Raw genomic sequence first — 55,004 nt, 5'->3', positions numbered from 1 at the left:
AGTTTTCCTATCCGCGACATCTCTTCTTAATTAATACACGTAACACAATACTTCACCACCTACATTAAGGCCTTTGGCCTCTTTGTCTGTGATGACACCTTTAGAGGTGGACAGGATGGCCACGCCATACCCGTTCAACACACGTGGCATCTCATCAAGATGCACATATTTACGGAGTCCCGGCTTACTGACTCTCTCAAGCTTCACGATAGCAGACTGCTTAGTAGCGGGATCATACTTCAAGGCAATTTTAATAGTGCCCTGAACTGAACTATCATCGAACTTGTAACTCTGAATATAACCTTTTTCGTAAAGAACCTTGGTTAATTCCTTTTTGATATTGCTAGCCGGAATTTCAACTACCCGGTGATTTGCCTTGATGGCATTCCGTAGTCTAGTTAAATAATCTGCTATCGGATCTGAATGCATTAGACTATAATTTTAGATTCCGCTCTTTTTAAGGAGCCGCAAAGATACTAATGTTTTCCTAACTATAATAATGGTAGGAGTAATAATTACCAACTAGCCTTCGTTACCCCAGGAATCTTGCCGGCGGAAGCCATCTCTCTGAAGGTAACGCGAGAGATGCCAAACTTCCTCATATAGCCTCTTGGTCTTCCGGTCAATTTGCATCTGTTGTGCAACCGTACTGGAGAAGCGTCTTTTGGCAATTTATCTAGAGCTTCATAATCGCCAGCAGCTTTTAGTTGAGCTCTTTTGGCTGCATATTTGGCAACCATTTTTTGTCTCTTAAGCTCTCTTGCTTTTGCTGATTCTTTAGCCATTATCTTATTTCTTTAAATTTGCGAATGGTAAACCAAAGCCTTTCAATAACTCCAGGCTTTCTTCATCAGTAGCAGCTGTGGTTACAAAAGTGATGTCCATACCAGCAATTGATTTGATTTTATCAATGCTGATCTCTGGGAAAATGATTTGCTCTTTTACCCCTAAGGTATAGTTACCGCGGCCGTCAAAGCCTTTGTCGCTGATACCTTTGAAGTCACGTACCCGTGGCAAAGCAATGGTTACCAAACGATCAAGGAACTCATACATTCTCTCGCCACGCAAGGTCACGCGCGCACCAATAGGCATACCTTCTCTCAACTTGAAGTTAGAGATAGAGTTTTTAGCTTTGGTTTGCACCGCTTTCTGGCCGGCAATGATGGTAAGTTCATCAACCCCAATATCCACCAATTTCTTATCAGCCACAGCATTCCCAATACCTCTATTGATGCTGATTTTGGTAATTCTTGGCACTTGCATTATGCTCTTGTATTGAAATTTCTCTTTCAATGCAGGCACAATTTCTTTTGAATATTTCTCTTTAAGTCTGGCTGCCATGTTAGATTAAGTTTCCAGTTTTTTTGGAATAACGTTGAAGCTTACCATCATCGTTCAGCTTCTTACCGGTTCTAGTGGCAACATTGGTAGCAGGCTCAACTACCATCACATTGCTGGCATGGATAGGAGCCTCTAATTTCACAATACCACCGTTCGGGTTTTTAGCACTAGGTTTCTGGTGCTTTGATACCTGGTTAAGACCTTCCACTACTACCTTTTGCTTATCAGTAAGCACAGAAGTAATAATACCCGTCTTGCCTTTATCATCACCCGCGATCACTTTTACAGTGTCGCCTTTTTTCACATGAAGTTTATGCTTTGACATCTTGTTTTCTCTTCTCGTGTTTAAATTACTTCAGGAGCCAAAGAAACAATTTTCATAAACTGTTTTTCACGAAGCTCACGGGCTACTGGCCCAAAGATACGTGTACCACGTGGCTCATCGTTGTTGTTCAATAACACAGCAGCGTTATCGTCAAAACGAATGTAAGAACCGTCTTTACGACGAACTTCTTTCTTCGTGCGAACAATCACAGCTTTGTGAACAGTTCCTTTCTTTACATTTCCTGAGGAAAGAGCAGATTTTACGGTAACAACAATTTTATCACCAACAGAGGCGTATTTTTTTCCTGTTCCACCCAATACCCGGATGCACAGAACCTCTTTTGCTCCGCTGTTATCAGCAACAGTAAGTCTTGATTCTTGTTGTATCATCTTATTTAGCTCTTTCTACGATTTCAATTAAGCGCCAGCATTTATTCTTGCTCAACGGTCTGGTTTCCATGATGCGTACTGTATCACCGATACCGCATTCATTCTTCTCATCATGGGCCATGAACTTCTTGGACTTGGAAACAAATTTCCCGTAGATGGGGTGCTTCACTTTGCTTTCCACAATAACCGTGATGGACTTGTCCATCTTGTTACTTACCACGCGTCCAGTTTTTTCTTTTCTTAGATTTCTCGTCTCCATGGTTTTCTATCTTAGCCATTGAGCTCCAGAGAGCGCAGTTGCGTCTCTAGCCTGGCGATGGTTTTTCTTGTAAGCTTAATTCTGGATGGATTCTCTAGGGGAGAGATAGCATGCGCAAACTGTAAGTTTACCAGGTTGTTTCTCTCTGTTGTAAGTTGCTCTTTCACTTCATTGAGTGAAAGAGCTTTAATTTCTGATTGCTTCATGACTATTTCTCAACGTAATCTCTACGTACTACAAATTTAGTTCTCACTGGTAGCTTTTGAGCAGCCAGTCGTAAAGACTCTTGAGCTACTTCTAGCGACACTCCATCAGATTCAAACATGATGGTACCTGGTTTTACCACGGCTACCCAGTACTCTGGAGATCCTTTACCCTTACCCATCCGTACCTCTGCAGGTTTCTTGGTGATAGGTTTGTCAGGGAATATACGGATCCATACTTGGCCTTCCCGTTTCATGGCACGTGTCATAGCGATACGGGCAGCTTCAATCTGACGGGCAGTGATCCAAGAAGCTTCTAATGATTTGATGGCGAAAGATCCAAAGGAGATTGTGCTCCCTCTGTGCGCAAGACCGGTAACCCGGCCTTTTTGCATCTTTCTATATTTAGTTCTTTTCGGCTGTAACATTTCTTAAATTCCTAAAAATTGAACAACTACTTGCGCTTGTTAGGTCCACCACCGCTACGCTTCTGGTTTCCATCACCTGGGCGCTTGTTGCGGTTGTTGTCTCTACGGTCGCCGCGATCGTTTCCACCTCTCTCGCCTCTTTCGTTGCGAGGACCGGCAGATTGACCACCACTTTGTTGACCAGCATTAGGAGATAAGTCACGCTTACCGAATACTTCTCCTTTGAAGATCCACACTTTGATACCCAGTTTACCGTAAACGGTCTGAGCTTCTGACAAAGCATAATCAATATCAGCTCTCAAAGTATGCAAAGGAGTACGTCCTTCTTTGTAATGCTCTGTACGAGCCATCTCAGCACCGCCTAAACGGCCAGAAACCTGAATCTTGATTCCTTCAGCACCCACTCTGATGGCAGAGGCAATGGCTTGTTTCATAGCTCTTCTGAAAGAGATACGAGCCTGCAATTGCTGCGCTACTGACTCACCAACCAATTTCGCATCCAGTTCAGGGCGCTTAATTTCAAAGATGTTGATTTGAACATCTTTGCTGGTGATTTTCTTCAGCTCTTCTTTGATTTTATCAACCTCCTGGCCACCTTTTCCAATCACCACGCCTGGACGGGCTGTGTTGATGGTGATGGTGATGCGCTTAAGGGTTCTCTCAATGATGATTTTTGATATACCTCCTTTTGGGATACGGGCAAGGATATATTTACGGATCTTCTCGTCTTCGATCAGTTTATCAGCGAAATCCTTTCCTCCGAACCAATTAGAGTCCCAGCCTTTAACAATACCTAGTCTTAGGCCTACTGGATTAACTTTTTGTCCCATTTTAACTATTTGGCTTCGTTAGAGGTAGATGTTTCAACTGTCTCCACTTCCACCTTTGAATCAATCACAAGGGTAACGTGGTTAGATCTTTTTCTGATTCTGTGGCCACGGCCCTGGGGTGCAGGACGCAGGCGCTTCAGCATCTTTCCTTCATCTACTCTAATCTCTTTGATATATAGATTAGCATCCTCAATACGGGCATCTCCGTTAGCTGCTTGCCAGTTAGATAAAGCAGACAAAAGAAGTTTCTCCAATTTAGGAGCGCCGGAATTAGGCGTAAATTTTAATAAACCTAAAGCTTGGGTAACTCTTTTACCACGGATTAAGTTCGCTACCAATCTCATCTTACGTGGTGAGCTTGGTACATTGTTTAATTTAGCAACCGCTTCCATTATCTTTTACCTTTATCTTTCTTAGCAATATGGCCTCTGAAGTTTCTGGTAGGAGCAAATTCACCTAATTTATGACCTACCATGTTTTCTGTTACATACACAGGAATGAATTTATTTCCGTTGTGTACTGCAAACGTGTGACCTACGAAATCAGGAGAGATCATGGAACGACGTGACCAAGTCTTGATCACCGCTTTTTTCCCAGACTCATCCATTGTCTGTACTTTTCTATCGAGCCTGTAGTCAATATAAGGCCCTTTTTTTAATGATCTTGCCATTACTTATTTTTTCCTTCTATTAACAATCAGGTTCTCAGAGAATTTATTTTTGTTTCTAGTCTTCTGACCTTTGGCGTACAGACCATTGCGTGATCTTGGGTGACCTCCAGATGACTTACCTTCACCACCGCCCATTGGGTGATCTACAGGGTTCATGGCAACACCTCTTACTCTTGGTCTGATACCCATCCATCTGCTACGTCCAGCTTTTCCAAGCTTCACGTTCATGTGGTCAGCGTTAGATACGGCCCCTACGGTGGCCATACAGTTAACCAGAACCATTCTCATCTCACCGGAAGGCAATTTAAGGGTAGCATAACGGCCTTCGCGGGCAACAAGCTGGGCATATGAACCGGCGCTTCTTGCCATTACAGCACCTTGGCCAGGAGCTAACTCAATATTGTGTACAATGGTACCCAACGGAATGTCTGACAGAGGCAATGCGTTACCTACTTCAGGAGCCACTCCAGGTCCAGATACTACTGTTGCACCTACAGCCAAGCCTGCTGGGGCAATCATATAAGCTTTCTCGCCGTCTGCATAGAACAACAAGGCAATACGCGCTGTTCTGTTTGGATCGTACTCAATCGCTTTCACAGTTGCAGGAACGCCGTATTTGGTTCTTTTGAAATCAATGATACGGAACTTTTGCTTGTGACCACCGCCTGTGTAGCGCATGGTCATTCTTCCTGAATTGTTGCGTCCACCAGATTTTTTCTTGGATGCCAACAAAGATTTCTCAGGCTCGCTCTTCGTGATTTCAGTGAAGGCCGGCGCAATTCTAAATCTTTGACCTGGTGTTGTCGGTCTTAGTTTTCTTAATGCCATTCTCTTAGTTGCTTATATTCCGCTATAGAAATCGATTACTTCCCCTGCTTTCAAAGTAACAATCGCCTTCTTAGAGGATACTGTACGTCCGGTTACCACACCTGATTTGGTGTTTCGGGACTTCAATTTTCCTTGGGTTCTCATGGTAGAGATCTTCTCTACCGTTACCCCGTAACGTGACTGGATCGCTTTCTTGATCTCAATCTTATTGGCTTTTCTATCAACCTCAAAAGCATATTTACCTACTTCATTCAAAGCGGTAAGCTTCTCAGTCAATAATGGTCTTTTCAGGATACTCATTATTTCGATGTGTAAATTTCTTCAAAAACAGAAAGAGATGCCTCTAAACAAACTACTTTATCTGCGTTCAACAAGTCATAAGTTGTCAAAGCACCAGGAGTAGCTACTTTTACCTTTGACAGGTTTCTGCTTGACAGAACCACATTGGTATCAGCTTCTTTGGTAACGATCAACGTTTTTCTTTCTCCAACTTTCAAACCTTGCAGGATAGCGGCAAACGTCTTTGTCTTTGGAGTATCAATGGTGATGTTATCCACTAACACCAGACGCTCATCTTTGGCCAATTGAGAAAGAGCAGAAAGTCTGGCTAAAGACTTCAGCTTCTTGTTCAATTTGAAGCTATAGTTTCTTGGCTTTGGTCCAAACACACGGCCACCACCAACAAACACTGGTGATTTCATAGAACCAGCTCTGGCGCCACCAGTACCTTTTTGACGCTTGATCTTCTTGGTAGAACCTGCTACTTCAGCGCGCTCTTTTGATTTGTGGGTTCCTTGACGCTGGTTGGCTAAATACTGCTTAACATCCAGGTACATGGCGTGCTCATTTGGCTCAATGCCAAACACAGATTCTGGAAGGGTTACTTTCCTTCCGGTATCTTCCCCTTTACTATTGAAAACTGATAGCTCCATCTTATTTCTCAACTACAATAAATGAATTTTTAGCGCCTGGGATAGATCCGCTAACTACAAGTAAATTTTGCTCAGGCATTACACGTAACACGCGCAGGTTCTGCACCTTCACACGGTCACCACCCATTCTACCTGCCATGCGCATTCCTTTGAATACTCTTGAAGGCCATGAGCAGGCACCAATTGAACCAGGGTGTCTTGCTCTGTTGTGCTGGCCGTGGGTTTGTCCACCAACCCCAGCAAAGTTGTAACGTTTCACTACTCCTTGGAAACCTTTTCCTTTAGAAGTACCTACCACGTCTACAAATTCACCTTCTTCAAAGGAGGTAACATTTACTTCGTCACCCAAAGAGTAAGAAGCTACATCTTCCAATCTGAACTCTACTAATTTTTTCTTAGCAGTGGTATTGGCTTTTGCAAAGTGTCCGGCAAGCGCCTTGCTTACTCGTTTAACCTTTTTCTCTCCGTACCCAAGCTGAACAGCTGTGTAGCCGTCTGTGTCCTGCGTCTTAACCTGAGTTACTACGCATGGTCCTGCTTGAATCAAAGTACAGGCCACGCTCTTCCCTTCAGGAGTGAAGAGGCTTGTCATTCCGATTTTCTTACCGATAATTCCAGGCATTCTACTTTTTTATTTAAACAATTAATATTATAACCCCAGATAGGGTTCATTTCGGGAGTGCAAAGTTCTATATTTAATTCTTGTTTTACAAGCTATTCTAAATTATTTGTTTTCAGATACTAAGGGAATTCCATAGGATCCTCTTCCAAAGCAGGAAACTAACCAAAGCCCTTCCCTATTAATTCCTTTTCCCTCTGAATGAGTCTATTATTTTCTTAGGTTAGAAGGAAAGGGTCATTTACCGGTCATTATTTCAAAAGAAGCCGATTTTTGATTTTTGCCTGGTTTCCTTAAAACAACCTGAAAACATTGTTCTTCCTTTAGACATAAAAAAAGGGAGAGGTTTCCCTCTCCCTTTTTTTAATCTATACAAGTATCAAACTTTGATTTCTACGTCAACTCCACTTGGCAATTCAAGTTTCATTAAAGCGTCTACTGTTTTAGAGGAAGTAGAGTAGATGTCTACCAATCTCTTATAGGTACAAAGTTGGAACTGCTCTCTCGCTTTTTTGTTCACGTGTGGTGAACGCAATACGGTAAAGATGTCTTTCTCAGTTGGCAAAGGAATGGGACCACTCACGATCGCACCAGTCGCTTTTACCGCTTTCACGATTTTCTCTGATGATTTATCTACCAGATTGTGATCGTAAGATTTCAGTTTGATTCTGATCTTTTGATTCATTCTATTTCAACTATTTCGAAGTCCCTTTAATTTTTGCGATAATCCCATCAGCCAGGTTTTGCGGCACTTGCTCATAATGAGAGAAAGTAAGCGAGGCTGTGGCTCTACCTGAGGTAATGGTACGTAAGTCTGTCACGTAACCGAAAAGCTCAGATAAAGGAACGGCTGCTTTTACCACGGTAGAGGTACCTTTGGTATCCATCCCTTTCATCAATCCTCTTCTTCTGTTCAAGTCACCTGTCACTGGGCCAGTATACTCATCTGGAGTCACTACGTCCACCGCCATGATCGGCTCAAGAAGTTTAGGACCGCATAGCTTCCCTGCTTCTTTGAATCCATTACGGGCAGCTAATTCAAACGACAGAGCATCAGAGTCTACATCGTGGAAAGATCCGTGGAAAATACGCACCTTCATGGAATCCACAGGGAAACCAGCCAAGATACCGTTCTTCATCGCTTCCTCGAATCCTTTCTGGATGGCTGGAATGAATTCTCTTGGGATTACCCCACCCACAATGCCGTTCTCAAACTCAAGGCCTGTTTTGCCGTCTTCGCGGGGACCCATGTTGAACACGATGTCTGCGAATTTACCACGACCACCAGACTGCTTCTTGTAAACCTCGCGGTGCTCCACCATTTTAGTGATGGTTTCTTTGTAAGCAACCTGAGGAGCACCTTGGTTCAATTCTACCTTGAACTCACGCTTCATCCGGTCAATGATGATCTCCAAGTGAAGTTCACCCATTCCTCTCAAGATCGTCTGACCAGTTTCCTCGTCAGTATTCACTTGAAGCGTTGGATCTTCTTCAATCAGCTTGGCAATGGCCATACCCATTTTATCAGAGTCTGCCTGAGTTTTAGGCTCAATTGCATATCCGATTACTGGCTCTGGGAACTCCATTGATTCCAGCACGATTTTCGCGTTTTGGTCGCAAAGGGTGTCACCAGTTTTGATGTCTTTGAAACCTACTACCGCTCCAATGTCACCGGCAGACAGTCTTTCGATCTGGTTCTGCTTGTTGGCGTGCATCTGGAAAATACGGGAGATACGCTCTTTGTTGTTGGAACGGGTATTGTACACGTAAGAACCTGACTCCAACACACCTGAATAGGCACGCACAAAGCACAGACGGCCTACGTAAGGGTCAGTAGCGATTTTGAAGGCTAGGCCTGCAAAAGGCTCTGATTCACTTGGCTTACGGGAGATTTCCTCTCCTGTATCTGGGTTCAAGCCAGTGATGTTCTCTTTGTCCATAGGAGACGGGATGAGGGCCATCACGTAATCCAACATGGTCTGAACACCTTTGTTCTTGAAAGAAGAACCACAAACCATAGGCACAATGGCCATATCAATGGTGGCTTTTCTCAAGGCGGCTAAGATTTCAGCTTCGGTGATGCTACTTGGATCATCGAAGTATTTCTCCATCAAAGCATCATCATAGTCAGCAACGGCTTCCAGAAGTTTCTCTCTGTATTCCTCTGCTTCCTCCATCATATCGTCTGGAATAGGAACCTCGGTAAAGGTCATGCCTTTATCGCTCTCATTCCACTCAATACCTCTGAAGTTCACTAAGTCAACAACTCCTTTGAAGTTTTCTTCTGCGCCAATTGGAAGCTGTAAGGCTACGGCATTGCTACCCAGCATTTCTCTTACCTGCTTACATACCGCTAAGAAGTCTGCGCCAGAACGGTCCATTTTGTTAACGAAACCAATACGGGCAACTTTGTAGTTGTCTGCAAGTCTCCAGTTCGTCTCAGACTGTGGCTCAACACCATCTACTGCACTGAATAAGAAAACCAATCCATCTAATACCCGAAGGGAACGGTTCACCTCTACGGTGAAGTCAACGTGACCCGGGGTATCAATGATGTTGATATGATAGTTCTGGTCTCTGTATTTCCAGTCTACTGTAACGGCAGCAGAAGTGATGGTAATCCCTCTCTCCTGCTCTTGCTCCATCCAGTCCGTCGTAGCGGCACCATCGTGTACTTCTCCCAGTTTGTGGGACTTTCCAGTGTAGTACAGGATACGCTCTGTCGTGGTGGTCTTACCGGCATCAATGTGCGCGGCAATCCCTATATTTCTTGTGAATCTTAAATCCCTGGCCATTCTTAGAATCTAAAGTGTGAGAATGCCTTGTTGGCTTCTGCCATTCTGTGAGTATCGTCTTTCTTCTTCACAGCAGCACCTTCTCCTTTGGCGGCAGCGATGATCTCACCAGCCAATTTATCCATCATTGTTTTCTCACCTCTTTTACGAGCGTAAGAAATCATCCATTTGATCCCGAGAGAAATCTTTCTGTCCGGACGCACCTCAGTAGGTACCTGGAACGTTGCACCACCTACCCGGCGGCTTTTCACCTCTACACCTGGCATGATGTTGTTCAACGCTTTTTTCCAGGTTTCCAATCCGCTCTCTTTAGTTCTTTTCTCCACTAAATCGCACGCATCGTAAAAAATCCGGTATGCCACACTCTTCTTCCCGTCTACCATCAGGTAGTTTACAAAACGGGTTACCAGAGTTTCTTTGTATTTTGGATCAGGAAGAAGAATTCTCTTCTTTGGTTTCGCTTTTCTCATTGTCTTAACTCAATTATTTTTTCTTACCGCCTTTACCTGCAGCTGCTGCTGGTTGACCTGGTTTAGGACGCTTCGCTCCGTATTTAGAACGGGACTGTAGACGACCATTTACACCGGCAGTGTCTAACGCACCACGGATAATGTGATATCTTACACCTGGTAAGTCTTTCACACGACCACCTCTGATTAGCACGATAGAGTGCTCTTGCAGGTTGTGGCCTTCACCTGGGATGTAGGCATTGACTTCTTTGCCGTTTGTCAAACGCACACGGGCCACTTTTCTCATTGCTGAGTTAGGCTTCTTAGGTGTGGTTGTGTAAACGCGCGTGCACACGCCACGTCTTTGTGGGCATGAGTCAAGAGCTGGAGACTTAGACTTTGATGTTAGCGCTTCTCTTCCCTTTCTTACTAATTGTTGTATAGTAGGCATTTACTAACTTTTTAAACTGATTTCTCTCTTCAAAAAATGGTTTGCAAAGGTATAAATTTTGCTTTGCAAATTCAAAGTTTTAATTCATTAATTATTAATGGCTTATGCTTCGCCAATGGTTCCCCCAAAATTGAGCGGAAAGCTTGGGGCTTCCGGCGTCTGCTTTATCGCCCCAAAACTTTGCTCATATTGTAGGATGTTTTCCTCCAAAGCAGCCAAGAAACGCTTGGCATGCTCTGGAGTTATCACCACTCTTGACTTCACTTTCGCCTTTGGAATACCCGGCATTAGGCGGATAAAATCAATCACGAACTCACTGTGCGAATGCGCGATCATGGCGAGATTTGCATACTCCCCTTCGGCAATCTCCTCAGTCAACTCAATGTTGATCTGTCCTTGCTGTTCTGCAGAAGCCATCTTATTTCTCTTGCAGTTCGCCTTGTTTCGCTGCCTTCACTCCTGATTGTCTGCTGGCAGTAAGGGCTTCGTACTCTTCCTTAGAACCAACAATAATTTTGGAGTATTCACGCAGTCCGGTACCCGCCGGAATCAGGTGACCCACGATCACGTTCTCTTTCAAGCCCAGTAATTCGTCTGCCTTGCCTTTGATAGCCGCCTCGCTCAATACCTTGGTCGTCTCCTGGAAGGAAGCTGCCGAGATAAAGCTTTGCGTACCCAATGACGCCTGGGTAATCCCTTGCAAGGTCGGTCTTGACACCGCAGGCTGCGCGTCACGCACTGACACAATGCGAAGGTCTCTCCGCTTCAAGCTGGAGTTCTCATCACGCAGACGACGCGCCGTCACGATCATACCTGGTTTCATGGCGGTTGAGTCACCTGCATCCTCCACTACTTTCATGTCAATGATCATGTCGTTCTCTTCCATGAACGTAACTTTATCAACCGTCTGGTTCTCCAGGAAGCTGGTATCACCTGGGTCAATCACGTTCACTTTCTGCATCATCTGACGAACCACCACTTCAATGTGCTTGTCATTGATCTTCACCCCTTGCAGACGGTATACCTCCTGAATCTCGTTCACCAGGTATTCCTGCACCGCGCCTGGTCCCTGGATGTTCAGGATATCGTTTGGCGTGATAGCTCCGTCTGACAACGGAACACCTGCGCGCACAAAGTCATTGTCCTGTACCAGGATATGTTTGGAAAGAGGCACCATGTACTTCTTCTTCACACCATCCTTAGACTCAATGTAGATCTCACGGTTACCGCGTTTCACGCCACCGTAGGTCACTACCCCATCAATCTCACTCACTACCGCTGGGTTAGACGGGTTACGGGCCTCAAAGAGCTCCGTAACGCGTGGCAGACCACCGGTGATGTCACGGGTTTTACCAATGGCACGAGGGATCTTAGAGATGATCTGACCTGCTTTGATCTTCTGGTTATCGTCTACGGCTAAGTGAGCCCCTACTGGAATGTTGTAAGTCTTCGGCTCGCCGTTGGCTGGCATGATGATAATAGCAGGGTTCTTCGTCTTATCCTTAGTTTCAATAATCACTTTCTCACGGTGACCTGTCTGCTCATCTGACTCCTCACGGAAGGTGATACCTTCCACAATGGATTCATAAGCAATGGAACCGTCAAACTCTGAAAGGATAACCGCGTTGTACGGATCCCAGTTACACAACTCGTCTCCTTTGGCTACGGTCTGTCCTTCATTTACAATCAGGAATGAACCGTAAGGCACGTGGTTGCTGATCAGCATTTTCCCAGTGGCTGGGTCCATGATCTTCACCTCACCAGAACGACCCATTACCACTTTTACTGGCTCGCCTTCAGCGTTGGCAGTCTCAATGGTTCTCACATCTTCAAACTCTACCACCCCGGCAAATTTAGCCCGGATAGCGGCATCAACGGCAATGTTAGACGCTGTACCACCCACGTGGAAGGTACGGAGCGTTAACTGCGTACCAGGCTCACCAATGGACTGAGCTGCGATAACACCAACTGCTTCACCTTTCTGCACCATACGGCCAGTTGAAAGGTTACGGCCGTAGCATTTAGCACAGATACCACGCTTGGTCTCACACGTCAATACAGAGCGGATCTCTACGCTCTCAATGGCGGTGTTCTCAATGATGCGGGCAACTTCTTCGGTGATTTCATGTCCAGACTCATGGATTAGTTCTCCGGTAAGCGGATCAATGATGTCATGCACGTTCACACGACCCAGGATACGCTCAGACAGAGACTCCACGATATCTTCGTTGTCTTTCAAGGCACTTACCTCTAGACCACGTAGCGTACCACAGTCAGACTCGTTCACGATTACATCTTGGGAAACGTCTACTAAACGACGAGTCAGGTAACCCGCATCTGCTGTTTTCAAAGCCGTATCCGCAAGACCTTTACGGGCACCGTGGGTAGAGATGAAGTACTCAATTACATCCAGACCTTCTTTGAAGTTAGATAGAATTGGGTTTTCAATGATCTCCCCTACTGATCCTTGCAAAGACTTCTGTGGTTTCGCCATCAGACCCCGCATACCACCTAACTGACGAATCTGCTCTCTGGAACCACGGGCTCCGGAGTGCATCATCATGAAGATGGAGTTGAAACCTTGGTCATCTTTTTCAAGACGGCTCATCAAGGTTTCTGTGATCTGGTTGTTGATACGTGTCCAGATATCAATTACCTGGTTGTAACGCTCATTGTCTGTGATAAGACCCATAGAGTAGTTCGCCCAAACAGCGTCTACATCTTTTTTGGCCTCAGCTACTAAGATGTCTTTCTCTTTCGGGATCACGATGTCACCCAAGCCCATGGACAGACCGCCTTTGTAAGCCGACTGGAACCCAAGGGTTTTGATGTCATCCAGGAACTGAGCAGTTCTCGCCATGCCGGTTACTTTGAACACGCGGGAGATGATCTGCTGCAATTTCTTTTTAGACAGAAGTTCGTCTACGTAACCCACTTCTTCTGGAACGAACTGGTTGAATAGAACTCTACCAGCTACCGTTTCAATAAGCTTAGTTACCAGTTGACCATTTTCGTCCTGCACTTTCACACGCACTTTGATATAAGCATGCTTTGAAAGTTGGCCTTCATTGATGGCGATGATAACTTCTTCAGCGGAGTAGAAAGACATGCCTTCCCCTTGAATCTTCTCATTCTCAGTGGAGCGCTTGCCTTTGGTCACATAGTATAAGCCCAACACCATGTCCTGAGAAGGTACTGCAATTGGCGCACCGTTGGCAGGGTTCAGGATGTTGTGCGACGCCAACATCAACATAGAGGCTTCCAGGATGGCTGCCGGTCCCAGGGGAACGTGTACCGCCATCTGGTCACCGTCAAAGTCGGCGTTGAAGGCAGTGGTTACCAAGGGGTGCAGCTGGATTGCTTTTCCTTCAATCAGTTTCGGCTGAAACGCCTGAATACCTAATCTGTGGAGCGTAGGGGCACGGTTCAACAGAACCGGGTGCCCTTTCAGCACGTTTTCCAGGATATCCCAAACTACCGGGTCTTTTCTGTCTACGATTTTCTTCGCAGACTTTACCGTTTTCACAATACCGCGCTCAATCAGCTTACGGATAATGAACGGTTTGAAAAGCTCAGCCGCCATGTTCTTAGGCAGACCGCATTCGTGTAGTTTCAGTTCTGGACCAACCACGATTACGGAACGACCCGAGTAATCCACCCGCTTACCAAGTAAGTTCTGACGGAAACGTCCTTGCTTACCTTTCAGCATGTCAGAAAGCGACTTCAGGGCACGGTTACCTTCTGCCCGAACTGCGTTCACTTTACGTGAGTTGTCGAACAGGGAGTCTACCGCCTCTTGCAGCATACGCTTCTCGTTACGCAGGATCACCTCTGGCGCTTTGATCTCAATCAGACGCTTCAGACGGTTGTTACGGATGATGACACGACGGTATAAGTCGTTCAAGTCAGACGTAGCGAAACGACCGCCATCCAAAGGAACCAACGGACGCAGTTCTGGCGGGATCACGGGCACCATGCGGATGATCATCCACTCTGGTTTGTTTTCAATACGGGTGGCGGCGTCACGGAAAGCCTCTACCACGCGCAGGCGCTTCAATGCTTCCGCTTTCCGCTGCTGAGAAGTCTCGTGGGCAGCAGAGTACCGCAGGTCATAAGAAAGGTCGTCCAGGTTGATGCGCTCCAATAACATTTGAAGGGCTTCAGCTCCCATTTTCGCGATGAACTTGTTTGGATCATGGTTGTCCAACATCTGGTTCTCACGGGGCAGCTTGTCAATCATGTCCAGGTACTCATCCTCGGTCAGGAAGTCCAGCATGTTCACGCCGTCTTCACCCAAGATACCTGGCTGGATTACCACGTACCGCTCATAATAGATGATCTGATCCAGCTTCTTGGTGGGTAAGCCCAGCAGATACCCTATTTTGTTTGGCAGTGACTTGAAGTACCAGATATGTGCTACCGGTACTACCAACTCAATGTGGCCCATGCGCTCACGACGCACTTTCTTCTCTGTTACTTCTACCCCGCAGCGGTCACAGATAATCCCTTTGTACCGGATTCTCTTGTATTTACCGCAGTGGCACTCCCAGTCCTTCACTGGCCCGAAGATCCGCTCGCAGAACAAACCGCCCATTTCTGGCTTGTAGGTTCTGTAGTTGATCGTCTCAGGCTTCGTTACCTCTCCGTTTGATCTTTCCAGGATTGATTCTGGAGAAGCCAAAGAGATGGTTACTTTAGAGAAGTCTTGGACTAATTTTTTATTTCTTGCTAACGCCATGTTATGTGTTGCTAGATATGTAAATTTCCTTTTTACTAAACGGCTCTCCTAACGCGTAAAAGGGAGATTCCGGACCAGAGGCTTTTGGGCCTCTTTTTCCGAAATCTCCTTTAAAACGGCTTGTTAGTCCAGCGTAATCTCCAGGGCCAAGCCTCTGAGTTCGTGGATCAACACGTTGAAGGATTCTGGGATATTTGGCTTCGGCAATACGTCACCTTTTACAATGGCTTCGTATGCTTTGGCTCTACCAATCACGTCATCAGACTTCACCGTCAGGATTTCTTGCAGCACGTTAGCGGCACCGAAGGCCTCCAACGCCCACACCTCCATCTCACCGAAACGCTGGCCACCAAACTGGGCTTTACCACCCAATGGCTGCTGCGTGATGAGTGAGTATGGTCCAATAGAACGGGCGTGCATCTTATCATCTACCAAGTGACCAAGTTTCAGCATGTAAATCACACCTACGGTCACAGGCTGGTCAAAACGATCTCCGCTCAAGCCATCAAACAGGTAAGAACGGCCAAAGCGTGGCAAGCCTGCTTCTGCCAGTTCAGCAGAAACCTGCTCTTCGGTGGCACCGTCAAAGATCGGCGTCGCATAGGTACGGCCTAACTTCAATCCTGCCCAGCCGAGTACGGTCTCGTAGATCTGACCGATGTTCATCCTGGAAGGTACCCCAAGTGGGTTCAACACGATGTCCATTGGCGTTCCGTCTTCCAGGAATGGCATATCTTCCTCACGGACGATACGGGCCACAACCCCTTTGTTACCGTGACGACCGGCCATCTTATCACCCACTTTCAGCTTACGCTTCTTGGCGATGTAGACTTTGGCCAACTGCACGATACCGGCTGGTAACTCATCACCTACTTCCAGGGTGAAACGGTCACGCTTGAAACGGGCAGAGATCATGTTGCGGCGTTTGGTGTAGTTTTTCACCAGCTCCAACAACATCTTGTTCGTCTGCTCATCTGCGGTCCATCCTTCCAGGATCAAATCCTTGAACATGTTCACCTCTTCCGGAACAGCGTAGTTGCTTTCGTCCTTGTAAGGGTTCTTGTCAGGGAAAAGAGCGTCTGTGATGTTCTTCTTACCAAACTTGGCGCCTTTGGTCAGGATCTCATCTCCGAAACGGTGACGGACCCCTTGGCTTGTTTTGCCTTCCAGCAAGGTCACCAGCTTCTCAATCATCACGTTCTTCACGGCTTTGAGTTCGCTGTTGTATTTTGCTTTCAGGTCTTCTACCTCTTTCTTCGCTTTCGCGCGGAGGTTCTTATCTTTCTTAGGACGAGAGAATAACTTCGTCTCAATCACCACTCCATTCAAGGATGGCGGCGCTTTCAACGAGGCATCTTTCACATCACCGGCTTTGTCACCGAAGATGGCACGGAGAAGTTTCTCTTCCGGGGTTGGGTCTGTCTCTCCTTTAGGAGTGATTTTACCAATCAGGATATCACCTTCACGTACTTCAGCACCAATTCTGATGATACCGTTCTCATCCAGGTTACGAACGGCTTCCTCGCTCACGTTCGGGATCTCTGAGGTTAATTCCTCTTCGCCCCGCTTCGTTTCACGAACTTCCAGTTCAAACTCTTCAATGTGGATAGAGGTGAACACGTCATCTCTCACTACACGCTCAGAGATAACAATCGCATCTTCAAAGTTGTATCCTTGCCAAGGCATGAACGCTACCTGTAGGTTTCTACCTAAGGCTAATTCTCCCTGGTTGGTGGCATATCCTTCGCAAAGCGCCTGGCCCTTGGTTACCCGCTCGTTCTTCTTAACCAATGGAGTTAAGTTGATACAGGTATCCTGGTTGGTGCGGCGGAACTTGATCAGGTCATAGGTCACAAACTCAGCATCAAAGCTCACCAACTTCTCTTCTTCAGAGAGGTCATAGCGGATGATGATTTTGTCTGCATCTACGAAATGAACGTATCCTTCGCCTTCTGCTCTCACCAAGGCTCTTGAGTCTAGAGCGGCTCTCAGTTCCAGACCGGTACCTACAATAGGAGCCTGTGGCTTTACTAAAGGAACTGCCTGGCGCTGCATGTTTGATCCCATCAAGGCCCGGTTGGCATCATCATGCTCCAGGAACGGAATCAACGAAGCTGCCACCGACACGATCTGGTTAGGAGCCACGTCCATGTAGGTATAGCGTTCTGGCTCTACTACTGGGAAATCGCCTTCAAAACGGCCTTTTACTTTGTCATTCACAAAGTTTCCTTCGTCATCAATGATGGCGTTGGCCTGGGCGATGTGGTGGGTATCTTCTTCCTCTGCGGTCAGGTATTTCACCTGGTGGGTCACATCTACTTTTCCTTCTACCACATTGCGGTAAGGAGTTTCAATGAAGCCCATGCTGTTCACGCGGGCGTGCACGCAAAGTGAAGAGATAAGACCAATGTTTGGCCCCTCTGGTGTTTCAATGGTACAAAGACGGCCGTAGTGGGTATAGTGAACGTCACGTACCTCAAAACCGGCGCGCTCACGGGAAAGACCTCCTGGCCCTAATGCAGACACACGACGCTTGTGCGTAATTTCTGCCAGCGGGTTGGTCTGGTCCATGAACTGAGACAGCTGGTTGGTTCCGAAGAACGAGTTGATCACCGAAGAAAGCGTACGCGCGTTGATCAAGTCAACCGGTTTGAATTCTTCGTTGTCCCGCACGTTCATCCGCTCTTTGATGGTTCTGGCCATACGGGCCAGACCTACCCCAAACTGCGCATATAACTGCTCACCCACCGTTCTTACCCGGCGGTTGCTCAAGTGGTCAATATCATCTACTACTGCTCTTGAGTTGATGAGACCAATCAGATACTTCACAATCAGGACGATGTCCTCATTAGTCAATACCTTGGCGTCCCAGTTCTTGTCAAGGCCTAGTTTCTTGTTGATTCTGTAACGTCCTACATCACCCAGGTCATAACGCTTATCACTGAAGAACAACTTCTGGATAATGTCACGGGCCGTCTCTACGTCTGGTGCTTCAGTATTCCGCAACTGACGGTAGATCTGCTCAACGGCTTCCTGCTCAGAGTTAGAGTTATCTTTCTGCAGGGTGTTGTAGATGATGTTGTAGTCAGCGATGTTTACGTTCTCACGGTGCAGGATGATAGACTTCACCCCTGAATCAATGATCACGTCCAGGTCGTCTTCTGACACTTCAGAGTCACGCTCCAACAGCACTTCGTTACGGTCAATAGATACCACTTCACCGGTATCCTCATCCACGAAGTCTTCTGTCCAGGTGCGAAGAACCCTTGCCGCCAGCTTTCTGCCCACTACACCTTTCAAGGTTTTCTTATCAGCCTTCACTTCTTCAGACAACCCGAACAGGTCTAAGATGTCTTTGTCAGTTCCATAACCAATGGCACGTAGCAAGGTGGTAACCGGGAATTTCTTCTTCCGGTCAATGTACGCGTACATCACGTTGTTCACGTCTGTCGCGAACTCTATCCAAGAACCTTTGAAAGGGATGATTCTGGCAGAATATAATTTGGTACCGTTGGTGTGCTTGCTCTGGGCGAAGAACACCCCTGGCGAACGGTGCAACTGAGATACAATCACGCGTTCAGCGCCATTGATCACAAATGAACCCTTCTCGGTCATATACGGGATGTTCCCTAAGAAAACCTCCTGCTCAATGGTCTCAAAATCCTCGTTGTCTGTATCATTACAGATCAACCGAAGCTTTGCCTTTAATGGAACTGAATAAGTCAACCCACGGTCAATACATTCATCAACTGAATATTTGGGTGGGTCTACGTGGTAGTCTACGAATTCCAGAACGAAATTCTCTCTTGAATCAGAGATCGGAAAGTTCTCAGCGAACACTTTGAAAAGACCTTCTTCCGTGCGGTTTTCGGCAGCGGTTTCCAACTGGAAAAAGTCTTGGAAAGATTGTAGCTGAACGTCCAGAAAGTCTGGGTAGTCAATGACCGACTTTATAGACGCAAAATTGATCCGCTCTGTCGTTTTACTTGTAGCCAAAGTTGTCAGAATTTTACGTTTAAACTTTGTCGTGCCGGGAATAATTCAATTCACCGGCAGAAATATCTAGAATTCATTTCTAGGTACAAACAGGAAAAGACCTGACGAAATTGCCAGGTCTAACCCTTTGTGGTAATGGAAGGTAGTGTATGGATTACTTAACCTCCACTTCAGCACCAGCTTCCTCCAATTGCTTCTTCAATGAATCTGCTTCATCTTTAGCAACACCTTCTTTCAAAGGCTTAGGAGCGCCGTCAACCAATTCTTTTGCTTCTTTCAGACCAAGGCCAGTAAGTTCTTTTACCAGTTTCACAACTGCTAGTTTAGAGGCACCAGCTGACTTAAGGATTACATCAAATGATGTTTTCTCCTCAGCAGCAGCTCCGGCGTCTCCACCGGCAGCACCAGCTACCATTACAGGAGCAGCAGCTGCTGGCTCAATACCATACTCATCCTTAAGAATAGTAGCAAGTTCATTAACCTCTTTTACAGTTAAGTTAACCAACTGCTCAGCGAATGCTTTCAAATCTGCCATTTTTATTAGTAATTAAAAGTTGTTTTAAAATTGAAATGTTATTGTTCTTTCTCTGATAATGTCTTAACCAAGCCAGCAAGGATATTGCCACCGCTCTGAAGGGCAGAAATAACGTTCTTGGCAGGAGACTGAAGCAAGCCGATGATTTCACCAACCAATTCTTCTTTAGACTTGATTCTGCTCAGGGCGTCTAATTGATCATCACCTACGTAGATGCTGCTGTCAATATAAGCTCCTTTTAAAACTGGCTTCTTTGAGCCTGTTTTGCGGAAATCAAGCAATAATTTAGCTGGCGCGTTACCAGTAGTGGCTTCAAATAAGATTCCTGAAGAACCTTTCAAAGCGACATCTAAAGCAGATGTGTCTGTGTCTAAGGTATCTAACGCCTTACGAATCAGAGTATTCTTGTAAACTTTGTACTCAATACCTCTGTCAAAGCACAGTCTTCTGAATCTGTTGATTGTAGCAACGGTCAATTCTGAAGCGTCTGTGATGTAAACGAAAGGGTTTTGAGCCAATTTCTCGCTCAGGTCACGTACAATGATTTCTTTCTCTTCCCGTGTCATCTCTTCTCGTTAAATTGAGGTTTTGTCAACTACCACACCAGGACTCATTGTACTAGACAATGTGATGCTCTTAATATAAGTTCCTTTTGCAGAAGAAGGCTTTAAACGGTTAAGTGTCGCGATTACTTCACTTGCGTTAGCGGCGATTTGATCTGGTCCGAAGGAAACTTTACCAATGCTGGTGTGAATGATACCGGTTTTGTCAACTTTGAAGTCGATTTTACCTGCTTTCACTTCTTTCACCGCTTTGGCTACGTCAGTAGTCACAGTACCAGCTTTAGGGTTTGGCATCAGGTTACGTGGACCTAAGATACGGCCCAGTCTACCTACTTTTGCCATAACGGCTGGCATGGTGATGATCACATCAATGTCTGTCCAGCCTTTTTCAATCTTCTGGATGTACTCGTCAAGACCTACGTAGTCAGCACCTGCCGCTTTGGCTTCCTCCTCTTTGTCAGGAGTACAAAGTACCAATACACGTACATCTTTACCAGTTCCGTGGGGAAGGGTCACAACCCCTCTTACCATCTGATCAGCCTTACGCGGGTCAACTCCCAAACGCACGTCAATGTCAACAGAGGCATCAAACTTGGTGAAAGTGATTTCTTTCACTACGCCTGCTGCATCTAACAAAGCGTACTCCTTTTTAGGGTCGTACTTCGCTAAGACTGCTTTTCTGTTTTTAGAAATTCTAGCCATTTGCTTTTTAATTACTCACTCCAAGGAGCAGTTCCTTTTACTGTGATACCCATGCTACGCGCGGTACCAGCTACCAATTTCATTGCCGCCTCAACTTTAAATGCATTCAGGTCAGGCATTTTGATTTCTGCAATTTCGCGAATCTGTTCCCAGGTCACAGAACCAACTTTGTTACGGTTAGGCTCTTTTGATCCGGCTTTGATTTTCGCAGCATCCATCAACAATACTGGAGCGGGAGGAGTCTTAATTACGAAGTCAAACGACTTGTCTGTGTACATTGTAATCAAAACTGGGCATACTTGGCCGGCCTTGTCTTGGGTTCTAGCGTTGAACTGCTTGCAGAACTCCATGATGTTAAGACCTTTAGATCCAAGTGCAGGTCCAATCGGCGGTGCTGGATTCGCGGCGCCTCCCTTTACCTGAAGTTTCAGATAACCTTTTATTTCTTTTGCCATTATTATTTATTACTACTGTTCTTTTTCTACCTGCATGTAGTTCAGCTCTACCGGCGTGTTACGGCCAAAGATCTTCACCATCACGTTCAATTTGCGGCGCTCTTCAAACACCTCTTCTACCGTACCGGAGAAACCGTTGAATGGGCCATCCATTACTTTCACAGTCTCGCCAACAATAAAAGGCGTCTCTAAAGTTTCCACCTGCTCGTCTGTTTCGTCTACCTTTCCTAAGATTCGGTTAACTTCTGACATGCGCAAAGGAACCGGCTTTTCATCGGCTCTTCCGTTACCGGAACCTAAGAACCCTATGACGCCGGGCGTACTGGTGATCAAATGCTCTACTTCACCGTTAGAGATGTCAGCGAACACTAACACATAACCAGGAAAAAAACTACGCTCTCTCACGCGTTTCTTTCCGTTCCGCATTTCATATACTTTCTCTGAGGGAATCAGCACCTGGGGCACCATCTCCGTCAGGTTATGACGGGCAACTTCGTTCTCAAGATAAGATTTCGCTTTCTTCTCCTGACCAGAAACAGCCCGTACTACATACCATTTTAAATCTGCCATTTTCTCCAGCTTAAATTAGAACTGGTTGTAAAACCATTCCAGGGTGGAGTCGTAAACAAAATCCATAGCACCTACAATGACTGCAAACACAACGGACCCTACTAGCACCAAGATTGAACTCTTCTGAAGTTCAGAGTAGCTTGGCCAGGTAACCTTGTGCTGCATCTCTTCTACAGCGTCATTGAAAAATTTTGTCAGCTTTCCCATTCTGATGCTATTAACTCTATTTGCACGGGAGGTAGGACTCGAACCTACAACCAATGGTTTTGGAGACCACTACTCTACCAATTGAGCTACTCCCGTAAAAAAATGCACGCCATTCATTCAAATGGAGTGCAAATGTATTATTCTTTTCTTAAAAAAACAAGTCCGCCCTACTTTTTCAGCAAGGCGGACCCGTTATTTTAGTACTTAGTCAAGGATCTCAGTTACCTGACCGGCACCTACGGTTCTACCACCCTCACGGATAGCGAAACGAAGACCTTTTTCCATCGCTACTTTGTTGATCAAGTCAACAGTGATAGTGATGTTATCACCAGGCATAACCATTTCAACACCTTCTGGCAGAGTGATCACACCAGTTACGTCTGTAGTTCTCAAGTAGAACTGTGGACGGTAGTTGTTGAAGAATGGAGTGTGACGGCCACCTTCTTCTTTAGAAAGAACGTAAACTTCAGCTTTGAATTTCAAGTGAGGAGTTACTGAACCTGGCTTGCAGATAACCATACCACGACGGATATCAGTTTTCTCAATACCACGCAGCAACAGACCTACGTTGTCACCAGCTTCACCTCTGTCAAGGATCTTACGGAACATCTCAACACCAGTTACTGTAGACTTCAAGCCTTCAGCACCCATACCCAAGATATCCACTTGCTCACCAGAGTTGATGATACCACGCTCAATGCGGCCAGTAGCTACTGTACCACGACCAGTGATCGAGAACACGTCCTCAACTGGCATCAAGAATGGAAGGTCAGTTAAACGAGCAGGAATTGGAATGTAAGAGTCAACTGCATCCATCAATTCTTCAATGGTTTTCACCCATTTCTCGTCTCCGTTCAAGCCACCAAGAGCTGAACCTTGGATAACTGGAATGTTATCACCGTCGAAATCGTAGAAAGAAAGAAGCTCTCTGATCTCCATTTCAACCAGCTCTAACAATTCTGGATCGTCTACCATGTCCACTTTGTTCATGAATACAACCAGGGCAGGAACACCTACCTGACGAGCCAAAAGGATGTGCTCACGCGTCTGAGGCATAGGACCGTCAGTAGCAGCAACCACCAAGATAGCGCCGTCCATCTGGGCAGCACCAGTCACCATGTTTTTAACGTAGTCAGCGTGACCAGGGCAGTCAACGTGCGCGTAGTGACGTTTCTCAGTTGCGTACTCAACGTGAGACGTGTTAATAGTAATACCACGCTCTTTTTCTTCAGGAGCGTTGTCAATAGAAGAGAAATCTCTCTTTGCGGCTAGACCTTTGCCCGCTAAAACCTGAGTAATAGCAGCAGTCAAGGTTGTTTTGCCGTGGTCAACGTGCCCAATTGTACCGATGTTTACGTGCGGTTTGGAGCGATCAAAATTTTCTTTAGCCATTTTAGAAAGTATTTAGTTCTTAGGTGAAACGGTGTATTGCTTACAAAAATAATAATACCGCTTGAGCCAACGATGGGAATTGAACCCACGACCTCTTCCTTACCAAGGAAGCACTCTACCCCTGAGCTACGTCGGCATAATGAAATGATGCAGCTTGCGCTGCATCATTTATCTTCAATGAGCGGGAGACGAGGTTCGAACCCGCGACCTACAGCTTGGAAGGCTGTCGCTCTACCAGCTGAGCTACTCCCGCTTGTTTACTGGTACTCTCAGAAACCTTGCAAAACAACCTGTAACCTTGTTTCAATTTCTGAGCATTGGAATGTGGGGAGAGAAGGATTCGAACCTTCGAAAGCTTACGCTAACGGAGTTACAGTCCGTCCCATTTGGCCACTCTGGAATCTCCCCAATACTTTTTCAAAGAACCCTTTTCCCGTCTTCAATTGCTGTTTTCGTTCTAAGGAGATGCAAAATTAGTGGCTTTTTCTTCTGGGTCAAATATTTCAGCAAATATTTTTTCAATCAGTTTTGTTGAAGGCCCATTAACTGCCCCAATTTAGGGTCTTTTTCCACCAGTTTCTGCAGAGTTTCCCGCCGGTCATCTGTCTCCGCCATAAGCGTAAGCATTTGAAAGGCTGTCTGTTTTGCTATATCCAGGGTCTCCCGCTCCACTACCCGCACCAAGGCCTGCCACCCCCTCTCCTGGTCGTCAATATTTTTTTTCAAAAGGTACGCACCAAAGCTTTGGAGGAAGTAAAACAGGTCTCCACCCCGCAGTTTCTGGGCGTTTTTCAGATACCAGCCGTAAAGCTCATCTTCTGTGTTCGCCGTAAATGCCGCGGCCAGAGCATTGACTACATCTGGATTTTTATACGTCAGGAAAGGCTTCAACCGGTTCAGGTCATGGCTGCCCCGGCTCCAGGCAAAGATGGCGGCGCTCACCACCTGGTAAGAACTATCCTGTAATCCTTTCTCCACAATCTCTGGCGGTAACCCGCTCAAGGTACTCAAGGCATACATGCCAATAGCTCTTACCGTGCTGTTAGGATCTGTTAAAGCCAGCTGCTGGATCTGCGCCTGCACCTCGGGTTTCTGGATAGCCGGCGTTGACACGAGCATCTCCAGCCCCGTGGATCGTATTTTCCAGAAAGGGTCTTTGATTGCCTGCTGAATTACCTGGTCTACCTGGGCAAAGGTGGTGTCTCTCAACTGCTCCAGCGCGGTAGACTTCAGGGCATAGCCATTACCCTGCAGAAACTGGGCGGCCCACTCTTCCAGAGGCTTTTCATGGGTGATGCGGGCCAGAATCGTCTGCTTAGGATCAATCGTGACCGTCTGCGGAGCCTTACTGGCTGGGAAGGCAAAGGTTTGCTCTGCCTTTGTCACTCTTACTTCCTTTTCCTGCCAGGTACCCTCTTGCAGAATAGCAATGGTCAGCGGTAAGTCATAGACAGTGGTTCTGACCGTATCCTGGGTTTGGGTCACCTGTACCGTAAGGGTATCGTTCTGGAAGCGGTGGCGCACCAATAGCTCTGGGTGCCCCGGTGTCAGGAACCATTGCTTGAAAAACGGCTGCAGATCGCGGCCGGTGATGTCTTCAAACGCCATCCGTAGCTCATCTATCTCTACGGCGGTGTATTTATGCCTGGTCAGGTACAGGTTCAAAGAAGCAAAGAAGGCCTCCTCTCCCACTTCCTGCCGCAGCATGTGCAGCACCCTGCCGCCTTTGGCATAGGAGTGGCTGTCAAACATGTCTTCTTTGTCCAGGTAATGGTACCTGATCAGCGGTTCCTGCTTGGTCTTAGCCTCGCCCAGGTATTCCAGCAAGGCGGTTTGGTGAGTCAGCGCCGCCTCGTCTGGGCCATACTTATGTTCGGCCCACAGGTACTCTGAGTAATCGGCAAAAGACTCGTTCAATGGCAGGTTGGCCCAGGACTCCGTGGTGACCAAGTCCCCGAACCACTGGTGGAAGAGCTCATGGGCAATGATGTGGTCCCAGTTCTTGTCCAACAGTTCGCGGCGGTCCTGGTGCAGAGCCTGCATAAACGTTGAGGCCGTGGTGTTCTCCATGGCCCCTGAGACAAAGTCCCGCACCACTACCTGCGCGTATTTCTCCCAGGGAAAAGGCACCCCCAGTTTCTGGGAGAAGAACTCCAGCATGGCGGGGGTTCTGCCAAAAGTGGCTTTAGCCGTAGCGGCATATTCCGGTTCCACCCAATAGCTTACTTCCAGATTCCGCCATTTGTCTTTCACCACCGCGAATTCGCCAATAGCCATCATGGCCAGGTAAGGCGCGTGGGGTTTACTCAGGCGCCAGTGGTCTGTTCTAAGCCCGTTTTTGGTTTTTTGGGAGGAAACCAGCGTGCCGTTGGAAAGGGTCTTGAAGCGGTCTTCCACGGTAATGTAGAGTTCCTGCGTCATGCGCTCGTTGGGCTTGTCAATGGTAGGGAACCAGGCCGAACTGGCTTCCGTCTCCCCTTGGGTCCAGATTTGCTGAGGCACCCCTTCCTCCTTGCCTAATGGGTTGATAAAGTACAGGCCTTTGTCGGCCTGAATGGCAGAGCTTCCCTTCACCGTCAGTTCATTGGGCTTGGCCGTGTAAGAGATGAAGAGTTGGAGGGTGTCTTTGCGGCTATAGGTTTTATCCAGTTCCAGGGTCAGCTTGTGCTGGTCATAGTCAAAAGTCAGAGGCACGTCCTGTTTGCCTTTCCGTAAGGAGACTTGGTGCACGTCAAACCCTTTGGCGTCTAACACCACTTGGTTCTGCGGGTAGAAATAAGGCGTAAGGGTGAGCGTGGCTTCGCCGAGCAGGTGCTGCTTGGCCCAGTCAAACCGCACGTTTAATTTTGTATGCAACAAATCAACCAGGCGCTCGGCGGCAGGTTGGTAAGAGCCTTTGCTGGTGACAGGAACTACCTCCACGGCGGTGGTATCTGGCGCGGGAACTACTTCTGCGGCGGCCACCGCGGGGGCTGCAGGTTGTTTCACGGCACAACCCACCGTGGAGCCGCACAACAGAATGAACAAGAAGCCACGCGAAACGATATGATTCATGTAATGATTTATTAACTTTGGGAACTCAAGTTGTGATTTTATTTCACACATACGGTACTTACTGTCTATAACGCTGTCCACATGCTACAGGTAAAATCGGCCACCACCACATGGCAAGTAGTCCAAGAGAAAAACCAGATCCTTCTCAACGGCACTCCTTTTACCTGGGATCTGCTGCCCCTGAGCCCTACCTCCTTCCACATTCTCAAAGACGGCCGGTCTTATACCGCTGAAGTGCTGGAGGCTGACCCGGAGACCAAAGCTCTCAGAATCAAGGTCAACGGCACCGTGCACACCTTGCAGGTGCAGGACCGCATGGACCTGCTCCTGGAGAGCCTGGGCATGGGCCAGGCGCTTGCCCAGAAGATCAACGACATCAAAGCCCCCATGCCGGGCCTGATCCTGGACATAAAAGTGGCGCCCGGGCAGGAAGTAAAAAAAGGCGACCCTATCCTTATCCTGGAGGCCATGAAGATGGAGAACATCATCAAGTCTCCCGGCGATGGCGTGGTCTCTGCCGTAAAGGTCAACGTTAAACAGAACGTAGAAAAGAACCAAGTATTGATCGTGTTTTAAAACAATTCCGTTTAGGGCCCGCTTTCTGTAAAGCGGGCCCTAAACGTGTGTAGACCATTGTCCTTAACTTTTACTATTTAAATAAGCATGCGATTCAAAAGAATTCTATTGAAACTCAGCGGAGAGTCCCTTATGGGCGAACAGCAGTATGGGATTGATACCAACATGCTGGTGCAATACGCCGAAGAAATCAAGTCTGCCATTGACCTGGGCGCCCAGGTAGCCGTAGTGATTGGCGGAGGCAACATTTTCAGGGGCGTGCAGGCCGAGTCTGTAGGATTGGACCGCGTGCAGGGCGACTACATGGGCATGCTGGCCACCGTGATCAACAGCATGGCCCTACAGAGCGCCTTGGAGAAAGCCGGGGTCTTCACCCGTCTGCTTTCTGGCATCAACATCCAGCAGGTGTGCGAGCCTTACATCCGCCGCCGGGCGCTGCGTCACCTGGAGAAAGGCCGCGTAGTGATCTTCGGGGCCGGCATAGGCAGCCCGTATTTCACCACAGATTCGGCGGCCAGTCTGCGTGCCATTGAGATTGAGGCCGACGTGGTGTTGAAAGGCACCCGCGTTGACGGCATTTACACGGCAGACCCTGAGAAAGACCCATCGGCCACCCGGTACACGGATATCACGTTTGAAGAGGTTTTTGAGAAAGGCCTCAACGTAATGGACATGACTGCGTTTACCCTCTGCAAAGAGAACAACCTGCCTATTGTGGTGTTTGACATCAATACCCGCGGCAACCTGGCCAAGCTGATTAAAGGCGAAAGAGTAGGCACGCTGGTGTCTATGTAATATAAAAGCACCCATTGCTCCCGGGCAGTGGATTTTACAGAATAAAATGAGAAATTTGTGCCGCCCTTTGGCGTTTGCTACGGTGGTACCATTTAGTCATCTTTCTAAATCAGAAAACCCCAATGACCGAAGAAATTAATTTTTATCTGAGCGAAGCCGAGGAATCTATGCAGAAATCGGTGCAGCACACAAGTGTAGAATTGACCAAGATCAGGGCCGGCAAAGCCTCCCCTTCCATGGTAGAGGATCTGCGCGTAGACTACTACGGCACTCCTACCCCTATCTCCCAGGTGGCTAACGTCATGACGCCAGACGCCCGTACCCTCATGATCAAGCCATGGGAGAAGAACATGGTGGCCGAGATTGGCAAAGCCATCAAGAACAGCGACCTGGGCCTGGCCCCTAACATGGAAGCCGATGGCATACGCCTGAATATCCCCGCCTTGACGGAAGAACGTCGCCGGGATCTGGTGAAACAAGCCAAAAACGAAACCGAGAGCGGCAAGATCAGAGTGCGTAACATCCGCAAAGACGTGAACGAGTCTCTGCGCAAGCTCCAGAAAGAAGGCACCTCTGAAGATGCGGTGAAAGACGCGGAAGGCAAAGTGCAGAAGCTGACCGACGCGTATATTGTAAAACTGGATGAGTTATTGGCTAAGAAGGAAGCCGAGATCATGACCATCTAAGACCTTTCTGTTTTCTAGTTGTTTTTGAGAAAACAGCCCTTAAAGGAAAGGCCCCGCACTAGCTAGTACGGGGCCTTTCCTTTTATATTGATAGCCGCAGAGGCTTGTTTATTCAAGAAACAGATTCTTACGCAGAGACTGGGGCTAGCCACTGCTTGGCCTCCTCCAAATTCTCAAAGACCTCTATACCGGTGGTGTCATAGGTGAAGCGCAGCGATTTGTCTGTGGAGAGGCGGCTGAACATGCTGGGCGAATAAACCCAGGCAAATTTCAACATACCTGCCTGCCGTAGTCTGGGAAACCAATCAGAGCCTACCCACTCAGCAGCGGCAGACCAGATTCCCTCTACATGGGTATTGTCATTCAGCACCCGGGAGCACTCAAAATGCTGCATGGCTTCTATGATCCGCTCACACCCGTCCATGACCGACTGCTTGGTCTGAAACCCAATCCAATCGGCGTGCACATACTGGCCTTCTTCATGGAAAACAATGGAGATATACGAGTCATTAAATATCTGTTGATCACTCATGTCCTATACAACCTCCTATACTGTCTATTAAGGAAGAATGCCCAAATTACGCCTCTTTTCTGAGGTCACCAAGTATTAATACGGTAAAAAAACCAGGTATTTCCTACGGGTCAGAAGGTAAAACTTCTTATTAACGTACCAGTTTTTTAATGGTTCTGTTTTATTTCTCAGAATAAAAACAAGTCTTGGAAAACTAGTCAATACACCCTCTCATGGGCGAGACACCACTCATGTAGAAGCATACTGCATCTCCAATTTTCTAGGCCGCCGTAAAGGCTTTATTTTTTAAAAAAGGGCGAAAACGAAAAGTACCCTTCCGCAAGCACTTTCTTACAAGCGCTTGCGGAAGGGTACTTTTCATTTCTCTGGAAGAAGGGCTTTCCTTATCCAGGTGGTTCCTTAACAGGCGGCCTTCGCTATTGGTACAGCTTCTTGGCCTGCACATATTCTGCTACGGGCTCTGGAAGCAGGTAGCGGGTAGATTTTCCCTCTTTAAGGCATTTCCGGATAAAGGTAGCCGATATGTCTAGCAGCGGCGCCGGCACCATGGTAACCTTAGGATGTTCTTTCAGTTCCTCAGGCACCTTGGCACTCCCCGCCCTGGGATAGACCAGCACCTCGTAGAGATCCAGGATCTGCTCGTAGTTCTTCCATTTAGGTAAGGTAGCCAGGTTGTCTTCGCCCATGATGAGCACGAACTGGTAGGTAGGGTACCTTTCCTTCAGGTAGGTGAGGGTGTCAATGGTGTAGCTGGGTTTGGGCATCCGGAATTCAATATCCGTCACCCCCAGGTCTGCGTTGTCGGCAATGGCCAACCGCACCATGTGCAGGCGGTCAAACTCATGCAACAGGCTGCTGCTGGGCTTGAACGGGTTCTGCGGACTTACCACCAGCCAAACCGTATTCAAGGTGGTGTTGGTGGCCATGTAATTGGCCAGGATCAGGTGCCCTATGTGGATGGGGTTAAAGGATCCAAACAATAATCCTACCCGCATGGCTACACAATAGGTTCGTCTGGTTGAATGAAGTTGCGCACCAGCTTCTCTGCTTTGGCAAAGGCCTCTTCCAGGTTCTCGTTCACGATCACCTCATCAAACTGGTCTTCAAAACTCAGCTCAAACTTGGCTTTGAACACCCGGCTGGAGATACTGGAGGCGGAGTCTGTGTTACGGGCCACCAGGCGCTTGGAAAGTTCCTCTATGGAGGGTGGTTTTACAAAAACAGCCAGGGCTCGGTCTCCGTAGAAATGCTTCACGCTCAGGCCACCTTTCACGTCCACATCCAGAATGGCATGTTTGCCTTCGGCCCAAATGCGTTCTATTTCAGATTTAAGGGTCCCGTAAAAGGCGCCCTCGTATACTTCTTCCCACTCCACGAACTCCTCGTTCCCGATCTTCTCCCGGAACTCTTCTGGCGTAATGAAATAGTAATCTTTTCCGTTTACTTCTGAACGCCCCCGGCGGTCGCGGGTACAAGCTGATATAGAGAAACTTAGCTCTGGAAGTACGTTTACTAAATGACGGACAATTGTGGTTTTGCCGGCTCCGGAGGGAGCCGAAAAAATAATGATTTTACCTTGCATCCAGGGTTGGAAAGCTTAGACTAAGCCGTTTGGTGAATTTTTGATTTGATGGAGTCTACTAATGAAGCAGGGGTGCCCGGTCTCCGCAAAGACGCGTTCAGGAATTTCACAAACAATCGTTGCTTGTCTACGCTATCAAAGCAGGGAGAGCATTCGTCTGCCCGCTCAGAGAGGTACGCTTCATCTTCCTTCGTGGCTACGCCTTCCAGCCACTTCTCAAATACGCCCTGCACCTTCTCACAGTCCGGTTCATGGCTCTCGTCTGAGGCGTTTGCGCCCATCAGTTCATCAGTCATTGTAGTAGTCCCCATCATATTTAATTTCTTTTAGCCATTATAACCCATTGATTTCGCGTATTTCTCCAACTTCTCCTTCAGGAAGTGCCGTGCCCGGTGAAGGCGGCTCCGTACTGTGCCAATGGGAATGTCCAGGATCTTGGCCATCTCCTCATAGGTGAACCCTTCCAGGTCACAAAGGATGATCACGGTCCGGAAGTCTACCGGCAGGGAGTTGAGGGCACCGGCCACTTCGTCTCCAATCAGGTCCTGCACACTTTCCATGCGCAGGTCAGTAGTACCGCCAGAACTGTCACCCTCGGCATCCACGTCCTCGGAATTGTAGTAACCTTCCACCTCAGAGTAGTCTACTTTGGCGGGTTGTTTGCTCTTTTTCCGGAAGTCGTTTATGAACGAGTTCTTTAGGATGCGGAACAGCCAGGCTTTGGCATTAGTTCCGGGCTCGAAATAATCGAAGAAGCGATACGCCTTGAGGTACGTCTCCTGCACCAGGTCATTGGCATCGTCTTCATCTAGGGTTAGACGGTACGCGAAGTTGTAGAGAGGCGAAATAACCGGCATCAACTCGGCCTCAAACCGGGCGTCTTTCTCCTCTTTAGTCATTGAATTCGCTCTCTGTTCGCTCATTGGTCTTGAATTTGTACTTTTACACTTGGGGATAAAAATACCTATACGCAAATATAGAAATTAAATATACATAGGTATGTACGAATATTAGGGCAGATGTTTACATTACTCTGCTGAAAGGTACTTATGAGGAATTTATCTCCCTCCTTTTTTTGTTTCTGCGCTGCATGCCTCCACCTATTTCAGTTACCATTCTTGCCAAGAACAGCCAGGAGCTGTTGCCGCAATGCCTTCAGTCGCTGGCCCGGTTCCCGGAAGTTATCTTACTGGACAACGGCTCCACGGATGCCACCGTCGCCATTGCTTCCCAATTCCCTAACGTGAGGGTGTTCCACTCGCCGTTCATTGGGTTTGGCGCCCTCAAGAACCTGGCGGCCTCCCACGCATCGCATGACTGGGTACTTTCCATTGACAGCGATGAGGTCATGACCCCAGAACTGGCTCAAGCCATCTTGACGCACCCGTTAGATAACGCCAAAGCCTACCGGTTCTTGCGCCATAACTTCTATGGAAAACGTTTAATAAACGCTTGTGGTTGGGAAAATGATTTGGTACTACGGCTTTTTAACCGCACCGTTACCCGTTTCACCTCCCGCGAGGTGCACGAAGGCGTAATCACCGACGGCATCTCCGTGGAAACCATTCCAGGTATTCTGAACCATTACTCCTTCAGCAACACCGGCCAGTTGCTACAGAAGCTGAACCAGTACACCACGCTGTTCGCGCAGGAGAACCGGTTCAGGAAAAGCTCCTCGGCCTTTAAGGCCACCTACAAGGCCGGATGGACGTTTCTGCGCAACTACTTCCTAAAAAGAGGGTTCCTATACGGGTTTGAGGGATTCCTAATCTCTGCCTGCAACGCCAACGGAGCGTTTTACAAGTACATGAAGCTGCACGAGGCCAACCGGTCCATGGCTACCTCCCTCATCATCTCTACCTACAACTGGCCCCAGGCCTTGGAAGTGGTTTTAAAGAGCGTAGCGCAGCAGAATGAATTACCAGATGAGGTGATTATAGCCGATGACGGCTCCCGCGCCGACACAAAGGAAGTCATTGCGCGTTTCCAGGAGAACTTTCCCGTGCCGCTGCGCCACTGCTGGCACGAGGACACCGGGTTCCGTTTGGCCGCTATCCGTAACAAGGCCATGGCTCTGGCCACCGGTGAGTACCTTCTCTCCATTGACGGCGATATGGTGCTGCACCCGGATTTTGTCAAAAGCCATAAGCGGATTGCCCGGGCCAACACCTTCATCCAAGGCAAGCGGGTGTTGCTGCAGCCCGAACTCACCCAACAGATTCTGCAAACGAAGAAGTGGCACATCACGCCTTTCTCCTCGGGTATCATCAACCGTTTCAACGCTATTTCCTCAGAAACGCTGGCAAAACTAGGCTCCAAGAAGCGGCCAGACATAAAGGCCATCAGGGGCTGCAACATGGCCTTCTGGCGCGCCGATGTGGTCCGCACCAACGGTTTCAACGAGAACATCCAGGGCTGGGGCCGCGAAGACAGCGAGTTTGCCATCAGAATGCTGAACGCGGGCGTGGAACGGCGCAACCTGCCCTTCGGCGGGGTGGGCTACCACCTGTACCACCCCGAGAATGCCCGCACTTCCCTCCCGGAAAATGACGAGATCCTACATGACGCCATTGCCCAGAAGGCCAAATGGTGCGAGAACGGCATCAGCAAGTACCTGGGGTGAAAACTCCTAACTAGGGAAAGGTTGCGGCCGGCTAAAGATTAAATCATAGTTGGACTGATTCGTATGATGCTGTGGAACAGTACCTCTTATGGTTGCGCTTACAGGCGAGGCCAGTTTGCTGGTTGATGGAGAAAATTGTACCGAAGGCAGGACTTCCAGTGATCAGATGTGTTTTAAGGTAATTTTCTCAAAAAGTGCTTAAAATGGTATAGCGTCTTCCTTCTCCCCCAGGGAGAAGTTTAGGATGAGGGAGAAGAAGTCTCAAGTAAGAAAGGCTTCCGTCAAGGAACAATGCCTTTGAATGAAGGACTCCTGCTTGAAAAGCCTTTGCCCAGGAAGAACCGCTGCCCCCTCACCCTAGCCCTCTCCCTGAGGGAGAGGGGATTCCGTTATTATCATTCCGGGGCTGTTTAGTGGAAATCAGGCTCGAAACGCAAGGTTCTTACGTGGTAATCCAAGCACCTTCAAATAAGAACAGTGAAGAGAGCGCCTGCCATGGCGGTTGGAAGAACACCAACAACAGCAGCGGCGGCTCATTAACAGGCATCTGCCCCTTCTAGACAAATGATAAAAGCAAAACGCCCGGCCTCTCAAAAGAAGCCGGGCGTTTTTAGGTTGTTATCCGGAAATGAAGCCGGAAAGAGAATTGCTTAGTAACGGTAGTACTCTGGTTTGAATGGTCCTTCTACCTCCACACCAATGTAGGCAGCTTGCTCAGGAGACAGTTCTTCCAGTTCCACCCCGATTTTGGCCAGGTGCAGACGGGCGACTTTCTCATCTAAGTGCTTAGGCAGAGTGTACACTTTGTTCTCATAGGCCTCAGCGTTTGTCCAGAGTTCAATCTGGGCCAGCGTCTGGTTAGAGAAAGAGTTAGACATCACGAAAGATGGGTGACCAGTGGCGCAACCGAGGTTCACCAAACGGCCTTCTGCCAAGATGATGATGTCTTTGCCTTCCAGGGTGTAAAGATCCACCTGTGGTTTCACGGTGTCTTTGGTATGACCGTAGTTCTCGTTCAACCAGGCCATGTCAATCTCGTTGTCAAAGTGACCGATGTTGCAGACAATGGCTTTGTCTTTCAGGGCCAGGAAGTGCTCGCTGCGGATGATGTTGAAGTTACCGGTGGCGGTTACTACAATGTCAGCCTCTGGAATGGCATTCTCCATTTTCTTCACGGCGAAACCATCCATCGCAGCTTGCAGCGCGCAGATAGGGTCAATCTCCGTCACGATCACGCGGGCACCGGCACCACGCAACGAGGCGGCAGAGCCTTTTCCTACGTCACCGTAACCAGCCACCACGGCTACTTTACCGGCCATCATCACATCTGTAGCTCTTCTGATAGAGTCTACCAATGATTCTTTACAGCCGTATTTGTTATCGAATTTAGATTTGGTCACCGAGTCATTCACGTTGATAGCAGGCATCAACAGCGTGCCGTTTTTCATACGCTCGTACAGACGGTGCACACCAGTGGTAGTTTCTTCAGACAATCCTTTGATGCCGGCAGCCAGTTCTGGGTATTTGTCAAACACCATGTTGGTCAGGTCACCACCATCGTCCAGGATCATGTTCAATGGTTTGCGGTCTTCCCCGAAGAACAAGGTCTGCTCAATGCACCAGTCAAACTCCTCGGCGTTCATGCCTTTCCAGGCGTAAACCGGAATACCGGCGGCGGCAACGGCAGCAGCGGCATGGTCCTGGGTTGAGAAGATGTTACAAGATGACCAAGTTACCTCGGCACCCAGGGCTACCAAGGTCTCAATCAGAACAGCCGTCTGAATGGTCATGTGCAAGCAACCGGCAATACGCGCGCCCGCCAAAGGCTGGCTGGCACCGTACTCTTCCCGGATGGCCATCAAGCCTGGCATCTCGGCCTCGGCCAGTTTAATTTCTTTTCTTCCCCATTCAGCCAGGGAAATATCTTTTACTTTGTACTTCAGATATGTTTCTACCATTGTAGTTCAAGTTTTTACAGAAGAAACACAAAGGTACGCAATAAGTTTATTATCCTCAACCCGGCACTTGTAAAGCAGGCCTGAATGATCTGTCGCCATCACTGCCTCAAGGATATGAAAACAGTTTCTTGCCTACTCCCTTTAACCACAGCCATTTCCCATGCCTTTACCCCTTTCCCCCGCTGAACGCGCTTTTGTAGAAGAACATCTTTCTGCTGATCCTGCCCATCTGGTGCTGCAGGCTAAAAAATGGCCGGGTTTGGATGTCCCCAAACTAGCCCAACAAATAAGAGCCCGGCAAAAGGCGAAAAGTAAAATACCCACCTGGGTGGCCAACCTGGACTTGCTGTTCCCGGCTAACCTGTCGGTAGAGCAGAGTTCCTCTGAACTGACGGCCGCTTATAAGGCAGCTTTAGTTTCAGGGGAGACCTTAGTAGACCTAACAGGCGGATTTGGGGTAGATGCCTACTACTTCGCGCGGAGGTTCAAAAAGGTGGTTTATGTGGAGCAACAAACCGAGCTGGCCGGGCTAGCCGCGTTTAACTTCACCCAACTAGAGGTCAAGAACATTACGGTAGAAGCCACTGATGCCGAAGCGTTCCTGGCCACCCTGGAAGAGCCGGTAGATGTGCTGTACCTGGACCCCGCCCGCCGCGGCCAGAGCCAGGAGCGGGTGCATCTGCTGCAAGACTGTGAGCCCGACGTGCTACGCCTGCTGCCGCTGCTGCTGCAAAAAGGCAGAGCCGTTTTGCTGAAAACCGCCCCCATGCTAGACATTGACCTGGCGCTCCAGCAGTTGACTAACGTGGCCCAGGCGTGGGTCATTGCGGTGCAGAATGAATGCAAAGAGGTATTGTACTTGCTTAAACCAGAGGCCACGGGAGCTCCCTTGCTCACAGCCGTACACCTGCGGCCTGAGAAACCGGAGGAAACGCTGACCTTTACCAAAAATGGGGAAGAAACCGCCCAAGTCACCTTCTCTGAGCCGCAGCGGTATTTGTACGAGCCCAACACCGCCTTGTTGAAGGCGGGCGCCTATAAGTGGTTGTCTCAGGAATATGGTGTTAACAAACTGCACCGCAACAGCCACCTGTATACCTCTACAGAACTGCGAGAAGCGTTTCCAGGCCGCATTTTTGAAATCGTGGCCCAACCAAAGGCCCATGCCAAGGAACTGCACCAGCTCCTCCCCGGTAAGAAGGCCAATATCACCGTGCGTAATTATCCCCTGACCGTAGCCCAATTGCGGGAGAAAGTAAAGCTGAAGGACGGCGGAGAAGACTACCTGTTTGCCACCACTGACCTGCACAACAAACCCATTCTGCTCCTTTGCCGGAAAGCTGAGGTTTAGTTGTTAGGGATTGGTTGTTAGTGATTAGTGGCTGCGCATTTGACCGGAGCTTTCCTGGCGCGAGACTAACGTCTCGTGACAAGGGATAATTCGAGCCTCCAGACTCGCCGGGAACCACAGGTGGGCGCCATAGACACTCGTAGGTCTTCCAGACACTACGAGGTCTTTAGGGAGATTGGGTAGCAGAAACTTCTCTTCTAGAGAAGGAAGATGCGTGATAAAGGCTTGCGTGAAAAAGGTTAAAAAGTAACAGCCGTTGAAGGTGGTAGAAACTGTTTCGCTGCGGGCAGCGAGGGTAGTCTGGAGACTACCCATTATCTGGAGACACGAGTCTGGAGACTCGCGCTAGCGAAATAAAACCAGTGAAGGAGAACAAGCGAAGGATTCGCGCCAGCCATGGAGGAAGAAAAACATCAGGTCATCGCCCCACTAACAACTAGCAACTGACAACCAGCAACTAATATTTTGGCTTGGCTTTGCTCACCCAGCGACTGCCTTTGAGGCTGAACCGCCAGGGCAACAGGGCATCTGCGCCGGCGTAGGCGACCCCCACCCGCAGGCCCGCCACTATCTGGTCTTCCGGCACTTGAACGCCCCGGTCTTCAAACCAGATCTCGTTCCCAGAAAGATCTATTCCGTTGTGCCGGGTAGAGATGCCCAGCGCCTGGGTCACCAGGCCAGGGCCGGCGGTAAGGCGGGGTTCTACCTTGGAAAGGCCTCGGCGGAGCTGCATTTCTTCTATGCCTTCTGTGGGTTCAATGGCTCTGATCAGGACGGCATCAGCGGTGCCGGCTACGTTGGTGACAATGTTGAAGAGCGAGTAAATGCCGTAGATGAGGTACACGTACGCCACCCCGCCTGGCTCATACATGATCTGGGTGCGCTTGGTGCGGCGGCCCAGGTGGGCGTGGCAGGCAGCGTCATTCAACCCCGAATAAGCCTCGGTCTCTACCACCATGCCCCCCGTTAGTACCCCATCAAAGCAGGTATAGAAAGACTTGCCAATCAGGTCGCGGGCAATGGTGACCACGTCTGGACGGGTGTAGAAGGCGGCGGGTAGTTTCTGCGGAAAAGGCATAGGCAGGGTTATTGACGGACATATACTTCAGTGGCACCGTCGGCAATGATATTGTTGATCACCAGGGTGTTTTCACCGCAGAACCAAAATTGGTAGCCCACTGGGGTCAGGCTTTGCCCCACCAGGTTGAACGGCTGCCGGTCTCCCTGGCGCTGGCCATTCACCTGTTCCTCATATTCCCCGTTGCCAAAGAAAGTGAGGGTTTTGTCCTCGCCTAGCTGCTCACCAGTCAGGAACTCGTCTGGCTGGGCGCCCATGTAATTGGTTTGGATGCCACGAAGGACCCATTTTCCGGGCAGCAGGGCCAGGGCGGTAGTAGAATCAGTGGCCGAGAACTCGCACAGGATGACCTCCTGGTTTTGGTTTTCACCGCCCGCAGCAGCCTGGGCAGATTGGTCGCCGTTGGTCTGGCAGGAGGCCAAAAGCGCGGCAAGGCCTAACGTCACCGAACATATCTTTTTCATGGCGGGTGTTTTAATGGAGGAACTGCAAGAAAGCAAAAAGAAGAAGGGTAGCCAAGCGATTGATCTCTTGGGCTACCCTTTTCTCATGGGCTTTAGAACCTCTGCTTAGCGTTTCTTGGCCACTGCCTTCTGAATGTTGAAGTAGAGTTCGGTCAGGTTCAGCTTGTTGGGGGTTTGCAGGGTAACCAGGTCATAGGCGTTGTCTACCAGTTGGGGCCTACCCTTTTGCCGAAGCCCTACCACGGTCAGGAACATATACTCATCGCGCGGCGCGTTCAGCACCACCGCCGTTTCCTTGCTTCGGCCGTTGCCGCTGGCTTTGATGGCGGCCATGAGGCCTTCAAACTTCACCAGCCATTTCTTGCTTTCTACCTGTTGGTTCAGCTCCCCGTGGGCCATGTGCATGAGGTACATCACGTCCAGGTTAAACGGATCCGTGGCCAGCAGTTTCTTACCGGTGGAAATGATTTCCGGGAACCGCTCATAGAGCAACATCTCATTGAGGGCATCAGACTGATCATTGGGCTTGTAAGGATTGTAGCCCGACTGGAAAGTCCAGCCGTAGTACAGGTGCTTGTATTCGTCTACCGTCAGTTTAGGGTCATTGGCGTGGTAGCGCTTGAGCAGCGTGGGGTAATACATCTTCGACTTGGAAGAGGTGATCGCCGTCTTGATGGCGTCAAAGTTGATTTTAGAGACGGTCTGGGCCTGGCTTTGGAAGAGAATGCTCAGGCACAGGGCGCTTAAAAAAAAGAGTTGTTTCATGGAGTAAATAAAGGGGAATGAAAGACGGCAAGCTGATGGCAAATACAGTGCTAAAAACTCAAGGTTCTGCAAAAAGTTACATCTGGGTAGGGATTCATAGCCGCAAGCGCAGGTTTTAGGCCTGTTTCCGTTAAAAGAACGCAAAAACAAATAATTTATGCGGCACACGCCAGCTTAAAGAGCACCCTTTATTGCCTCACCAAAAAGACTCTATTTTTCTGCTAAAACTTTCGCTAAAACAACAAACTTGTCTGAAACTATACCTGCTGCTTCGCTAACCTGCTTACGGCTCCCGCCAAATCTGGAAACTAACTCCGTTCTCGGCCGCGCCAAGTTTTTTGGTTCACTTTCCCCTGCCGCCTGCTCCCTAAGACCTCGTAGTGTGCGCAGCTCCTGCGAGTGTCTACGCTTAACCTTGTTTACTGCCTATTTTCCTTTAACCAGCCTCAAAATGGAGAGCGAGGAAAGGAGGTCTCATCTGCAGAAAAACCAACGGTAGACAACAATGCGTGGAGTGGAGGAAACAAGGCAGTGCCTGGTCTCTACGTTTCAATACCAGGGTTTTGGGTCTGTTTTTCGCAAAGCAGCCCTAAAACAGATTCTACAGGAGAGGGCCCTTGTGATTTCCCGCCGAAGCCCCGTTCAGGTAGTCCCAAAACTACTTTTCCGCTTCTGCCTGGTTTACCGGAAAACGGCCAGAAAACAGCTGTCCGTAAATTTTAGGCGCTGGTGTAGTGGCCTTTCCAAACTTCCTGTACCTTTGCCTTGATATTGGTGACAACCTGGGTTTTCTGCCCATGATGTCTTAAAAGGGAATCAGGTGTAATACCTGAGCTGTACCCGCAACTGTTATCTTCAGTAAAATTCTGCCTTCCACACGCCACTGTCCGCTTTGCCGGATGGGAAGGCCAGGCAGAAGAAGAGAGCCAGGAGACCTGCCAACGTCTAACATTCACCTGGAGGCTTTCGGGAAAAAAAGCAGCAAGGATGGTGGCCCCGGCGTGGGCTGGCGTTTTCGTGTCGTTCTTCCTTTACAAGTCTCCTCTGCTTTGTACGCTGAGGATATGGTCCGTCAATTTTTTCTATGTGCGCTGGCTGCGGTGGCCGCTGAGCTTCTGCCCGTGGGGCACAGTTATGCCCAGGCCCCTGACACCGTGCAGTTGGCTCCCGTGACCGTGTCCGCCCCCCGGTACACCCGCTACGCTGCCGGCGCCCGGGTGCAGGCTGTAGACACCCTGCTTTTGCAACGGCAGCCGGGCATTACCCTGGCAGACGTGCTGCAACAACGCAGCCCTTTGTACCTTAAGAGCAACGGCAACGGCATGTTGGCTACCGTGGCCTTCAGGGGCACCTCCTCCAGCCACACCGCCGTCCTGTGGAATGGTTTCAACATTGCGCTGCCTACTTTGGGCATGTCAGATTTTGCTTTGCTGCCGCCTTCGGCCAATACCCAGGTCAGCCTGCAGCACGGCCCCAGCGGCGCACTGCACGGCAGCGGGGCCGTGGGGGGAGCAGTCCTTTTAGAGAATCCGGTATCGTTTGCGCCGCAGCAGCGGGTGCAGGTACAGCAGGAACTGGGCAGCTTCGGGCAGCGCCGGACGGCGGCCACTGGATCCTTTGCCAACGGCAGACTGGCTCTCTCCTCTTCGTTCACCCGCACGGCCTCAGACAACGATTTCCGGTATAGGAACACCACAGCGTTTGGCTCTCCCCGGGAAACGTTGCAAAACGCCGCCTTTCACCAAAACAGTTTCGCGCAGGAAATACACTACAAGATAAGCCAGGCGCAACGGCTCTCGGTGCGGGGCTGGTATGTGAAGACCCACCGGCAGATCCAGCCGTCAATGGGCAGCGCCAACACCCACGCTCAGCAAGACGACGAGAACCTACGCCTCATGAGCGAGTGGCAAGGGAGGCTAGCTGGGGGCACCACCACTGTACGGGCGGCCTATTTCAAAGATCGTCTGGACTACCGGAACAATGCCTCCCTTGCTACCGTTGACTCCCTTTCCTTTTCTACCGTTGGCACCTATCAAAGCCAGGTAGAGCACGAGCGGACATTGCTGCCCAATTTGATGCTCCAACTTGGGGCCGAAGGGCAGTTGTTTAAAGCCCATGTGAGTGGCTACGGGGGAAAAGTAGAGGAACAGCGATTTTCTACCTATGCTTGGCTCCGGTATGACCCGCTGCCCACCCTCCAACTCAGCCTGAACGTGCGACAGGCCTGGGTTCAAGGGTTCAACCCCCCACTTACCCCTACCCTGGGAACCAACCTCTCTCTTTGGCAAGACCAGGGAAACTCCCTCACCTTAAAGGCCAATGTCTCGCGAAGCTACCGCGTGCCCACCCTGAACGACCGATTCTGGCGCCCCGGCGGAAATCCAGCCTTAAAACCCGAGGGCGGTTGGGGCTATGAAGGAGGCCTGCAGCACCAATACCGCTCTGGTTCCCTGACCGGCAGCACTGAATTGACCGGTTACGCACTACAAGTGAAAGACTGGATTCAATGGCAACGCTCTACAGAGGGTAATTACTCTGAACCGGTAAACCTGCAGAAGGTACGGGGGCACGGCCTGGAATTGGACAGCCGGTGGCACTATCAAATGGAGGAAACCTGGATCTTGTCTGGGGGGGCGGCCTATGCCTATACCATTTCGCAACAGAAATTACCAAACGCCCAGGCGCAGTTACAAGCCCGGCAGTTGTTTTACGTGCCCAAACACAAGATGGCAGCCTGGGCCGAGGTCCGTTACAAGAGCTGGTGGTTGACCACAGACGCCACCTTTACCGGCCGACGCTTCACCGACAATGACAACAACCACTGGCTGCCGGCCTACCCGCTGGTCAACGCCGGTCTGGGCAAAACCTTCACCTGGCGTTCCTTTGAAACCCAACTCCTGGCCCAGGTGCTGAACGCCTCCAACACCATCTACCAAACCCTGGCCTACCGGGCCATGCCGCCGCGCAATTTCAGGCTATCGGTTTCGCTGAGATGGGCAGCCCCACAACCTTAACGCTTACTTTTTCTATTCACTCATGATTACTATGAAACCCAATTCTTTAAAGAAGTATTTTCTGTACCTGTTAGTAGGCAGCGGCACATTCCTGGCCACTTCCTGCGAAGGCGACAACGAGGACAACACCCCTAAAGGGGCTTATGAGCACGGCGTGTTCATCACCAATGAAGGGAACTTCGGGACGCCCACTGCGGAGGTAAGCTACCTGTCTCCAGATGCCAAAACGTTGATTCCTGAACTGTTTAAAACTGTAAACAGCCGGCCTTTGGGTGACGCAGCCCAGTCGCTCACCTTCCTGGATGACAAAGCTTATATTGCCGTGAACAACAGCGAGAAGATTGAGGTAGTAAATGCCTTTACCTTTGCCTCTGTGGGTGTGATCAACGGGTTGAAGATCCCCAGGTACATGGCGGCCCTCCACTCTACCAAGGCCTATGTGACCGAGTATGTAGGGTATGATTTCTTCGGCTACACCGGAACCGGCCGCGTATCCGTCCTGGACCTCACCACCAATACCGTCACCAAAACCATCAATGTAGGTTTGTTGCCTGAGGGCTTGCTGATCCACAACGGCAAACTATATGTGGCCAACAGCGCTGGCAACACCATCTCGGTTATCAATACCACCACTGATGTGGTAGAGGCCACCATCACCGTAGGCGATTCGCCTAAACACCTGGTGTTGGATGCCAACAACAAGATATGGGTACTGAGAGGCGGCTACTCCTCAGCAGGCGCCTTGATCAGGATTGACCCGGCCAATAACCACGCCCTTACCACCTATACCTTTCCGCAGGGCCCCAATGGCGCGGGCCAGTTAACCACCAACGGAGCCAAGAATACCCTGGTCTTCTCCTACGGCGGAAAAATTTACTCCATGGCTACCTCGGCCACAGCCTTACCTACCACAGCCCTCATCAACCGAAACCCCTATGGCTTGGGTGTTGACCCTGAAAAAGGTACGCTATACTTTGGCGTGGGCGGCTATTCCACCAATGGCTGGGTAGTGCGTTACCAACCGTCTGGAACCGTCATTGATTCCTTCCAGGTAAGAATCCTGCCCAACGGTTTCACGTTCAGGTAACCTGTTTATAGGTCGATTTTCAGAAAGGCACCCCAAAACGGGCCGGAAGCCAGAGGCTGTGAAGCGGGTTTCCGGCCCGTTTCTTTGTAAAGGAGCAGCAACACCACTGGGTCTCCCCATTAACTGGTTCTTCACCTTGTCGGCTTATTTTCTACCTTAGCAGGATGAAACGCTCCCCTTTTGCCAAACAAGTTCTAGGTTCGCTGCTTGTTCTGGCCTTGCCCTTTGCCACTTCCTGTCAGGAGGAAGAAAAAGACCTGGTTCCTGTGTATGAAACAGGGGTTCTCATCTCCAACGCCGGCACGCCGAACAGCACCGTGAGTTACTATGACCGGGCTACCCAAACCGTAGAAGCAGACCTTTTCCAGAAAGCAAACAACCAGTCGTTGAACGGCAACCTGGTTTCCATGGCGGCTACTTTTGAGAAGACCTACCTGCTGACGGGTAACCAGAAAATAGAAGTGCTGCATGCCCGCACCTTCACCTCGGCCGGGGCCATTGCCGGTTTGGTGAACCCCAGGCAATTACTGGTGAAAGACAACAAAACCGGGTACGTGAGCGATTGGTTGCCTACGCCTGCCTCTGGCCAGGCGGACTCTGGCCGGGTGGTAGAGGTGAATCTGGCCACGAATAAGGTGGTTAAAAATATTTCGGTTGGGCCCAACCCGGGCCGTATGGCTTTGCTGGGCGTACGTCTTTTCATCGCCAATGAGAAAAGCAACAAAATAAACGTACTCAACACCACCACCTATAAAATGGACACCACCCTTACCGTGGGGCACCACCCTAACAGCATGGTGGTAGACGCCTCGGGCATTCTGTGGGTGCTATGCGGCGGCATGGTAGATGCGGCCAACCCTGCCAACAGCACAAAAGGCCAACTGTACCGGATCAACCCTGCGGCCTTGAAAACCGCCCCTCAGGTTTTCACCTTCCCCAGTTCCGCCTTCCGGCCGCAGGGCCTCACCTTGAGCAGTTCCAAAAATCAGCTCTTTTTCCTGTATGACGGGGTATACGCCATGAACAAAGGAGCCACAGCCCTGCCCGCCCAGCCCCTCATCCCGCGCCGTTTCTCAGTACTGGGCCAAGACCCCGCTGACGGACTTCTGTACGCCGCCACCCAACCGGCCGCCGCTGGGGCTTCAGCCTGGGTTATCCGGTATAAAAACACGGGGAGCGTGGTAGACTCTTTTGAGGTGCAGGGTACGCCCAACGGGTTTGGTTTCCGGTAGCTTTTGGCTTCTTTTCCTGAATAGGCCCCTAAAACAGAAAAGCCTGCCTTGTGAAAGGCAGGCTTTTCTTTGGGCACTGGGTGCTAGTTGTTTTGTTTGTTCGTGCTTCTTTCGGCCGCGCCGCCTACTCCCTGGTTACTGGTACCCGTATTACGCTCCCTGATCTTGTTTTCCTGCTGGTCATAGATAGCCTGGTTAGTGGAATCAGTGCCAGAGGTATTGAGAGGGTCTTGGGTGTTGTCTGAGGTGCCTTGGGCATTATGCTCGGTGGGGCTCTTGTCTTTGAAGTCGCTTTCCTCCACGTTTACATTGCCCTCGCTGGTTCCGGTACTGCAGGCCGAGGCGCCCACAAGCAAGGCCCCGCCCAGCACCAAAGACCAGGAAAGGCGATTTAGGGAATTGAATAATTTTTTCATTCGCTTAAGTTCAGAAGATTAGCTGGTAAGGGGCGGTCAGGCAAGGCTGACAGCCCGTTCTGGAGGTAGTACGCGCTACAAGGGCTTTGAGTTAACCATAGGCCTTTTCTTCCGGGCCCTGCCACTTTCTAGCCCCGCCTGTCAACCCTTCCCCGGGCTCTCCCCGTACAACGGTATACTCTGGGAAGTCCCGGCGTAGTCATTTGTACCGTTTTATCTTAAGTAAAGGAGAAAGAACCATGACCAAAGGAAAAGGCGAGAATAGCCCAAAACAGAACAGACCTGATCAAGACAGAAGCTGGCAGGAAGTGAACAGCCAGGATGATAACCTGAACAACAGCAACCGCCATAACAATAACCCGCCCTTTGAAGGCTCCCCTGAAACCCGTTCCAACCCCCAGGGTTCCGGCAGCGGAAACCAGAAATCCAGCAACAATGACCAGGAAGACCGGAGTACTGGCGCCGGGGTGAGCGGACAGCCCAACAGCGAGCACAACCACAACCCAGACCAGGGCAATAACGCGCCCAAATTCCAGGACGGTCCGGTAGCCGGCGGTGCTGATAACACCCGCGGCGAGAACGTCCCTTCCCGGGAAGGCCACGGCGGCGGCGCCAAGAAAGGCAAGTTTGACCCAGAGCAGCACAGTCCGCAGGGTTCCAATGCCAACCCCTCAGACACCCGCGGGGCAGATTCCTCAGACAAGGAGTTCCGGAACAACCAGCCCAACGCCAGTACCCTCCAAGGCCACAAAGACAAAGAAGGCTCAGATAACGGGAAAGAGTAAATTCCCTCTTCCTTATGAAAGGCGACAGGTGATTTCTCGCCTGTTTTCAGCAAAAGACCCGGAAACCACCGGGTCTTTTGTTTTCCTGCCAAAGCAGGAAAGGTTGGGCAGGAAGCCTGCTTTGCCGTATCTTCGCATAACCCGTCTGCCCCGCGGCAGGCTTTAAAGTAGGAACTATGGAAGCACAAGAGAATGTGATTACCCCTGAGGTGGTGGCGCTGAGCCTCCCGTTTGAGGAGTATCTGACGCTGGTGCGCGAGGCAGTGGCCCAAGGCAAGTCGACCGGTCTGGACCAATCAGCGTTTCTGGCCCAGCTCAACCAAGACAACCTGGTCATCATGGAACGCACCTTCCAGACCCCGCTGCGGCCAGACCTGGTGGACATGGTCAAGGCCTTGCCCCGCCCGCAGCTCTGGCTAGTGCTTACCGAAGGGTGGTGCGGTGATGCCGCGGTACACCTGCCGGTACTGGCTGCCCTGGCCCAGCAATCTGAGCAGGTGGAGCTGAGAACCCTGCTGCGCACCGAGCACCCCGCCGTCATGGACGCTTACCTTACCAACGGGGGCAAAAGCATTCCCAAGCTGATTGCCCTTGATGCCCAGACCTTGCAGCCGCTGGGCTCCTGGGGTCCCCGGCCGCAGGTATTGCAGGAGTTTGTCTTAGACCTCAAGAAGCAGGAACTGCCCCTGCTGGAATTCATCAAAAAGTCTTTGCAGCACTCAGAGGAGAACAACGGTGTGGCCCTGCAGGCCGAACTTCTTGACCTGTTGCCGCAGTGGATTAAAGCTTCTCTGGGGTAACATGGCCAAGGTTCTCAAGAGACACCCCTTCCAGCGGGACTGGCGCCGCGACCTGCTCATTGCTGGCCTCATCAGCATGTTGCTGGCCATGGCCTTGCTGCTGTATACCTTCGGGCTTACCAGCGACTTTATTTTCCGGTTGTTCAACGCGTTCCTGGTGGTGTTTATCTTGCTGGCTGGTACCGCCTTTGTTATTGTGCCCGGCGTGAACTGGGTTTTCATGCGGTTCTCTAAAAAGAAGCCCAAAACCACCAAAGCGGCACCCCGGCAAGCGGCGGCCCCTAAACGTAACCTGCCCAAGATCAACCGGACCGAAGACTGAAGAGCTCTGAGTTATGAGTCCTGAGTTATGAGTCCTGAGTCTTGTGTCTTGTGTCTTGTGTCTTAAGTCTTGCGTCTTATGTCTTGCGTCTTGAGACACTCTTTCTAAGGTTTCTTTGTTAGTTGGTAAAACTGGTGCACCTTCACGCCAGGAACCAAAACCACATAGCCATGGAACATCACATATATATCAAGAACATGGTGTGCCCGCGGTGCATTGCCACGGTCACTGAGGTGTTGTCGCAACAGGGGCTGGCGGTGCAGGAGGTAAAGCTCGGCGAAGCCGTGGTGGATACCCCGGAGGAGTTTGACCCCACGGCTCTTTCAGCAGCCTTACAGGTCCACGGGTTTGAACTGCTCCAGGAGAAAGACGAACAGCTCACGGATCTGATCAAAACCACGCTGCTGGAATACCAACGGCAACTGGAAGAAGCCTACCAACCCATCACTACCTCGGTGTACTTGGCAGAGAAACTGGGTTTGTCTTACCAGCACCTGAGCAAGGTTTTCTCGCAGCAGACCGGTACTACGCTGGAGAAATACCTTATCCGGCTCAAGATTGAGCGGGTGAAAGAGCTTATCTCTTACGGAGAACTCACCCTGAGCGAGATTGCGCACCGGTTGCAGTACAGCAGCGTGCAGCACCTCTCCAACCAGTTCAAGAAAGTCACCGGCGTTTCCGTCACCGATTTCAAAAAAGACCCTTCTATTGCGCGGCTTCCGCTGGATAAACTGGCGTAAAAGCGAATTTTGCACAACTGGGCGCCTTGTTTTATAACAACGGCCAGAATGAGTAGGCGTAAAAAGAAAGGTACCAGCCGCAGGAAAGGCAGACCCGGCTTCTCTGCGGCGGGCACCTGTTGTATGTTCCACTTAACGCCCAAGCCTTATGCAAAACACCCAGAATAGAACCGTCATTGATGCCTTACACGCCTGTATCATTGCGTGTGAGAACTGCGCCACCATGTGCCTGCAGGAAGACCACGTGCAAATGATGGCCCGCTGCATTCAGATGGACCGCGACTGCGCCGATGTCTGCCGCCTCACCGCCACCTTGCTGGCCCGAGGCTCCCAGCACGGCAAGCACCTGCTGCGGGAGTGTATTGAGGTCTGCGAAGCCTGCGCCGCCGAGTGTGCCCAACATGACCACGACCATTGCCAGGAATGCGCCGAGGCCTGCCGCCGCTGTGCGGAAGCCTGTCGGTCTCTGGCAGCTTAACGATTCTACCCTAAGAGAACAGGACAGCCGGCAATCCCGGCTGTCTTCTTTTTGTAGTCTTTTCTTTAAAATACCTCTGAAATCAGTTTTGATTCTTCAGCTACTTGCCTACAGATCTCTGTCCTTTTCCCAAAAGAGCCACGTAAATCCCTCCTCTTTAGCCAGCACCTGATTCCCGCTGGAAAGATTTTCTCCCGTCTCCAGACCTGTGCTTTTCCTGGTGCAGAAAACAGTCTGTTTGCTAAGTTAAACAGGCCAGCCTTTTTCTTGCTGTAGCTGCTTTCCAGGTCATTTACGGAAGCGGTTTGCTCCCCAAATTCCATAACAATCGGCGTAAAATCTGTAACAAGAAATCCTCTTGGTTGTGATTTCTTTGTCCCTACGGCTGAAGCCTTTTCTTCGGCCACGTATGTAAGAAAACCATAGACCAAGCTCAGTACATATGGCGCATTCACATTCTCACGGACACGGGCATGGCCACAGTCATGGGTTACCGGCCTCCGGATACCTGAACAAGGCCTTCCTGTGGGGCATCGGGCTGAACCTCTGCTATGTGGCAGCTGAGGCCGGGGCCGGCTGGTGGTACAACTCGCTGGCCTTGCTCACTGACGCGGGCCATAACTTCACAGATGTCATCAGCCTGCTGCTGGCCTATCTGGCGCTGAAACTCGCCCAGCGAAAACCCACCCACCGCTTTACCTACGGCTTCGGGAAAAGCACCACCCTGGTTTCTTTGCTCAATGCCATGCTGTTGCTGGTGGCAGTAGGCGCCATTGGTTGGGAGGCAGTGGGGCGGTTGGGAAGTGCGCCCGCGCTCAACGGCACCGCCATCTCCCTGGTGGCGCTGGTGGGCATTTTCATCAATGCCGGCACCGCCCTCTTGTTCTTCCGCGACAAAGACCATGACATCAACGTGAAAGGCGCCTACCTGCACATGGCCGCCGATGCGCTGGTGAGCCTGGGTGTGGTGCTGGGCGGGGTGATCATGTACTATACCAACTGGTTCTGGGTAGACGCCGTTTTGAGTCTGGCCATCATGGTGGTGATTGTCTGGAGCACCTGGGGCCTGCTGGTAGAATCACTGCGCCTTACCCTGGATGCCGCTCCGCAGAACCTGGATGTGCGGGCCATCCGGCAACATCTGCTGGAAATCCCCGGCGTGACGGAGGTGCATGACCTGCACGTGTGGGCCATGAGCAGCACCGAGAACTCGCTGACCGCGCACCTGGTGGTGGAAGACGCCTATCAAGACACGCAACTGACCCAGATCCAGGAAGAACTGGGTCACCAATTCGGTCTTCAGCACGTGACCCTGCAGGTAGAGCGCGGTGCCCCGAACCCTGCCTGTGTCCAGGACGGGGTGTACCATTAAGTCCGCTTGACTTGCTTGCTGCCAGCTTCCCGTTAAGGGCCTCTTTGCAGAAAACAACCGAAAAACACCTCACCCCAGCGGGGCCGTGCACGTATAGAAGAGTTCACCAAAACTTCTAAGCCTATGCGTACCGAGTATAAACCGGCCATTGATGCGTTGCTGGCCTGTATAGCGGCCTGCGACCATTGTGCCACCGCCTGCCTGCAGGAAGAAGAAGTGAAAAAGATGGCCCGCTGCATTCACTTGGACTTGGACTGCGCCGATTATTGTCGGTTGACCGCTTCGTTTTTGTCTAAGGGGTCTGAACATGCCCGGCTGGTGCTGCGCCAATGCGTGGAGATCTGCGAGGCCTGCGCAGTAGAATGCGAACGCCATGCCCAGGATCATTGCCAGGCCTGTGCCGCCGCCTGCCGCCACTGCGTGGAGGTGTGCCAAGAGCTGATCCCGAGGTCTGACTTGGTGGCCGAGCTGCTTTCGGCGGCCAATGCCTCAGATGATGTATAAGCGCTTTTTACCCTTTCCCTAGAAATAGCCCGTAAACTAAAGAAGCTTCCTTTGCTACGTAGGTGGTGAAGGAAGCTTCTTTGTTTTCAGGTAGGGGCAACCCTGGTGGTGGCCCTTTTCCGTTCCCAACGCATGAGGCAGGTTCCAGATTGATCAGGTCTCTCCTTTGTCTACCTGTTTACAAGCGTTACCGGTCAGGGCAACCACAAGGGTTGCCCCTGCCGTTCACCCGTTCCAAAACATGGTTTGCTTACAGCCAAACTAAAATCCTGCACGTCTTCTATAAAATTGTGTAAAGACATGGGTAAAGCTATCTTCTAGATTGCGCATCCATTCAACAGAACTTTGATGCAGCCCGAAAGCCAAACCATACCGCTTCAAGAAAAGCAAACGGCCTATGATGTCATGGTGATCGGCGCCGGACAGGCGGGTCTGGCCTTGGGCTATTACCTGCACCTCCAGAACAAGAACTTCTTATTAGTAGACGCAGCCCCTCGCCTGGGTGACTCCTGGCGCAACCGGTATGACTCTCTGCGCCTCTTCACGCCCGCAGAGTATTGCCACCTGCCGGGCTGGCCGCTGCAACTGCCCAAAGGCTATTACCCTTCTAAAAACGAGATCGCCGATTATCTGGAACAGTACGCCGCCCATTTCAAGTTGCCGGTGGCGTTACAGCAGGAGGTGATCTCCCTGACCAAAGAGGAGGGTATTTTCCATATCCAGACCACCTCAACTTCCTTCCTGGCCCGGCAAGTGGTGATTGCCACGGGACCGTTTCAGGCACCTTTTATTCCAGAATACCCCACGGCCCCTTCAGCGGATCTGGTGCAGATCCACAGCGCCCACTACCGTAGTCCAGCCCAGATTCCGGCTGGCAAGGTGCTGGTGGTGGGGGCCGGGAACTCAGGGGCTCAGATTGCCGTGGAGTTAGCCCGCACACATGAGGTGCATCTTTCGGTGAAGAAGCCGCCACGGTTCTCGTCCCTAACCAAATGGGGGAAGAGTGTGTTCTGGTGGGCCACTAAAACCAAGGTCCTCTACGCCTCCCCTTCCTCTTTTATAGGAAACCGGCTCCGCCGCGACAGTGACCTCATTTATGGTCTGGAATTAAAAGAACTGCTCCAAAACAAGAAGGTCTCCCTTCGGCCGGCCATCACGGGCTTTGGGCAAGAGCACATCACGTTCCAGGATGGTACCCACACCCGTTTCCAGAGCATCGTCTGGGCCACCGGCTTTAAGCCGGACTATGGCTGGCTCCAGCTTCCCGGCGCCTTGGGTTCTAACGGACAGCCGGTGCACCAGCAAGGGATCAGCCCGGTAGCGGGGTTGTTTTACCTGGGGCTTTCCTGGCAGCGGAGCCGTGGTTCTGCCTTGTTGCTGGGCGCCGGAAAAGACGCGCAGTTCATCGCGGAGCAGTTAACATAGAAGGTTTTAGCCGACTTACATGACCTTGCCCGCCGCCCTACGCGAATTATATAACCACCGCCTATAATCCTGTAACGACCCCGCCTCTTGCCTGCCGTATCTTTGTAATAGAAATTGATCTGACGTTAAAACATACTACTATGGCAACCCTCACCAAAGAAAAACCGAAACCTGCCATAAAGGAAAGCTTTCCTATAGATGGCATGACGTGTGCCGCCTGCGCCGTGAGCGTGGAGTCTATGCTGCAGGCCCAGCCGGGGGTAGAAAGCGCCGCCGTGAACTTCGCCAATAAAAGCGTTTTGGTAGAATATGCGCCCGGCACTGACCTGACCACATTGCAAAAAGCCCTGCAGAGCGTGGGCTATGATATGCTCCTCCAAAAAGAGGAGGCTACCCCCGAAGCGCAGGAAGCCCGTGAGCAGGAGGCCTACCAACGCATCAAGACCAAGACCATCTGGGCCGCGGCCCTGTCTTTGCCGGTGGCGGTGATTGGCATGTTCTTCCACCACATGCCCTACGGCAACTGGATCATGCTCGCTTTCACCATTCCGGTGGTGTTCTGGTTTGGCCGTAACTTCTACGTGAACGCGGTGAAGCAGGCCCGCCACGGCAAAGCCAACATGGATACGCTGGTGGCCCTGAGCACCGGCATCGCGTTCCTGTTCAGTGCTTTCAACACGTTCTACCCAGAGTTCTTCCTGTCAAGGGGCCTGGAGCCGCATGTGTACTATGAGGCGGCCACGGTCATCATCGCGTTTATTCTGCTGGGCAAGCTTTTAGAGGAACGGGCCAAAAGCCGCACCTCGGGCGCTATTAAAAAGCTCATGGGCTTACAGCCGAAATCTGTGAAAGCCTTACGCAACGGCCAGGAGATTGAATTGCCCATTGAAGAGGTGCTGGTGGGCGATGTGCTGCTGATCAGGCCCGGCGAGAAAATTCCGGTAGACGGACGCGTGGTAGCGGGTTCCTCCTTTCTAGACGAGAGCATGATCAGCGGCGAGCCGATGGCGGTGGAGAAAAAAACCGGCGACCAGGTGTTCACAGGCACCATCAACCAGAAAGGCAGTCTCCAGATCTCCGCGGAGAAAGTAGGTGCCCAGACGCTTCTGGCCCAGATTATCAAAATGGTGCAGGAAGCACAGGGCTCCAAAGCGCCCGTGCAGAAACTCACCGATAAGATTGCCGGCATCTTTGTGCCCATTGTGATAGGGATTGCCCTGCTGAGTTTTGCGGCCTGGTACTTCCTGGGCGGCGACAACAACGTGACGCACGCGCTGCTGGCGCTGATCACGGTGCTAATCATTGCCTGTCCTTGCGCGCTGGGCCTGGCTACGCCCACCGCCATCATGGTGGGCGTGGGACGCGGGGCCGAGAACGGGATTCTGATCAAAGACGCCGAAAGTCTGGAAACGGCCCATAAACTCACGGCCATCGTGTTGGACAAAACCGGCACCATCACCAAAGGAAAACCCGAGGTCACGGAACTGCAGTGGGCCGTGCCCCAGGAAGAGCAAGCCAGACTGGCGGCGGTGCTGCTGGCCATGGAAAACCAGTCTGAACACCCGCTGGCCGAGGCCGTTTCAAAGCACCTCACCGAGCTTGGCGTGAAACCCGCGCTGCTGGAGCAGTTCCAGAGCGTGACCGGTCGCGGAGTACAGGCCCACTACCAAGGCCAAACCTTTTGGCTAGGGAACCAGAACCTGATGCAGGAGAACGGGCTCCGCTTCTCGGCTGAATTTGAAGAAACGGCCCAGAAACTGAAAGCCCAGGCCAAGACGGTCGTCTTCGCGGGTACCCAGGGACAGGTGGTCGCGCTTATCGCCATCGCAGATGCCATCAAAGAAACATCGGCGCAAGCCGTGAAAGATCTGCAAAACCTGGGGCTACAGGTGTACATGCTCACCGGCGACAATGCCCAGACCGCCGCCGCCGTGGCCCAACAGGTGGGGCTGCAGCACTTCAAAGCCGAGGTCATGCCCCAGGACAAAGCCGATTTCATTCAGGAGCTGCAGCGCCAGGGGCACGTAGTAGGCATGGTGGGCGACGGCATCAATGACTCTCAGGCCCTGGCCCTGGCCGATGTGGGCATTGCCATGGGCCGCGGCACCGACATTGCCATGGACGTGGCCAAGGTCACGCTCATGCATTCCGACCTGAGCGCGATTGCCAAGGCCATCAAACTGAGCAAAGCCACCGTGCGTACCATCCACCAGAACCTGTTCTGGGCGTTTATTTACAACATCATCGGGATTCCGGTGGCGGCTGGTTTGCTGTACCCGCTGTGGGGTTTCCTGCTAGACCCCATGCTGGCGGGGGCGGCCATGGCCCTCAGTTCCGTCTCTGTGGTGACCAACAGTTTGCGCCTCCGAACGTTAAAGCTTTGATAAATTGCTGATTGTTGATTGTTAATTGCTGATTCCTTTCGGGCAGCCATTCTTAATTCCTAATTCTTAATTCCTAATTAAAAACGATATGAGCACGCTGAAATTCAAAACCAATATCAAGTGCGGAGGCTGCATCAGCGCCGTCACTCCTTCCTTAGACAATACGCCGGGCATTTACCAATGGCAGGTAGACACCGCCAACCCAGACAAGATCTTGACCGTGGAAGGTGATGCTACTTCTGAGACCGTTATCAAGGCCGTGGAAACCGCCGGGTATCAGGCGACCAAGGTTGAAGACTAAGTTATTCTATTCACTTTCAAACAAAAGGGCCACCTGAAAACAGGTGGCCCTTTTGTTTGTGCTCCCGCCAAGCATACCATTCCGGGAACCGGAAGCTCTAGCGGTCGCTTTGGCCGTATTTTTCTGAAAATGCCCTGAAAGACCACGCCAACCATGCTGGGGCTTATCTTAATATAGAGATTTATCAATAAGTTTACTTTTGCAACGTTTCCTTGTAAACTACTCTACTGGCATGGTCAAACATCTTCTGCTTGGGTCTCTCCTCTTTTTCAGTTGCCTTCTCCCTTTCACCAGCCTAGCCCAAACCACTTCCTCTGCTCCTACTGCAATTGGGAAATACCGGTACCTGCTTTTGGCCAAAGCCGGCACCATCTCCCGCTACCGCATCCAGATAGGCGAATCCATCACCTTTAAGCGTTTCCAGGACAAGAAACTCCAGACCATGACCGTGCTAGACGTGCGGGGCGATGCTTTTTTTGTGGAGGGCTTACGGGTACCCCTGAAGGAAGTAGAGAAAATCCGTCTTCAGAACCATACCGGGGGCCGCAAGGTAGCCAGTTTTGTAGGAACTCTTTTCAAGGCCGGGGGCAGCATCTTCACCCTGGTTGGCGGCGTGAATGCTTTAACCAACCTCAGCGAGAAGGAGAAGTCTGACCGCACAGACGGTCTCCAGACCATGGGCGCCGCCCTCACCCTGTACGCCGTCGGCGAAGGCCTGCACGTGCTGCGCAGAGGCACCTACCGCATCAATGAAAAATGGACGCTGAAAGTCATTGAGATGTATTGATCTCGCCTGACTTCCAACGTCCATTTCTGTTTTAGCCGTTTTTCTAAAAACCAGCCCCTAAACAAGAAGCACCCTTTTACCGAATCATCTTCTAGTTGTAATGATCTAGCACGCATTCCGTCCCCCTTTGAAGGGGGTAGGGGGATGATTTCACCTGCTGATCATGGCGTTCCCGAGGATGCTGGTAGGGGCAAACCCTTGTGGTTGCCTGGCGCG

At 50.3% G+C, this 55,004-nt stretch carries 61 protein-coding genes, 4 tRNA genes and 1 riboswitch (1 of these 66 cut by a window edge); of the genes, 19 read left to right on the top strand and 46 right to left on the bottom strand.

Translation table 11 applies throughout. The annotated features are described in order from the left end of the window. From rplF to FOE74_RS01930, 35 genes are all read right to left on the bottom strand, one after another. Positions 1-20 carry the beginning of a 50S ribosomal protein L6 gene (rplF, locus tag FOE74_RS02100; RefSeq protein ID WP_149096940.1) on the bottom strand. It extends 535 nt beyond the left edge of the window, so only the first 20 of its 555 coding nucleotides appear in the window; it begins with the start codon at positions 18-20; its stop codon lies off the left edge, out of view. Between the two features lie 10 nt (positions 21-30). Then, positions 31-429 (bottom strand): 30S ribosomal protein S8, encoded by a 399-nt coding sequence (gene rpsH / locus FOE74_RS02095; protein ID WP_149096939.1) that lies wholly within the window; start codon positions 427-429, stop codon positions 31-33. 86 nt (positions 430-515) lie between these two features. Continuing rightward, a complete protein-coding gene (rpsN, locus tag FOE74_RS02090) occupies positions 516-785 on the bottom strand; it encodes a 30S ribosomal protein S14 (RefSeq protein ID WP_062543991.1) in 270 nt (89 codons plus the stop codon). A 4-nt stretch (positions 786-789) separates the two neighbouring features. Further along, entirely contained in the window at positions 790-1,341 is a 552-nt protein-coding gene (rplE, locus tag FOE74_RS02085; protein WP_149096938.1) for a 50S ribosomal protein L5, read from the bottom strand. Position 1,342: 1 nt separating this feature from the next. After that, on the bottom strand, positions 1,343-1,666 hold the full coding sequence (gene rplX / locus FOE74_RS02080) for a 50S ribosomal protein L24 (RefSeq protein ID WP_149096937.1): 324 nt from the start codon (positions 1,664-1,666) through the stop codon (positions 1,343-1,345). A gap of 20 nt (positions 1,667-1,686) precedes the next feature. After that, complete coding sequence (gene rplN / locus FOE74_RS02075; RefSeq protein ID WP_149096936.1) at positions 1,687-2,055, bottom strand: 50S ribosomal protein L14; 369 nt, start codon at positions 2,053-2,055, stop codon at positions 1,687-1,689. A 1-nt stretch (position 2,056) separates the two neighbouring features. Then, on the bottom strand, positions 2,057-2,314 hold the full coding sequence (gene rpsQ, locus FOE74_RS02070; RefSeq protein WP_149096935.1) for a 30S ribosomal protein S17: 258 nt from the start codon (positions 2,312-2,314) through the stop codon (positions 2,057-2,059). Positions 2,315-2,325: 11 nt separating this feature from the next. Next, the gene (gene rpmC / locus FOE74_RS02065) at positions 2,326-2,520 is read right to left on the bottom strand and encodes a 50S ribosomal protein L29 (RefSeq protein ID WP_062543986.1); all 195 of its coding nucleotides are present in this window, start codon (positions 2,518-2,520) and stop codon (positions 2,326-2,328) included. 2 nt (positions 2,521-2,522) lie between these two features. After that, on the bottom strand, positions 2,523-2,945 hold the full coding sequence (gene rplP / locus FOE74_RS02060) for a 50S ribosomal protein L16 (protein WP_062543985.1): 423 nt from the start codon (positions 2,943-2,945) through the stop codon (positions 2,523-2,525). Between the two features lie 26 nt (positions 2,946-2,971). Continuing rightward, the gene (gene rpsC, locus FOE74_RS02055; protein ID WP_062543984.1) at positions 2,972-3,775 is read right to left on the bottom strand and encodes a 30S ribosomal protein S3; all 804 of its coding nucleotides are present in this window, start codon (positions 3,773-3,775) and stop codon (positions 2,972-2,974) included. A 5-nt stretch (positions 3,776-3,780) separates the two neighbouring features. Further along, positions 3,781-4,167, bottom strand: coding sequence for a 50S ribosomal protein L22 (gene rplV, locus FOE74_RS02050; RefSeq protein ID WP_149096934.1), 387 nt, complete (start codon positions 4,165-4,167; stop codon positions 3,781-3,783). Then, positions 4,167-4,445 (bottom strand): 30S ribosomal protein S19, encoded by a 279-nt coding sequence (rpsS, locus tag FOE74_RS02045; protein ID WP_048919303.1) that lies wholly within the window; start codon positions 4,443-4,445, stop codon positions 4,167-4,169. Before rpsS ends, rplV begins: the two co-directional genes overlap by 1 nt. A gap of 3 nt (positions 4,446-4,448) precedes the next feature. Continuing rightward, a complete protein-coding gene (gene rplB, locus FOE74_RS02040) occupies positions 4,449-5,273 on the bottom strand; it encodes a 50S ribosomal protein L2 (protein ID WP_149096933.1) in 825 nt (274 codons plus the stop codon). Positions 5,274-5,285: 12 nt separating this feature from the next. After that, positions 5,286-5,573 carry a 50S ribosomal protein L23 gene (rplW, locus tag FOE74_RS02035; RefSeq protein WP_123127728.1) on the bottom strand — a complete coding sequence of 96 codons (288 nt, stop codon included), beginning with the start codon at positions 5,571-5,573 and terminating at the stop codon, positions 5,286-5,288. Beyond that, positions 5,573-6,205 carry a 50S ribosomal protein L4 gene (gene rplD / locus FOE74_RS02030; RefSeq protein ID WP_149096932.1) on the bottom strand — a complete coding sequence of 211 codons (633 nt, stop codon included), beginning with the start codon at positions 6,203-6,205 and terminating at the stop codon, positions 5,573-5,575. The genes rplW and rplD overlap by 1 nt, the downstream gene beginning before the upstream one ends. A gap of 1 nt (position 6,206) precedes the next feature. After that, complete coding sequence (rplC, locus tag FOE74_RS02025; RefSeq protein WP_149096931.1) at positions 6,207-6,827, bottom strand: 50S ribosomal protein L3; 621 nt, start codon at positions 6,825-6,827, stop codon at positions 6,207-6,209. A 376-nt stretch (positions 6,828-7,203) separates the two neighbouring features. Beyond that, complete coding sequence (rpsJ, locus tag FOE74_RS02020; RefSeq protein ID WP_048919298.1) at positions 7,204-7,509, bottom strand: 30S ribosomal protein S10; 306 nt, start codon at positions 7,507-7,509, stop codon at positions 7,204-7,206. A gap of 10 nt (positions 7,510-7,519) precedes the next feature. Then, positions 7,520-9,619: an elongation factor G gene (fusA, locus tag FOE74_RS02015; protein WP_149096930.1), complete on the bottom strand. Its 2,100-nt coding sequence runs from the start codon at positions 9,617-9,619 to the stop codon at positions 7,520-7,522. A gap of 2 nt (positions 9,620-9,621) precedes the next feature. Continuing rightward, positions 9,622-10,089, bottom strand: a complete 468-nt coding sequence (gene rpsG / locus FOE74_RS02010) for a 30S ribosomal protein S7 (RefSeq protein ID WP_048919296.1) — start codon at positions 10,087-10,089, stop codon at positions 9,622-9,624. A gap of 13 nt (positions 10,090-10,102) precedes the next feature. Continuing rightward, complete coding sequence (gene rpsL / locus FOE74_RS02005) at positions 10,103-10,519, bottom strand: 30S ribosomal protein S12 (RefSeq protein ID WP_048919295.1); 417 nt, start codon at positions 10,517-10,519, stop codon at positions 10,103-10,105. Positions 10,520-10,621: 102 nt separating this feature from the next. Beyond that, a complete protein-coding gene (locus FOE74_RS02000) occupies positions 10,622-10,936 on the bottom strand; it encodes a DUF3467 domain-containing protein (protein WP_149096929.1) in 315 nt (104 codons plus the stop codon). Between the two features lies 1 nt (position 10,937). Continuing rightward, on the bottom strand, positions 10,938-15,257 hold the full coding sequence (gene rpoC / locus FOE74_RS01995; protein WP_149096928.1) for a DNA-directed RNA polymerase subunit beta': 4,320 nt from the start codon (positions 15,255-15,257) through the stop codon (positions 10,938-10,940). A gap of 123 nt (positions 15,258-15,380) precedes the next feature. Beyond that, a complete protein-coding gene (rpoB, locus tag FOE74_RS01990) occupies positions 15,381-19,253 on the bottom strand; it encodes a DNA-directed RNA polymerase subunit beta (RefSeq protein ID WP_149096927.1) in 3,873 nt (1,290 codons plus the stop codon). A 154-nt stretch (positions 19,254-19,407) separates the two neighbouring features. Beyond that, the gene (gene rplL / locus FOE74_RS01985) at positions 19,408-19,788 is read right to left on the bottom strand and encodes a 50S ribosomal protein L7/L12 (protein WP_149092175.1); all 381 of its coding nucleotides are present in this window, start codon (positions 19,786-19,788) and stop codon (positions 19,408-19,410) included. Positions 19,789-19,826: 38 nt separating this feature from the next. Continuing rightward, a complete protein-coding gene (gene rplJ / locus FOE74_RS01980) occupies positions 19,827-20,354 on the bottom strand; it encodes a 50S ribosomal protein L10 (RefSeq protein WP_149096926.1) in 528 nt (175 codons plus the stop codon). A 9-nt stretch (positions 20,355-20,363) separates the two neighbouring features. Continuing rightward, on the bottom strand, positions 20,364-21,053 hold the full coding sequence (gene rplA, locus FOE74_RS01975) for a 50S ribosomal protein L1 (protein WP_149096925.1): 690 nt from the start codon (positions 21,051-21,053) through the stop codon (positions 20,364-20,366). A gap of 11 nt (positions 21,054-21,064) precedes the next feature. Beyond that, positions 21,065-21,508 carry a 50S ribosomal protein L11 gene (gene rplK / locus FOE74_RS01970; protein ID WP_149096924.1) on the bottom strand — a complete coding sequence of 148 codons (444 nt, stop codon included), beginning with the start codon at positions 21,506-21,508 and terminating at the stop codon, positions 21,065-21,067. A 12-nt stretch (positions 21,509-21,520) separates the two neighbouring features. Then, positions 21,521-22,078, bottom strand: coding sequence for a transcription termination/antitermination protein NusG (gene nusG, locus FOE74_RS01965; RefSeq protein ID WP_149096923.1), 558 nt, complete (start codon positions 22,076-22,078; stop codon positions 21,521-21,523). A gap of 15 nt (positions 22,079-22,093) precedes the next feature. Next, positions 22,094-22,285: a preprotein translocase subunit SecE gene (gene secE, locus FOE74_RS01960; RefSeq protein ID WP_149096922.1), complete on the bottom strand. Its 192-nt coding sequence runs from the start codon at positions 22,283-22,285 to the stop codon at positions 22,094-22,096. Between the two features lie 23 nt (positions 22,286-22,308). Then, a tRNA-Trp gene (locus FOE74_RS01955) sits at positions 22,309-22,381 on the bottom strand. A 108-nt stretch (positions 22,382-22,489) separates the two neighbouring features. Beyond that, positions 22,490-23,677 (bottom strand): elongation factor Tu, encoded by a 1,188-nt coding sequence (gene tuf, locus FOE74_RS01950; protein ID WP_149096921.1) that lies wholly within the window; start codon positions 23,675-23,677, stop codon positions 22,490-22,492. A gap of 64 nt (positions 23,678-23,741) precedes the next feature. Next, positions 23,742-23,813 (bottom strand) — tRNA-Thr (locus FOE74_RS01945). Positions 23,814-23,857: 44 nt separating this feature from the next. Then, positions 23,858-23,930 (bottom strand) — tRNA-Gly (locus FOE74_RS01940). 72 nt (positions 23,931-24,002) lie between these two features. Continuing rightward, positions 24,003-24,085, bottom strand: a tRNA-Tyr gene (locus FOE74_RS01935). Between the two features lie 114 nt (positions 24,086-24,199). Then, positions 24,200-26,731: a M1 family metallopeptidase gene (locus FOE74_RS01930; protein WP_149096920.1), complete on the bottom strand. Its 2,532-nt coding sequence runs from the start codon at positions 26,729-26,731 to the stop codon at positions 24,200-24,202. An 81-nt stretch (positions 26,732-26,812) separates the two neighbouring features. Here FOE74_RS01930 and FOE74_RS01925 point away from each other — a divergent pair, with 81 nt between their 5' ends. From FOE74_RS01925 to frr, 3 genes are all read left to right on the top strand, one after another. Further along, the gene (locus FOE74_RS01925; RefSeq protein WP_149096919.1) at positions 26,813-27,307 is read left to right on the top strand and encodes an acetyl-CoA carboxylase biotin carboxyl carrier protein subunit; all 495 of its coding nucleotides are present in this window, start codon (positions 26,813-26,815) and stop codon (positions 27,305-27,307) included. Between the two features lie 87 nt (positions 27,308-27,394). Beyond that, the gene (gene pyrH, locus FOE74_RS01920; protein WP_149096918.1) at positions 27,395-28,102 is read left to right on the top strand and encodes a UMP kinase; all 708 of its coding nucleotides are present in this window, start codon (positions 27,395-27,397) and stop codon (positions 28,100-28,102) included. A 122-nt stretch (positions 28,103-28,224) separates the two neighbouring features. Beyond that, entirely contained in the window at positions 28,225-28,788 is a 564-nt protein-coding gene (gene frr / locus FOE74_RS01915) for a ribosome recycling factor (RefSeq protein WP_149096917.1), read from the top strand. Between the two features lie 127 nt (positions 28,789-28,915). Here the strand turns inward: frr and FOE74_RS01910 are convergent, their stop codons facing one another. The 5 genes from FOE74_RS01910 to FOE74_RS01890 form a co-directional block, all read right to left on the bottom strand. Further along, positions 28,916-29,320 (bottom strand): hypothetical protein, encoded by a 405-nt coding sequence (locus tag FOE74_RS01910; RefSeq protein ID WP_149096916.1) that lies wholly within the window; start codon positions 29,318-29,320, stop codon positions 28,916-28,918. Between the two features lie 416 nt (positions 29,321-29,736). Beyond that, positions 29,737-30,315 (bottom strand): nicotinate (nicotinamide) nucleotide adenylyltransferase, encoded by a 579-nt coding sequence (nadD, locus tag FOE74_RS01905; RefSeq protein ID WP_149096915.1) that lies wholly within the window; start codon positions 30,313-30,315, stop codon positions 29,737-29,739. Between the two features lie 2 nt (positions 30,316-30,317). Continuing rightward, positions 30,318-30,902, bottom strand: coding sequence for a guanylate kinase (gmk, locus tag FOE74_RS01900; RefSeq protein ID WP_149096914.1), 585 nt, complete (start codon positions 30,900-30,902; stop codon positions 30,318-30,320). Between the two features lie 20 nt (positions 30,903-30,922). Continuing rightward, complete coding sequence (locus tag FOE74_RS01895; protein ID WP_192576577.1) at positions 30,923-31,216, bottom strand: hypothetical protein; 294 nt, start codon at positions 31,214-31,216, stop codon at positions 30,923-30,925. Between the two features lie 12 nt (positions 31,217-31,228). Further along, positions 31,229-31,825 (bottom strand): sigma-70 family RNA polymerase sigma factor, encoded by a 597-nt coding sequence (locus FOE74_RS01890; RefSeq protein WP_062543958.1) that lies wholly within the window; start codon positions 31,823-31,825, stop codon positions 31,229-31,231. A 167-nt stretch (positions 31,826-31,992) separates the two neighbouring features. Between FOE74_RS01890 and FOE74_RS01885 the strand changes: the two genes are divergently transcribed. Continuing rightward, complete coding sequence (locus FOE74_RS01885; protein ID WP_149096912.1) at positions 31,993-33,525, top strand: glycosyltransferase family 2 protein; 1,533 nt, start codon at positions 31,993-31,995, stop codon at positions 33,523-33,525. A gap of 650 nt (positions 33,526-34,175) precedes the next feature. Here FOE74_RS01885 and ahcY read toward each other — a convergent pair. After that, positions 34,176-35,483 carry an adenosylhomocysteinase gene (gene ahcY / locus FOE74_RS01880; RefSeq protein WP_149096911.1) on the bottom strand — a complete coding sequence of 436 codons (1,308 nt, stop codon included), beginning with the start codon at positions 35,481-35,483 and terminating at the stop codon, positions 34,176-34,178. Between the two features lie 160 nt (positions 35,484-35,643). Here ahcY and FOE74_RS01875 point away from each other — a divergent pair, with 160 nt between their 5' ends. Then, a complete protein-coding gene (locus FOE74_RS01875) occupies positions 35,644-36,834 on the top strand; it encodes a THUMP-like domain-containing protein (RefSeq protein ID WP_149096910.1) in 1,191 nt (396 codons plus the stop codon). 457 nt (positions 36,835-37,291) lie between these two features. Here the strand turns inward: FOE74_RS01875 and FOE74_RS01870 are convergent, their stop codons facing one another. The 3 genes from FOE74_RS01870 to FOE74_RS01860 form a co-directional block, all read right to left on the bottom strand. Continuing rightward, positions 37,292-37,912 carry a DNA-3-methyladenine glycosylase gene (locus FOE74_RS01870; RefSeq protein ID WP_149096909.1) on the bottom strand — a complete coding sequence of 207 codons (621 nt, stop codon included), beginning with the start codon at positions 37,910-37,912 and terminating at the stop codon, positions 37,292-37,294. 8 nt (positions 37,913-37,920) lie between these two features. Then, positions 37,921-38,376, bottom strand: coding sequence for a hypothetical protein (locus FOE74_RS01865; RefSeq protein ID WP_149096908.1), 456 nt, complete (start codon positions 38,374-38,376; stop codon positions 37,921-37,923). Between the two features lie 105 nt (positions 38,377-38,481). After that, positions 38,482-39,141, bottom strand: coding sequence for a DUF4919 domain-containing protein (locus tag FOE74_RS01860; protein WP_149096907.1), 660 nt, complete (start codon positions 39,139-39,141; stop codon positions 38,482-38,484). A 756-nt stretch (positions 39,142-39,897) separates the two neighbouring features. Beyond that, a riboswitch (cobalamin riboswitch) is annotated at positions 39,898-40,098 on the top strand. Between the two features lie 107 nt (positions 40,099-40,205). Between FOE74_RS01860 and FOE74_RS01855 the strand changes: the two genes are divergently transcribed. From FOE74_RS01855 to FOE74_RS01845, 3 genes are all read left to right on the top strand, one after another. After that, the gene (locus FOE74_RS01855; RefSeq protein WP_149096906.1) at positions 40,206-42,155 is read left to right on the top strand and encodes a TonB-dependent receptor plug domain-containing protein; all 1,950 of its coding nucleotides are present in this window, start codon (positions 40,206-40,208) and stop codon (positions 42,153-42,155) included. Positions 42,156-42,186: 31 nt separating this feature from the next. Continuing rightward, the gene (locus FOE74_RS01850; protein WP_188686347.1) at positions 42,187-43,242 is read left to right on the top strand and encodes a DUF5074 domain-containing protein; all 1,056 of its coding nucleotides are present in this window, start codon (positions 42,187-42,189) and stop codon (positions 43,240-43,242) included. Between the two features lie 164 nt (positions 43,243-43,406). Beyond that, on the top strand, positions 43,407-44,474 hold the full coding sequence (locus tag FOE74_RS01845; protein ID WP_149096904.1) for a YncE family protein: 1,068 nt from the start codon (positions 43,407-43,409) through the stop codon (positions 44,472-44,474). Between the two features lie 83 nt (positions 44,475-44,557). Here FOE74_RS01845 and FOE74_RS01840 read toward each other — a convergent pair whose 3' ends face one another. Next, entirely contained in the window at positions 44,558-44,890 is a 333-nt protein-coding gene (locus tag FOE74_RS01840) for a hypothetical protein (RefSeq protein ID WP_149096903.1), read from the bottom strand. Positions 44,891-45,129: 239 nt separating this feature from the next. Here FOE74_RS01840 and FOE74_RS21380 point away from each other — a divergent pair, with 239 nt between their 5' ends. From FOE74_RS21380 to FOE74_RS01815, 5 genes are all read left to right on the top strand, one after another. Further along, positions 45,130-45,675 carry a hypothetical protein gene (locus tag FOE74_RS21380; protein WP_225840596.1) on the top strand — a complete coding sequence of 182 codons (546 nt, stop codon included), beginning with the start codon at positions 45,130-45,132 and terminating at the stop codon, positions 45,673-45,675. A gap of 176 nt (positions 45,676-45,851) precedes the next feature. Beyond that, complete coding sequence (locus FOE74_RS01830; RefSeq protein WP_149096902.1) at positions 45,852-46,475, top strand: thioredoxin family protein; 624 nt, start codon at positions 45,852-45,854, stop codon at positions 46,473-46,475. A gap of 1 nt (position 46,476) precedes the next feature. Further along, positions 46,477-46,797, top strand: coding sequence for a hypothetical protein (locus FOE74_RS01825; protein ID WP_149096901.1), 321 nt, complete (start codon positions 46,477-46,479; stop codon positions 46,795-46,797). 170 nt (positions 46,798-46,967) lie between these two features. Beyond that, positions 46,968-47,537, top strand: a complete 570-nt coding sequence (locus FOE74_RS01820) for an AraC family transcriptional regulator (protein ID WP_149096900.1) — start codon at positions 46,968-46,970, stop codon at positions 47,535-47,537. A gap of 148 nt (positions 47,538-47,685) precedes the next feature. Further along, positions 47,686-48,015: a four-helix bundle copper-binding protein gene (locus tag FOE74_RS01815; protein ID WP_149096899.1), complete on the top strand. Its 330-nt coding sequence runs from the start codon at positions 47,686-47,688 to the stop codon at positions 48,013-48,015. Between the two features lie 65 nt (positions 48,016-48,080). Here FOE74_RS01815 and FOE74_RS01810 read toward each other — a convergent pair whose 3' ends face one another. Continuing rightward, the gene (locus FOE74_RS01810; RefSeq protein WP_149096898.1) at positions 48,081-48,422 is read right to left on the bottom strand and encodes a hypothetical protein; all 342 of its coding nucleotides are present in this window, start codon (positions 48,420-48,422) and stop codon (positions 48,081-48,083) included. Positions 48,423-48,457: 35 nt separating this feature from the next. On the opposite strand from FOE74_RS01810, the gene FOE74_RS01805 reads away from it, so the two are divergent. The 6 genes from FOE74_RS01805 to FOE74_RS01780 all read left to right on the top strand — a co-directional run bounded on the left by FOE74_RS01805 (position 48,458) and on the right by FOE74_RS01780 (position 54,788). Continuing rightward, positions 48,458-49,387: a cation diffusion facilitator family transporter gene (locus FOE74_RS01805; protein WP_149096897.1), complete on the top strand. Its 930-nt coding sequence runs from the start codon at positions 48,458-48,460 to the stop codon at positions 49,385-49,387. Positions 49,388-49,510: 123 nt separating this feature from the next. After that, entirely contained in the window at positions 49,511-49,891 is a 381-nt protein-coding gene (locus FOE74_RS01800) for a four-helix bundle copper-binding protein (RefSeq protein WP_149096896.1), read from the top strand. 348 nt (positions 49,892-50,239) lie between these two features. Beyond that, entirely contained in the window at positions 50,240-51,316 is a 1,077-nt protein-coding gene (locus tag FOE74_RS01795) for a flavin-containing monooxygenase (protein ID WP_225840644.1), read from the top strand. 140 nt (positions 51,317-51,456) lie between these two features. Beyond that, complete coding sequence (locus FOE74_RS01790; RefSeq protein ID WP_149096894.1) at positions 51,457-53,700, top strand: heavy metal translocating P-type ATPase; 2,244 nt, start codon at positions 51,457-51,459, stop codon at positions 53,698-53,700. A gap of 88 nt (positions 53,701-53,788) precedes the next feature. Next, on the top strand, positions 53,789-54,001 hold the full coding sequence (locus tag FOE74_RS01785; RefSeq protein WP_149096893.1) for a heavy-metal-associated domain-containing protein: 213 nt from the start codon (positions 53,789-53,791) through the stop codon (positions 53,999-54,001). A 232-nt stretch (positions 54,002-54,233) separates the two neighbouring features. Continuing rightward, positions 54,234-54,788 (top strand): hypothetical protein, encoded by a 555-nt coding sequence (locus FOE74_RS01780; protein ID WP_149096892.1) that lies wholly within the window; start codon positions 54,234-54,236, stop codon positions 54,786-54,788. Positions 54,789-55,004 lie beyond the last annotated feature (216 nt).

Source organism: Rufibacter glacialis, assembly GCF_008271745.1.
Classification (GTDB): domain Bacteria; phylum Bacteroidota; class Bacteroidia; order Cytophagales; family Hymenobacteraceae; genus Nibribacter; species Nibribacter glacialis.
Note: the sequence above shows the minus strand (reverse complement) of the source record. Positions and strands in the feature narration are given on the sequence as shown.

Excerpts from the sequence above, each read along its gene's own strand:
- rpsH (WP_149096939.1), bottom strand. The coding sequence starts at position 429 with ATGCATTCAGATCCGATAGCAGATTATTTAACTAGACTACGGAATGCC.
- rpsN (WP_062543991.1), bottom strand. The coding sequence starts at position 785 with ATGGCTAAAGAATCAGCAAAAGCAAGAGAGCTTAAGAGACAAAAAATG.
- rplE (WP_149096938.1), bottom strand. The coding sequence starts at position 1,341 with ATGGCAGCCAGACTTAAAGAGAAATATTCAAAAGAAATTGTGCCTGCA.
- rplX (WP_149096937.1), bottom strand. The coding sequence starts at position 1,666 with ATGTCAAAGCATAAACTTCATGTGAAAAAAGGCGACACTGTAAAAGTG.
- rplN (WP_149096936.1), bottom strand. The coding sequence starts at position 2,055 with ATGATACAACAAGAATCAAGACTTACTGTTGCTGATAACAGCGGAGCA.
- rpsQ (WP_149096935.1), bottom strand. The coding sequence starts at position 2,314 with ATGGAGACGAGAAATCTAAGAAAAGAAAAAACTGGACGCGTGGTAAGT.
- rpmC (WP_062543986.1), bottom strand. The coding sequence starts at position 2,520 with ATGAAGCAATCAGAAATTAAAGCTCTTTCACTCAATGAAGTGAAAGAG.
- rplP (WP_062543985.1), bottom strand. The coding sequence starts at position 2,945 with ATGTTACAGCCGAAAAGAACTAAATATAGAAAGATGCAAAAAGGCCGG.
- rpsC (WP_062543984.1), bottom strand. The coding sequence starts at position 3,775 with ATGGGACAAAAAGTTAATCCAGTAGGCCTAAGACTAGGTATTGTTAAA.
- rplV (WP_149096934.1), bottom strand. The coding sequence starts at position 4,167 with ATGGAAGCGGTTGCTAAATTAAACAATGTACCAAGCTCACCACGTAAG.
- rpsS (WP_048919303.1), bottom strand. The coding sequence starts at position 4,445 with ATGGCAAGATCATTAAAAAAAGGGCCTTATATTGACTACAGGCTCGAT.
- rplB (WP_149096933.1), bottom strand. The coding sequence starts at position 5,273 with ATGGCATTAAGAAAACTAAGACCGACAACACCAGGTCAAAGATTTAGA.
- rplW (WP_123127728.1), bottom strand. The coding sequence starts at position 5,573 with ATGAGTATCCTGAAAAGACCATTATTGACTGAGAAGCTTACCGCTTTG.
- rplD (WP_149096932.1), bottom strand. The coding sequence starts at position 6,205 with ATGGAGCTATCAGTTTTCAATAGTAAAGGGGAAGATACCGGAAGGAAA.
- rplC (WP_149096931.1), bottom strand. The coding sequence starts at position 6,827 with ATGCCTGGAATTATCGGTAAGAAAATCGGAATGACAAGCCTCTTCACT.
- rpsJ (WP_048919298.1), bottom strand. The coding sequence starts at position 7,509 with ATGAATCAAAAGATCAGAATCAAACTGAAATCTTACGATCACAATCTG.
- fusA (WP_149096930.1), bottom strand. The coding sequence starts at position 9,619 with ATGGCCAGGGATTTAAGATTCACAAGAAATATAGGGATTGCCGCGCAC.
- rpsG (WP_048919296.1), bottom strand. The coding sequence starts at position 10,089 with ATGAGAAAAGCGAAACCAAAGAAGAGAATTCTTCTTCCTGATCCAAAA.
- rpsL (WP_048919295.1), bottom strand. The coding sequence starts at position 10,519 with ATGCCTACTATACAACAATTAGTAAGAAAGGGAAGAGAAGCGCTAACA.
- FOE74_RS02000 (WP_149096929.1), bottom strand. The coding sequence starts at position 10,936 with ATGGCTTCTGCAGAACAGCAAGGACAGATCAACATTGAGTTGACTGAG.
- rpoC (WP_149096928.1), bottom strand. The coding sequence starts at position 15,257 with ATGGCGTTAGCAAGAAATAAAAAATTAGTCCAAGACTTCTCTAAAGTA.
- rplL (WP_149092175.1), bottom strand. The coding sequence starts at position 19,788 with ATGGCAGATTTGAAAGCATTCGCTGAGCAGTTGGTTAACTTAACTGTA.
- rplJ (WP_149096926.1), bottom strand. The coding sequence starts at position 20,354 with ATGACACGGGAAGAGAAAGAAATCATTGTACGTGACCTGAGCGAGAAA.
- rplA (WP_149096925.1), bottom strand. The coding sequence starts at position 21,053 with ATGGCTAGAATTTCTAAAAACAGAAAAGCAGTCTTAGCGAAGTACGAC.
- rplK (WP_149096924.1), bottom strand. The coding sequence starts at position 21,508 with ATGGCAAAAGAAATAAAAGGTTATCTGAAACTTCAGGTAAAGGGAGGC.
- nusG (WP_149096923.1), bottom strand. The coding sequence starts at position 22,078 with ATGGCAGATTTAAAATGGTATGTAGTACGGGCTGTTTCTGGTCAGGAG.
- secE (WP_149096922.1), bottom strand. The coding sequence starts at position 22,285 with ATGGGAAAGCTGACAAAATTTTTCAATGACGCTGTAGAAGAGATGCAG.
- tuf (WP_149096921.1), bottom strand. The coding sequence starts at position 23,677 with ATGGCTAAAGAAAATTTTGATCGCTCCAAACCGCACGTAAACATCGGT.
- FOE74_RS01930 (WP_149096920.1), bottom strand. The coding sequence starts at position 26,731 with ATGAATCATATCGTTTCGCGTGGCTTCTTGTTCATTCTGTTGTGCGGC.
- FOE74_RS01925 (WP_149096919.1), top strand. The coding sequence starts at position 26,813 with ATGCTACAGGTAAAATCGGCCACCACCACATGGCAAGTAGTCCAAGAG.
- pyrH (WP_149096918.1), top strand. The coding sequence starts at position 27,395 with ATGCGATTCAAAAGAATTCTATTGAAACTCAGCGGAGAGTCCCTTATG.
- frr (WP_149096917.1), top strand. The coding sequence starts at position 28,225 with ATGACCGAAGAAATTAATTTTTATCTGAGCGAAGCCGAGGAATCTATG.
- FOE74_RS01910 (WP_149096916.1), bottom strand. The coding sequence starts at position 29,320 with ATGAGTGATCAACAGATATTTAATGACTCGTATATCTCCATTGTTTTC.
- nadD (WP_149096915.1), bottom strand. The coding sequence starts at position 30,315 with ATGCGGGTAGGATTATTGTTTGGATCCTTTAACCCCATCCACATAGGG.
- gmk (WP_149096914.1), bottom strand. The coding sequence starts at position 30,902 with ATGCAAGGTAAAATCATTATTTTTTCGGCTCCCTCCGGAGCCGGCAAA.
- FOE74_RS01895 (WP_192576577.1), bottom strand. The coding sequence starts at position 31,216 with ATGATGGGGACTACTACAATGACTGATGAACTGATGGGCGCAAACGCC.
- FOE74_RS01890 (WP_062543958.1), bottom strand. The coding sequence starts at position 31,825 with ATGAGCGAACAGAGAGCGAATTCAATGACTAAAGAGGAGAAAGACGCC.
- FOE74_RS01885 (WP_149096912.1), top strand. The coding sequence starts at position 31,993 with ATGCCTCCACCTATTTCAGTTACCATTCTTGCCAAGAACAGCCAGGAG.
- ahcY (WP_149096911.1), bottom strand. The coding sequence starts at position 35,483 with ATGGTAGAAACATATCTGAAGTACAAAGTAAAAGATATTTCCCTGGCT.
- FOE74_RS01875 (WP_149096910.1), top strand. The coding sequence starts at position 35,644 with ATGCCTTTACCCCTTTCCCCCGCTGAACGCGCTTTTGTAGAAGAACAT.
- FOE74_RS01870 (WP_149096909.1), bottom strand. The coding sequence starts at position 37,912 with ATGCCTTTTCCGCAGAAACTACCCGCCGCCTTCTACACCCGTCCAGAC.
- FOE74_RS01865 (WP_149096908.1), bottom strand. The coding sequence starts at position 38,376 with ATGAAAAAGATATGTTCGGTGACGTTAGGCCTTGCCGCGCTTTTGGCC.
- FOE74_RS01860 (WP_149096907.1), bottom strand. The coding sequence starts at position 39,141 with ATGAAACAACTCTTTTTTTTAAGCGCCCTGTGCCTGAGCATTCTCTTC.
- FOE74_RS01855 (WP_149096906.1), top strand. The coding sequence starts at position 40,206 with ATGGTCCGTCAATTTTTTCTATGTGCGCTGGCTGCGGTGGCCGCTGAG.
- FOE74_RS01850 (WP_188686347.1), top strand. The coding sequence starts at position 42,187 with ATGAAACCCAATTCTTTAAAGAAGTATTTTCTGTACCTGTTAGTAGGC.
- FOE74_RS01845 (WP_149096904.1), top strand. The coding sequence starts at position 43,407 with ATGAAACGCTCCCCTTTTGCCAAACAAGTTCTAGGTTCGCTGCTTGTT.
- FOE74_RS01840 (WP_149096903.1), bottom strand. The coding sequence starts at position 44,890 with ATGAAAAAATTATTCAATTCCCTAAATCGCCTTTCCTGGTCTTTGGTG.
- FOE74_RS21380 (WP_225840596.1), top strand. The coding sequence starts at position 45,130 with ATGACCAAAGGAAAAGGCGAGAATAGCCCAAAACAGAACAGACCTGAT.
- FOE74_RS01830 (WP_149096902.1), top strand. The coding sequence starts at position 45,852 with ATGGAAGCACAAGAGAATGTGATTACCCCTGAGGTGGTGGCGCTGAGC.
- FOE74_RS01825 (WP_149096901.1), top strand. The coding sequence starts at position 46,477 with ATGGCCAAGGTTCTCAAGAGACACCCCTTCCAGCGGGACTGGCGCCGC.
- FOE74_RS01820 (WP_149096900.1), top strand. The coding sequence starts at position 46,968 with ATGGAACATCACATATATATCAAGAACATGGTGTGCCCGCGGTGCATT.
- FOE74_RS01815 (WP_149096899.1), top strand. The coding sequence starts at position 47,686 with ATGCAAAACACCCAGAATAGAACCGTCATTGATGCCTTACACGCCTGT.
- FOE74_RS01805 (WP_149096897.1), top strand. The coding sequence starts at position 48,458 with ATGGCGCATTCACATTCTCACGGACACGGGCATGGCCACAGTCATGGG.
- FOE74_RS01800 (WP_149096896.1), top strand. The coding sequence starts at position 49,511 with ATGCGTACCGAGTATAAACCGGCCATTGATGCGTTGCTGGCCTGTATA.
- FOE74_RS01795 (WP_225840644.1), top strand. The coding sequence starts at position 50,240 with ATGCAGCCCGAAAGCCAAACCATACCGCTTCAAGAAAAGCAAACGGCC.
- FOE74_RS01790 (WP_149096894.1), top strand. The coding sequence starts at position 51,457 with ATGGCAACCCTCACCAAAGAAAAACCGAAACCTGCCATAAAGGAAAGC.
- FOE74_RS01785 (WP_149096893.1), top strand. The coding sequence starts at position 53,789 with ATGAGCACGCTGAAATTCAAAACCAATATCAAGTGCGGAGGCTGCATC.
- FOE74_RS01780 (WP_149096892.1), top strand. The coding sequence starts at position 54,234 with ATGGTCAAACATCTTCTGCTTGGGTCTCTCCTCTTTTTCAGTTGCCTT.